This window comes from Aeromonas intestinalis, assembly GCF_054052485.1.
In genome coordinates this window covers 57,672-113,861 of record NZ_JBSTYK010000007.1, presented here as the reverse complement: position 1 = coordinate 113,861, position 56,190 = coordinate 57,672, and the positions used below count along the sequence as shown (strand labels likewise).

The window sequence follows — 56,190 nt, the reverse complement described above, 5'->3', positions numbered from 1 at the left end:
CCAGGCTGTTCCGGGTTATTCCTGCCGAGGGGATCATCAACCGGATGGGATTCAACAACAAGGGGGTCGATCATCTGGTGGCCAAGGTTCGCGAGGCCAAATATCAGGGGGTCATCGGCATCAATATCGGCAAGAACAAAGACACTCCCATCGAGCAGGGCAAGGATGATTATCTGATCTGCATGGACAAGGTCTATGATCACGCCGGTTATATCGCGGTCAATATTTCCTCGCCCAACACCCCGGGTTTGCGTCAATTGCAATACGGTGAGGCGCTCGATGAGTTGCTGGCAGCATTGAAAGCACGTCAGCAGGAGCTCGCCGCCAAATATAAAAAGTATGTGCCCCTTGCCGTTAAAATCGCGCCGGATCTCAGCGTCGATGAAATAAACCAGGTGGCCGAGTCCTTAATCAAAAACCGGATCGATGGCGTGATTGCCACCAATACCACCCTCGAGCGCGACATGATTTATGACATGCCCCACGCCGCCGAAGCGGGGGGGCTCAGCGGTCGTCCTCTGCAGCACAAGAGCACGGAAGTGATCCGCCAGCTGGCCAAGGCGCTGGATGGCGCCCTGCCTATTATCGGCGTCGGGGGCATCGACAGTGCCATGGCGGCACGGGAGAAATTGGCCGCGGGTGCCACCTTGGTCCAAATTTACAGTGGCTTTATTTATAAAGGCCCGGCATTGGTCAAAGAGATAGTGACCCATATTTAAAAAATAACCGGTTACCCTTATATAAAGTTGCTCAATTTCTCGACATGGAATAAAGTCGAGTAACGGCTTAAGTAAGGGTAACCTCATGTGCATCCAACCCAATGACAATTGGCAATGGCATTATGACGCTCAGGATGATCGTCTGATGCTGGATTTATCCGATCGCATGATATTCGCCACCGAATATAAGGGGCGGCAACTGGTGCCTTGCTCCTTCACCACCCAGCCTTTTTGCGTGGACGATGCCGCCCTCTATTATCAGTTGATGGACAAGATCGTTGAACTCGATTGGAGCACACCCCATCAGGTTCAGCTGGTATTGAATGCCATCGCCGTCAGCCGCTTTTATAAACCACTGATGCCACAGAGCTGGTTCTTTAATGAACAGCAATCACCCTGTTCATTGGAAGTAGGTACCCTGGTGTGCATGCAGACCCCTCATGGCCGTGGTGAATTCATGGTGATCGAGGCGGGCGATCAGGCCAGCGTCTGTCTGAATCTGACCGATGAATTAATTTTGACCACCAGCAAGATATTGCCCCGCTTCGGGGTGATCAAGGTGATGAATAATCGCATGCAGGCAAGAGCGACCCAAGCGGCGCAATATCGCCAGGTCGGTTGATCAATAAATAGCCGCTCACTCAACAACCCGTCATTCAATCACTGGTCATCCGCTCTCGCGGGGATTTCCCGCATTTCTATCGCCTCTTTTCAATACGGCCCGGGCATTTCGCCGAGCGCCTCTTGTGGCGAGGGGCAATCCTTTCATCGGCCCCTTGTGTCATCCGCCCCCATACCTTCCACTGCCCATCAGCCATAAAACAGATCAGTTATGCTGGGCGATTGCGCGCAATCCACTTTGCAGGCTGCCATGCCGGTGAGAAGGTCAATATTGCGCTATTCCCGGCAGATGACGCCGAGGCGGCGCCCTTTATGTGCCGGTGGAGGCCAAGGTTCGGATGCCGAGTGCGGGCCGATAAGGTATAATGCGGCACTATTTTTATGGCATCCCCGTGAGCGTGATGAAAGAATTTTTTGCAACCTGCCCCAAGGGGCTGGAAAACCTGTTGGCCGACGAGCTGACCACCCTGGGCGCAGAGCAGGTCCGTGAGACCGTTGCCGGCGTGCATTTCAAAGGCGAGCTGGCCATTGGCTACAAGGCCTGCCTGTGGAGCCGTTTCGCCTCCCGCATCGTGCTGGTGCTGTCCGAATTCCAGATGAACGACGACCTGGACCTCTACCTCGGCGCCCACACCATCCCCTGGGAAGAGCACTTCTCCGGCACGGCCACCATCGCCGTGGATTTCACCGGTACCAACCCGGCCATTCGCAACACCCAGTACGGCGCGCTCAAGATCAAGGATGCCATCGTCGATCGCTTCACCAAGCGCGGTCATGTGCGCCCGGACGTGGACAAGAAGTCCCCGGACATCCGCATCATGGCGCATCTGGGCAAAGGCAAGGCCAACATCACCCTGGACTTGTCCGGCCCGGCCCTGCACCAGCGCTTCTATCGTCAGGGCACCGGTGAGGCTCCGCTCAAAGAGAACCTGGCCTGCGCCATGATCGCCCGCAGCGGCTGGGCAGGGGAGCCCATGATGGACCCCATGTGCGGCTCCGGCACCCTGCTGATTGAAGCGGCCTTCATCGCCGCCGACATGGCGCCGGCCCTGCGCCGCGAGCGTTTCGGTTTCGATCGCTGGCTGCAGCACGATGGCGAGTTGTGGCAGAGCCTGATGATGGAAGCCCAGGTGCGCGCCAAGCGCGGTCTGCAACGCTGCGAAGTGAAGCTGTTTGGTTGCGATGCGGACACCCGGGTGCTGATGAAGGCCCGCGACAACGCCAAGGCCGCCGGCGTGGCGCACCTCATCACCTTCAAGCAGGCCGATGTGACCCAGTTGCAGAATCCGCTGCCCAAGGCCGCCATCGAGGCGAGCGATGCCATGGCGCAAGGGGATCAGCCGACGGCGCCGGTGGGCATGCTCATCTCCAACCCGCCCTACGGCGAGCGCCTCGGCGAGTTCCCGGCGCTGCTGGAAGTGCACCAGGCGCTGGGGGATGCCCTGCGCCGCAGCTTCCAGGGCTGGCGCGTCTCCATTCTGTCTGCCTCACCTGAATTGCTGAGCTGCCTGCGCCTGCGGGCCGACAAGCAGTATCGCCTGTTCAACGGGGCGCTGGAGTGCCAGCTGCGCAACTACCAGATTGCCCTGGATTCCGTCGCCTCCCAGAAAGAGGTGGCCCAGGACTTCGCGAACCGTCTTCGCAAGAATCTCAAAGCGCTGGAGAAGTGGGCGAGCAAGGAGAACCTCGACTGCTACCGCCTCTATGACGCCGACTTGCCGGAATACAACGCCGCCATCGACCGCTACAAGGATTATCTGGTGGTGCAGGAATATGCCGCACCCAAGGACATTCCCGCCCAGAAGACCCGCCAGCGTCTGCTCGACATGGTGCAGGCCGCCATCAAGGTGACCGGCATGGATGGCGAGAAGGTGATCCTGAAAGTGCGCGAGCGCCAGGAAGGCAAGCAGCAGTACCAGAAACTCGGGGAAGAGCAGCACCGGATGGAGGTGCAGGAGTACGGCGCCCGTCTGTGGGTCAACCTCTACGACTACCTGGATACCGGCCTGTTCCTGGATCACCGTCAGACCCGCCGCATGCTGGGCCAGATGGCCAAGGGCAAGCGCTTCCTCAACCTGTTCGCCTATACCGGCAGTGCCACGGTGCACGCAGGCCTAGGCGGCGCGAGCGAGACCACCACGGTGGACATGTCGCGCACCTATCTGAGCTGGGCCGAGGACAACATGCGCCTCAACTCCCTGGTGGGCCGTCAGCACAAGTTCGTGCAGGCGGATTGCCTGAAGTGGCTCTCCGAGGCCGATGGCCAGTACGATCTCATCTTCATCGATCCGCCCACCTTCTCCAACTCCAAGCGGATGGACGAGAGCTTCGACGTGCAGCGGGATCACCTGGTGTTGATGCAGCACTTGAAACGCCTGCTGGCGGCGGACGGCACCCTGGTGTTCTCCAACAACAAGCGTCACTTCAAGATGGATCTGGCCGGCCTCGAGGCCGTCGGTCTCAAGGCGCAGAACATCACCGGCAAGACCCGGCCCAAGGACTTTGAGCGCAACCAGCATATCCACAACTGCTGGCTCATCACCCACGCCCCCGAGGGGAGCGACGCGTGATGCTGAGCCTGTTTCACACCGACGGCTGCCACCTGTGCGAACAGGCCTGGGCGCTGGTGGAGCAGGCCGGGCTGGCTGAGCGAACCCGTCGCTGCGACATCATGGCGGATGATGCCTGGCTCGCCGCCTACAGGGTACGCATCCCGGTGCTGCGCGATGAGGCGGGCCGGGAGCTTGGCTGGCCGTTTACCCTGGCGGATCTCGGCGCCTGGGCTGCGGGCGAGACAATATAATGTAGCGAAAGGGTGGGGCAAGGCAGCGCCTTCTTCCGCCCTTTGACCGTTAACAAGGATACTTCATGGCTTTATTAACATTGCACGACGCTTGTCTGTCGTTCAGTGACTTCCCGCTGCTGGACAAGGCGGAGCTCTCCATCGAACGGGGGGAGCGTCTGTGTCTGGTGGGTCGCAACGGGGCGGGCAAATCCACCCTGATGAAGGTGATCGCGGGGGAATTGCCGCTGGATGATGGCCGTCTGGTGCTGCAGCAAGATCTGAAAGTGACGCGCCTCGAACAGGATCCTCCCGCTTCCAGCGAACTGACGGTGTTTGACTATGCCGCAGAAGGGCTGGCCGGGGTCGGCGAGCTGCTCAAGCAATATCACCATATCTCCCTCGAACTGGCCCATGATCCGAGCGATGCCAACATCCGCATCATGAGCGAGTTGCAAGAGAAGCTCGATTACCAGAATGGCTGGCAGCTGGAGACCCGCATCAACCAGGTGCTGACCCTGCTCAATCTCGACCCCGACGTGACCCTCGACAGCCTCTCCGGCGGCTGGCTGCGCAAGGTGGCCCTGGCCCGGGCCCTGGCCTGCGATCCGGATCTGCTGCTCCTGGACGAGCCGACCAACCACCTGGATATCGAGGCCATCAACTGGCTGGAAGATTTCCTGAAAGATTTCCGTGGCGCCATCGTCTTCATCTCCCACGATCGGGAGTTCATCCACAAGCTGGCGACCCGGATCATCGATCTGGATCGCGGCGAGATCACCTCCTGGCCCGGCAACTATGACGAGTATCTGCAGGGCAAAGAGGAGTGGCTGCGAGTCGAGGAGCTGAAAAACGCCGAGTTCGACAGAAAGCTGGCCCAGGAAGAGGTGTGGGTACGCCAAGGCATCAAGGCCCGACGTACCCGCAACGAGGGACGGGTGAGAGCCCTCGAGGCGATGCGCATGGAGCGTTCCCAGCGCCGCGAGCTGCAGGGCAAGGCCAAGTTGCAGCTCGATGAGGTCAATCGCTCCGGCAAGCTGGTGTTCGAGACCGAGGGGCTGGGGCTGGACTTCGGCGATCGCACCCTGTTCCAGGGGCTGGACTTGCAGGTGCTGCGCGGTGACAAGATTGCCCTGGTCGGCCCGAACGGTTGCGGCAAGTCCACCCTCATCAAGCTGCTGCTGGGGCAACTGGCTCCCAGCCGTGGCAAGGTGAAGGGGGGGACCAACCTCGAGGTGGCCTATTTTGATCAGTACCGCGAGCAGCTCGATCCCGAGCAGACCGTGGTGGACAACGTGGGGGAGGGCAAGCAGGAGGTGATGGTCCGCGGTCGCTCCCGCCATATCCTCGGCTACCTGCAGGACTTCCTGTTTGAACCCAAACGGGCACGTACGCCGGTCAAGGCCTTGTCAGGGGGCGAGAAAAACCGTCTACTGTTGGCCAAGCTGTTCTTGAAACCCAGTAACTTGTTGATTTTGGATGAACCAACCAACGATCTGGATGTCGAAACGCTGGAATTGCTGGAGGAGTTGCTGACAGACTACCCCGGCACCCTGCTGCTGGTCAGTCACGATCGCCGTTTCATCGACAACACGGTGACCGGTTGCTGGCTGTTTGAAGGGGACGGGCGGATCAGCGATTATGTGGGCGGCTACGCCGACATGATGGCGACCCGGGCGCAGCAAGCCGCGCAAACGACCAGCAAGCCGGCGCCGAGCAAGACGCCAGAGCCTGTCGTGGTGACGAGCCCCGTGGCCACAAAAGCCAAAAAACTCTCTTACAAGTTGCAGTTGGAGCTGGATAATCTACCGGCCCGACTGGAACAACTGGAAGCTGAGCTCGATGCCCTGCAGACGGAGATCAACCACCCCGGTTTCTTCTCTCTGCCGGCGGAGCAGACTCAGTCCAAACTGGATGCATTGAATGCGGCAGAGTCCGCATTGGAACATGCCTTCTCCCGTTGGGAGGAGTTGGAAGCGTTGAAACATCAGGAATAAGGAAGTAGATGAAAAAGCAATTATCCATACTGGCCGTACTGGTCGGCGCCAGCCTCAGCGCGCAGGCGGCACAAGGCTCTTTCTTCACCATTGTCGATGTCTCTGACAAAGGGTATGCCAGCGGGATCAGCACCGATGGCAGCGGGCTCATCGGGATCAATGCCAAGAACAACACGGCCGAGTATTTCTCGACCGTCCAGTTTGCCGACTTCCTGGTGGATCGCTTCCGCTTTGAGCAGGGCTGCCTGCTGTCCAGCTCCGTCTGTGACTCCTTCTGGGATGACAACAGCACGGGCAACTTCGCCTACCAGTGGCGCGTCGATTTTCGTGCCAACACGGATCAGCGCAGCAACGTCGGCTATGTGGTCAGCAATGAGACCGACGGTCTGGTGACGGCTCTGGGAGAAACCCCTTCCGATCGCGTCGGCTACAAGATGGCAGGCAAGGTACGCACCGCCTACGCGGTCATCAATGATGGCAACCCCGTTGAGCTCAAGGATGCCGCCAGCACGCGCAGCCTGGCTCACAGCATCAGCATTCCGACCGCCATCAAAGATCTGGATGGTCAGTATCTGGTGACCGGGACGGCCGCTACGGGTCTGAATCATGTGGTCAATGGCGATTTCTATCGCTACTGCTTCGAAGGCAATGAAGATCAGTACGGTGACTACCGCTACTGCCCGGGGGTCGATACCCAGGCCAGCTTCTGGTTGTTCAACGGCTCAGGCAATCTGGACAAGCTGATCCAGCCGACCAGCTATGCCAATGGCCGGGACTCCGTCTTGCAGACGGCATCAGCCCTGGATGCGGCCAAATACAACGGCACCGTCTATGGGGTTGGGTATAGCTCCACTGGCGAATATGGCTCCGGTGATCTGGATGGCCGCAACCTGGCCAGCTACTGGACCCTGGATCTGGCCGCCGGTACCGTGGGCACCACTCAGGTGATCCCGCTGCCGGAAGGTCAACCGGGCAAAGATGATGCGAAGCTGCAACACAGCTGGGCGGTGGCGGTCAACGACAACGGCTACGTGATTGGCAACCAGCGCTATCGCATCAACAAGGGCCAGAACCGCCCGGTGGAGATGTTCCTCTTCAACCTGAACACCCCGACCACCTCGGCCGTGGTGCCCATGCAGGACAATCCGCTCTCCGGTTCCGGCTCTGAAGCTTCGGCCATCAACGATCACAACATGGTGGTTGGCTGGCGCGACTCCCGCCATCAGACCCAGCCGGTGGTCAATGGCACCAACCGCATGCAGGAAGCCTTCCTGCTGAACGCGGCGGCCCCGAACAACAGCTGGTATCTGAACGACCTCATCTGTGGTCAGGATGACGCGGGCAACAAGCAGTGTGCCCAGAACGGCAAGTTCTATCACATCGCCTATGCCAGTGGCATCAGTGCTGACGGCACCATCGCCGCCACCGCCTATCGCTACGATAGCGAGGATGATCTCAACAAGCGCACCAACGCGACCGTGGTTGCAGTGAAGCTGGCGCCGACCGTGAAAGATTACCAGGGCAACACCCCCGCCAACTACGTGGTGAGCAATGCCCCGGCCAACAACCAGACCGGTCAGGATGGTGACGGTGGTGGTGGTGGCAGCCTGTTCTGGCTGACTCTGCTGGCATTGCCATTCACCTGGCTGCGCCGTTATCAGCGCTAAAAAAGGGTGCCATTAAAAGTTAATGCAGTTCAGTATCTTGTGTCACATGGGCTGAATAGCATGGTATTTTTTGTTTGACCCTGCTCCCCCCCTGGGGTAAAGATGAAAGCGACCGGTGAAAACTTGGTCGCTTTTTTTGTTCCACGAAGAGGGTCGTAGATGATGAAGAGACAGAAACGGGACCGTCTGGAAAGAGCTCGCGCTCGTGGTTATCAGGCTGGCGTTGTCGGCAAACAAAAAGAAGCCTGTCCGTATCAATGCCTGGATGCCAGAGGCCATTGGCTTGGTGGTTGGCGCGATGCCATGGAAGGGCGAGGCTCAGGCCTCTTCATGAAGTAATTGATACTTCATCACTCATTGAAACAGGGAAGGGGCCACGATGGCCCCTTTACATTGCCGCTCGCATCAAGAGATGGATGAGCGCGGCAGAGACCGAAAAGGGGCCTGCAGGCCCCTTTTTGCACGATGTCAAACTCGCATCAGAAGGCGGTGGTGTCCTTGAACAGGCCCACTTTCAGGTCGGTGGCGCTGTAGATGGGACGTCCGTCCACTTCGACTACGCCATCGGCGATCCCCATCACCAGCTTGCGGTTGATGACGCGCTTGAAGGTGATCTTGTAGGTGACTTTCTTGGCCGTCGGCAGGATCTGGCCGGTGAATTTCACTTCACCCACACCCAGCGCACGGCCTTTGCCGGGGCCGCCTTTCCAGCCGAGGAAGAAGCCGACCAGTTGCCACATGGCATCGAGACCCAGGCAACCAGGCATGACGGGATCACCCGGGAAATGGCAATCGAAGAACCAGAGATCCGGCGTGATATCGAGTTCGGCCAGGATCTCGCCCTTGCCATGCTCACCGCCGTTGTCATTGATCTTGACGATGCGGTCCATCATCAGCATGTTGGGGGCGGGGAGTTGGCTGTTACCTTCACCAAATAATTCGCCACGGCTGCACGCGAGCAGCTCTTCACGGGTAAACGAGTTTTTGCCTTGTTCACACAGGGAAAGGCTGGGATTGGTGTCGTTATCTAGGGTCACGCTGATTATCCTTCATATGGGTCAAAGCCGGGCCAATTTAGCGTACAGTTGTTCGCTAAACAACTCCGATCTCTTTATTACAAGCCAAACAGGCGGCCAAACAGACTGCGCAGCAGCCCGCTCTTGGGTGCAGTGCCATTGAGTTCATCCAGCCTTTCCTGGATCCGGCCAAACAGGGTATCCGGCATGTCAGGCTCGCCCGCCACGCAGCCGGTGAGCAGCTCGATGGCTTCCTCCACATGATCCACCGGATGGATGTGGAACTGGCCTGCCTCGACGGCGGCAATTACCTCGTCGGACAGGTTGAGCTGCTGGGCGTTGGTGCCGGGCAGCAGTATCCCTTGCTTGCCGGTGAGGCCGTGGATCTTGCACACCCGGAAGAAGCCTTCGATCTTCTCGTTGACGCCCCCCACGGCCTGCACATTGCCAAACTGGTCGACGGCGCCGGTCACGGCAAAGTGCTGATAGATGGGCTGGCGGGCGAGGGCAGAGAGCAGGGCACACAGGCCGGTCAGGGAGGCGCTGTCACCGTCAATCTCATGGTAGGACTGCTCAAACACCAGGTTGGCCGAGAGGGGGGAGGGATTCTCTGCACCAAACTTGTTGGAGAGGTAACCGTGGATGATCATCATCGCCTTGGCGTGGATATGACCGGCGAGTTCCGCCTTGCGCTCGATGTCCGCCACGTCGCCATCCCCCAGGTGTACGGTGGCAGTGAGGCGCACAGGCTCACCGAAGTCATAGGGATGACCAGCCACCTGGATGACGGAGAGGCCGTTGATCTGGCCCACCTCCTCACCATCGGTCTGCAGCAGGATCTGGCCATCGATGACCCCCTGATCGGATTGCTCCACCAGATAGTTGAGGCGGTAATCCTGCTCCTCCAGCGCGAGCATGATGTGCTCGTCGGTGACGATGTCGGCTTCCATCTCCCGTGCCAGGCTGTCGGCCATGCGCATGAGGGCACTGAGCTGCACTTCTGACAGGGCGAGCCACTCCTGATGATCGCACAACCGGCTGGCATGACGGCACAGAGCTAGGAGGGCGGCCGGCGTAAAGTCCAGCAGCTCCCAACGCTCCCGCAGCCAGGCCAGATATTGCAGAAACGCTGGCAAGTCCTCTTCGATGTTCACCTCGGAGACCAGATCGGCCCGCAGGAAGATGCGCTCCGACATGTCTCTGTCCAGCATCTGGAACTCCGCCACCTCCAGTCGGTCTCCCACCAGGATCAGTTTGAACCGGATAGGGGTCGCTTCTGGCGTGAAGAAGGGGGTCAGAGTCTTGCCTTCCTGGTAGGCGTTCCAGTCCAGTTCTCCCTTGAACATGGCGTTCTTGAGTTTGAACCAGAGATGGGGCTGATCCAGCAGCTCATCGAGCTGCAAGATGAGATAGCCGCCATTGGCTTCACGCATCAGGCCTGGCTCCAGCAGGTGCTGGTTGGCATATACGGAGCCTTGTTCTGTCTGGTAATTGATGGAACCAAACAGGGTGTCCCAGTTCAGATCACGACCGTAAACGATCGGCGCCTGTTGCTCTTCATGATGGATCAACAGGTTGATGAGCACCGGATGCTGGAATTCGAGCCCTTGGGCGACATGGGCCGCCAGATCGGAGAGAAAATCCACGATCTTGGGGTCGTTTTCCTGCTTGCGGATGATCCGGGTGACCAATCGTTCGGCATCCAGATGATGGCTCATCAGCTTGAGCAGCTCACCAACCATCTCGCAGAACTCGAACCCGGTGCCAGGTTGCAGACGCAGCCAGATAGGCTTGAACGGGTTGTTGAGGTTTTCGGTGTAACAAAGATCGAACAGATCGCCATCCTTGCCGTTGGAGGCGGCGATCAGCGTCTGGCAGACATGTTCATAATCCGCGCCGGGAAATCCGTTGAGCAGCATGACCGGGCAGTCACCATCAAAACTGGCCAGCCTCTTGATGCCCGAAATGGCCCTGGGTTGCAGGGCTGCGAAAGGGATGGGTTCGAGTTCACTCAGGGCAGGAAACTGCTCGATCGAGAAAGCGGGTTTTAATTGTTCTGATGCTAATTCAGCCACTTAAGACATCCGGTCGGGGATAGGGTCAATGGTTCCCATTATACACAGTTCAATGGGTGGAAACAGAATACCCGAACACATCATTTAACATAATATACATTATGCGCGGTTAGGTCAGGCCCGGGGCTTGGCGCCAGAAGTACAGCCATACCAAGGGCTAGCGCCGCACTGGTGCCCTTGGTGTACTTTGCCAGGATGTCGTACCAAGCCTGTTTCAGCTCGGGATCTGTCTCGCGCACGGCAGCCAGACTTAACAGCACCTCCTGCACGTCCATTCCGATTTCCTGGGCAATCTTTTTTGCAGTCGCATCAGTGAGTTGCGCTTTACCTTTGGTTAGGCGGGATACGTGAGACTGCGTAAATCCTAAGTCAGCAGCGACTTCCTGAAACTGGGTGTACTTTTTGGCTCTCATGTATGCCTGAATCAGGGTGTTTGAGTCCATTTGCCTTTAACTCCTCAGTTTATCAATGGGCCTATCATAACCATTTTGGTAGCGAAAAGGCCCGTTGAAACTTAATTGGGAAATTGATCAAATGCACTTACCTACTTAGTCAAGTGATTGAGCTATGACCCACTTTAGCCCACAACAAACCGATTTGCCTGCGCTCCTGGAGCGTAAGGTCTATTGGCAGGATGAGCCCACGGGCGACATTTCCGCATCTGTGGCGGGTCAAGTCGAGATGTTCCGCGACCTGCATGAGCTGCGGATCTACCTGGTCATGACGTACCCCGATACCGCCTTTGAGCTGGTCGAAGTCACCGAAGAGACCTGGCAAGGCTTCTATGACCAGGGAGTGTTTTTCGATGACTGGTCATAGCGCCGTGATGCCGATAAATGGGGTTATCGGCAACAAAACCCTGATCGACTATCTGTCGTTTACCTGGGCTCCCGAAGAGCTGCGCCGAATGACCGACTTGGCCAAGCAAGGCGCACTGCTCAAGGCCATCCCGCGCTTTGAGACCTGCAACAAGGCTATCCAGGCCGCTTTCTCCGCTTTGCCAGTCGATGGCCTGCGCTACCTGTGGAAGCGCCCTGCCGGCTTCAACCCCCTCGCCCACTTCGACAAGGTGAGCGAGCGCCTGTGTGAGAAGGTCGCACCCAAGCCGCTGGCGGTGCCCGCCCCCTCCCCCGTGTGTACGCCCTCCATGACGGAAATGATGGAGCGTGCCCTGCACTCCGGTTACAAGTCCCGCGCCGACATGCGCAACGAGCTGAAAAGCGTTTGTGCTGCCCTCCTCGACTTCTCCGAGTTTGAGGTGGTGCCTGATGCGAAATACTGGCAGACCTATAACGACATGATCGACAGCTACGGCGTCCAGTTCCTGGATGCCCTCTGCTGCGCCGAGATCGATCTCTGGCTGGAAGAGCTGAATCAACGGATTGGGGTGCCCATCCCTGCCCCGCGATTCAGCAAACGGGATCGCCGCTCCGGCTTGCACGGTTACGCCCACTCTGCCGACCTGCTGTGTGATGGTCTGCCCTGTGGCCTCATCGGTTGGGGTGCGGCTAACCATGGTTGCATGGTGAGTTTTTCCGGCGTGGGTTGTGCCGCCCTGGATCTCCAGGCTTTGCACGATGTTATCTCTCACGTTCCCGGTATCCGCATCACTCGGGTGGATCTCGCCCTGGACGATTACCAGGGAGAGACCATTTCTTATCTGGAAGCGGTCGAGTCGGCCAAGGCGGGCCAGTTCCATCCGCAACGGGGCAAGGCACCTTGCTGGATGGCTATCGAGTCCGGCGAGTTCGTGCCCGTCGAGGTTGCCAAGGGCATCGTCAAACGCTACGGCCTCAAGCCCTCCAAGGGCTGCTCCTTCTACGTGGGCAGCCGCATCAATGGCAAGTGCGCCCGCATCTATGAGAAAGGCAAACAGATGCAGTCGGCGGATTTCCCGAACTGGGTGCGGGCCGAAGGCGAGCTGCACAATAAGGATCGCGTCATTCCCCTGGATGTGCTGATAAACCCTGACCCTTATTTCGCGGGCATGTATCCGCAATTTGCGTCCTGGTTGGAGCAAATCGCCTTGGTAGAGAATGAGCCAATCCGTATCACCACGTTTAAGAATCGCTTTAAAACCTCACGGGATAATGCGGTGTTCAATATGTCGAGAATGGCGGGCCGCCTTGTCAATTGGTTAGCGAATATTGAGGGGCTTTCCCCTGACAAGATCGTTAACCAATTAACAGCGCACCTGGAACCGTTGGATATTCCAGCGCGGTTAAGAATGCCATTACCGCCCGATATTATATCGGGTGACTATATGCTGCTATCGACCTAAACAAGGTTCTTCAACGAGGAAATAACATGTCTATTTTGTCCGGTGTTCTGGTCACTCGTGTGACCCATGGTTATGGTGTATCCCGTAAGTCTGGCTCTCCGGTGCCCTATGATTTCGCCCAGGTGGAATACCTGGCTCCGGCGAATAACGTCAACAAGCCGGAATGCAATATCACCTCCTGGGGTTATGAGGTTCGCCAATTGGCGCTGCGCAATGATGCGGCCACCATTAAAGAGCTGTCCGTCTGCCCGAAATTGGTGGCGGTGGATCTTGTCCTGGAAGCCGACCCCAGTAATCCGACCCGCAACGTGGTCGTTGCGTTCCAGGCAACCAAGAAGCCCCTTTAATCCGCCGCGCGTGAGGAGGAGGAGCGAGGGCGCGCAGCGACCGACGACGAGAGCGCGAGAATATGCTCTGTTTAGATATTACCGCTGAGGGATATACCAAACTCGCTCAGCCGGATAACTGTCAATATGTGCTCCTGACAATTCAGGAGCATTCCAAACTCACCGATATATCCAACTGGTTTCAGTTTGATATGACGGAGGTAGGAATAGCCTTTAGCTCTGGCATTGTTATATGGGCTTTAGGTTTAAAAGTGGGCGCAATTGCCCGAATAATCGTAGGTGCAAAAAGAGGATAAACGAAAATGCAAAATTATTTCCGCAATGGCTGTATCGGTGTTGCCTGCTCCCTGGCTGCGGTGGGGGCAAATGCGGCGGAAGGTGGTGCGGCTGCCGCTGCTGCTGCGGCTCTGGATGCGGCTAAATCCGATGTGGATATGACGGCTCCCAAGGTGATGATGGTCGTCGCCTCTGTGGTGGGCTGCGTTATCCTCCTCGGACTTATCCGCAAGGCCTAAGCCATGTCCCTGCTCATCGGGACGCTGTGGTTTTTGTTCTTTGTCGAAGGCTACAGATCATCGTTTTCGATATGACACAAGGCGGCTCCGGTCGCCTTTTTTATTGGGGGTCATGTGAGAGTCCTTTATTTGCTGCTCCTGGTGCCGCTGGGGGCGCTGGCGAGCTGTCCGGCGGGTATCCAGTTATCCAACGTGCCAATCAGCACGGCGCTGCCGTACTGCGTGAAATGGGAGTCCTCTACCCTGGGCGGCTGCGAGGTTAACTGTACGTCAATCTGTGTGGAGTTTCCGAACGATGGATCCAAGGGCCCCATGCAAACAACGGGTGCTGAATGCAAACTCGGTGGCACTGGTGGTGATGGCGGTGGGGAGACTGGCGGTGGTAATAATGGAGACGTTGGCGCTAATGCGCCTATGTATCATGCGCCTGCAATGTGGGTGGGCAATTCGCAAAGTGCTAATTTAGCCCCTGGCTTTGATTCTGTTTCGAAGAATATTGAGCGTTTAAAAAACTTGGTTGGACAAGCGGACGTCGCTACCCGATATGAAATGTCTTTTATGGTAAAAGACCTGGCTAAAATTGCCCAAAATACGTCAGGGATGAATGGTGGCGCTGGGAGCTATGGCCCCTTACTTTATGAAATGAATGCACATTTAAAATCTCTCAGTGAAAAGTCAGTGTTTGACCCTGGTTTTTGGAATGATAAGGATATTGCGCGAACCAAACAGCTTTCTGATATGAGGCAGGATATTTCTTATTTGGGTGGTGAGCTTCAAAATATCACTAATGCCCTGGGCAATGGCGGTGGCAGTTCTGGTGGTGGCGGTGGTTCTTCGTCGGGTGACACGGCGGCGATTAAAAACATGATGCAAACGGCCATGGGTTGGTGGGGTGGTACGCCTGGAAACCTGAGTGCTATTAATAGCCAGCTCACGGGGATTTCTAATAGTGTGGCTCCTATGTTTCCCATGCTGGAGCATTTCAATAAACAGCAGACGAATTTGCAAACTCAGATGGCGGGTGACTTGTCCGCAATTAAAGAGTCGTTGGGGAGTGGTCAAGGTTCTGGCGGTGAAGGTGGTGTGGGGATTGATTATTCAAAAATGCCAGGTGCGGCGGGTAATCCGTTACAGGTGGCAGGCGCTGAATATGAATCCGGCTTGTGCCAGGAAGGTGATAATTGCGCGTTTGACCTAGGTAATATAAATAAACAGTACGATGATAAAAAAGAAGAGCTGAAAGATAAATACAAGGCGATAAAGGATGAAGTGGCCGAGATATTTAAATTCGATTTGAGCGGTTCAGGTTCGGTGCCCAAATGCTTCGAGATGTATTCGCTATTCGGTAAATCCTATTCGGTATGTCCATCGGTGGGCGGTTATTGGGAAGCGTTAGCGGCCATCATGATGTTCGTATTTTACTTTCTCGCATTGATGATTGTTGCCAGGAGATAAATCATGGAGTGGTTAGGCGATTTGTTTGGCGGGTTATTCAATGACATATATAACCTTGCTGTCCAGGTAACGGCCTGGATTGTGGTGAAGCTGGCGATCCAGTGGGTTGAGTTCAAGCTGTTTATGCTGATGTTTTCCTGGGACGTTGCCAGGGAAATTCTGATTAACCTGCAATTTAGCGACTTGATCTCGCAGTCCTTTAATAACCTGCCCAACGATGTGCGAGACATATTGCTGTATCTGCACCTGGACAAAGGCTTGTCAGTGATTACTCAGGCGTTTGTGACCCGCCTCTTGCTCAATATGATGGGGTGGTGATCCATGTCCATTAAAATCCACCACGGCGCCCCTGGTTCTTATAAGTCCTCCGGTGCCATTCATACCGATGTGATCCCGGCTATCAAGGCGGGCCGCTTTATCGTTACCAACGTGCGGGGCTTCTCGGTGGAGCGTTGCCGTGAGGTGCTTGGCAAAGAGGTGCCAGATAGCTTTGAGGTGCTCTATATCGAGACGGAATCCCAGGAAGGCCGTGACCGCCTGGCGCGGTTCTATCACTGGGCACCCAAGGGGGCATTCTTCTTGGTCGATGAAGTGCAGCGGGTATTTCCGCCTGCCTGGCGCCAGAGCGATTTGGATGCGCTCGCTTTTCCTGGTGGGCCGGATAAAGCCAAGGAAGAAGGCCGACCGGAAACCATTGAAGTAGCCTTTGATATGCACCGTCACCATAACTGGGACTTTGTATTAACGACGCCGAACATCAAAAAGGTTCACCAGGTAATCCGCGCCGCTGCCGAGACGGCCATTCGCCACACCAATATGGCTGTGCTGGGGATTGGTGGCCGTTATAAGACCGTGCTTCATCTCTCCGATAACTCCGGCAGCTCTATATCCGATGTGCTGCAGGCCAAGCCATTTAACAAGGTGCCGAAATATGTTTTCAAGCTTTATGACTCGACTACAACCGGTAAAGTCTCGGATACAATCGCAGGCAGCTCGGTACTGCGAGATCCTAAAGTTCTCTTTATTCTGGCGGTGTGGGGACTCTGTTTATACTTTGGCTTCATCAAGCCTGAATATGTTGATGCTCCTGCTGAGGCCCCTGCGCCCTCTCCTACCGCTTCTGCGGCTCCTGATGCGGTGGGTGCTTCGCCCACTGCTGATGTACGTCCTAGCGGCGCTCCTGCTGCGTCTGCTGATGGCGTCCTTGCTGTAGGCCCGTTCGCGGGCTATCGCCTCATCATCAACTGCCATGTGCTCACCAAGAGCAGCCGAGACGTCTACAGCGTCGAATACTGCTTTGCTCTGCGCAAGGGCGACGACGAGCAAGCCATCTATGCCGAGGAGTGGCCGCAATACTTCGTCGACTTGAAGCCGATGACGGCCTGCCATGCGGTGATCCAGTACCAGGGGCAACCCGTGGATGTGTATTGTGACCCTGACGGGGATGCACTGCGCAAGCGGGTCAATGCTGCCCTCTTCGCGGGTCGGGATAATAAGGGGGCACCCAACGATGACCGGACATAGCAAGGTGGTCGAATATTGCTACAGCGACACTGGGTTTCTTATGTTAAAGACAGAGGTTTCAGAATGAATATGGTGCTGGGTGTTATCGTTGTTTGCCTGGATATTGCCATCCTAGTTGCCCTGGGGATGAACCCTGATTACTCCACAGAGGCTCGAATGGCCTGCCTTGCCCTAGTGGCGTTGTTATCACTGCCTCCCCTACTCTGGCTCTTTGGAGGCCACCTCATGGCGCTAGAGGCAAAGTGGCAGCACCACTGCCGCGCTAAACGCCGTGCTCGTGCTGCTGCCGCCCGGCTCAAAGGAGTTTAACCGGCAAGTCTTTTAATTATGGTAACAGTGACCGATAATATAATTATGGTAACGTTACCTTAAATGAGAACAGTGCAAATGACGGAGCTTCAGGACAGTCTCACTTCAGAAACAACCATCGTAAAGCGCCCTGTCGGCCGCCCTAAAACAGGCAAGGCGCTCACCCCAGCCCAGAAGCAAGCAGCCTATCGGGCCCGTCAAAAGCAGAAGTCGCCCACAATGGTTGAGCCAGTAGTCCAAGGCGGAATCCCCCTCGCTTTTCACCCTAAGACAGAAATACCTGCACCAGGCCTGTCCGTCGTTGTCCGTTATCGTGACCATGATAGAGCTTGGTACTCTTGGGGAACCCAATCGAATATGCTCATTGCTATCTTGCTTGTTAAACCAAGCCAGTGGCATACAAGAGAAGCGTTAACCCGCACTCGTGAGCTGGTTGTTGATTGGGCTTATGTTCCCGATGAGCTTCCGTATCCCTACTGCGTGTAGCTGGTACTCCCCTACCCTTTGAGGTGAAAATGGATCGTCCGATTAAGCTGTTTACCGTAAAAGTCGTCTATAGCGACCGAGTACCATTTGATCTGCATGGTGAGATGGAAAAGGGGAGTCTGTATATCTCCGTTGGTGGGCGGTTCTGCGGCCCCGGGGCGGCTGTAGCTCTCAAGAGCAAGAAATTGGCAGAATCGTATATCCAGGCATTGGCTGTTCGCAGAAAGAAGACTGATCCGCATTTTGAAGCCTTTGCATGTGAAGTCAGAACGACGAATGAGAACTTCATTGTCACGATCGCAAAGGATTCCCAAAAGGTGGCTGAGAAACTGGCTCGTTGGAGCTAGTGCTAAGGGGCATTGCCCCTATAAGGCGACACACCAAGGTTTATTGCCTGGAAGGTGGTAGGCTCGCCGAAACTTCTTTGGAGTGCCTCTGTGAGGCTGTGAACCTCCCCTTCCCTGCAAAACCGTCTTTTGAGGCTATCCGGCTCTGAGGGAGTACAGCGCCACAGCGCTCCGCGATGCTCCAGCAGCCCCCCCGTGTAGTAATACGGGGGGAATTCTATATACAGAGACTCCTAGTACCTTTGCAATATCGAGTACTGGTGTGTGTCTTTTTGTGAACAAGATCTATTTCATAGGAACAATTTTTTAGCCCCCCTTGAATCTTTCAGTTTAAACCACCAACTGTAGGTGATGCGCCTGTTAGTAGTGGCGTCCACCCTATGAAAATGGTGCACCTGAGAGGGTTAAGTTATGTCAGCAAAAGATGCGTTTTTTAAGCAAGTGGAAGACAATGTTGATGCCCAGAAGGCCGGTGAGATGGCTATTCAAAGGGATTTAATGGATTTTCAACGAGAGACAGAGATTTTGCTCCAAACGATCAGAACTTGGTTCGAAGGCTCGCCGGTAAAGTCAAAAATCTCGCTTAATCCGCATATGATGGAAGGTAAGAGAGCTGAATTTGAATCATTAACTTTGGAAAATGGTAACAAACACCTCACAATCACTCCTGAGGGTCTTTACTATTTTGGCATAACTGGTGTTCTTGATGTCACAATCGATAATCCTAATCGAGCCCCCAGACAAACTAAATTCAGCATTCATTGGAAAGACGCCATAAGCAAGATCTCTGGATGGGTGATTGTTGATAACGTGGTGCCAGCAAGTCGCGTTGAGTTCAATCAAGAGAATTTCTTCAGCCGGATTACGGCATTTGCTTAAGGAAACAAGAGAGCTGCTTCTCTATGAGCCACGTTTCTTGACTGCATTATCGAAAAGGGGGCTTTCGCCCCCTCCCCTGTCTAGTTGATGCCTAGCTTCTTCCTCCAGTAGAAAGCTACCATCTGTCGTTCTGATCTCTCCGCCTGGATGACGGCCATCGCCTCGATCCTTCGCCTGTCGTACGTTACACCGTTAGGTGCGACAAGGCAGTCATTCTTCATCCGCCAGCCTTCCCAGGCTTTGAAGATGGTGGGCAGCTCCCGCCCCGATGCCATCCGCATTAGCCGCTTACAGACTGGCGGGATCTCTTTCCCCTTATCCCAATTCGTGACTTGCCTCACAGAAACGAAACATAAATTTGCCGTCTCTTCCTCAGATAAACCGCACTCGAACCAGCGAAAAATGAAGTTTTTGGTCAACTCTCGTTCCATCCAAGTAAATACCTGATAAACCAGCAAAATTGCGTGGGCTGGCTTATCGGCAGGTTTCAGATGGGCATTTAACAAAACCGGACATTATGCGCGGTTTTTTATGGGAGACATATCGAGGGAGACGTCGACGCTGCTCGTAGACCACCTTGATGGTGTCTTGCTCTGGCTCATTCGTGCAGATGGCCCAGCGGTTTGCGGTTGGCGCTTTCGTGCCGTTCGCTGTGACCGGTATGCAAATACTTGGAGGTGGTGTCTATGCTGTCGTGGCCTGCGTCGGCTTGTACGTGGGACAGCGGCCGGCCATTCAAGTTGATGTCATGCGTAATGCCGGTGTGGCGGATGGAGTGCGGCGTCAGGCTGCGCATCTCGGCGGCATCCTGGTCAAAGCCATCCTGCTCGGCCAGATGAGCCGCTTGTTCGAGTACCGCCATCACCAGTTCTCGCAACTGACGGATCCCGAGGTTGGCATTGAGCTCACCCTGTTCACGACCGTGAGCCGCCGCCTTGTGGCGTATGAAGAGTGGCGTCTGATCGCCTGGCGCCGGCAAGGCAGGCAATCCTAAAAAGGTGCGATAGCGCTTGAGCGCATCCAGCAAGGCCTGTGACACCGCAACGGTGCGCCGCTTGCCGCCTTTGCTGCGCGGGATGAAATAGCCCCAGACGCCCGTCTTGGCGTCGCGCCGAAACTGGCTCATCACCGGGCTGAAACCGGGTCTGGCGGCGACCTCGGAGATCCGCAGATAACAGGCATACATCAGGCAGATGAGAAATCTGCTTCGCTCGTGCTGAACGGGATTTTCTTCTGCCAATTGTTCGGCCGCCTGCATGACATAGGCCCACTGCAGTTCGGAAAAGGATTGGCTCTGCTCCTCCTGCTGCGGCTGCACGGGGCGATTGACCCGTTGCAGCAACAGGGCGGGATTGCGATCCATGTACTCTTCCTGGACGAGGAATTGGAAGAAACTCGAGAGGATGGCGAGCTTGGTCTTCATGGCCTGCTCGCTTAAGCGGTATGGCAGCTCCCGCCCCAGTTCCCGCTTGCCCAGAAATGGCCGCCACAGGGGATTGGGCAGCCGCTCTCCCCACTCCTTGTCCTGCACGAACTGGGCGACGTTGCGATAAGCGATAAGCGTCGCCGGCGGCGCCTGGCAGTAGTCGAGATAGCGCATCATGATGCGCCGGGTAAGATCCTTGGGGCTGATGGCCAGCTCAGCGAAACACCAGTGAAAAAAGGTGGTCAGCTCGCTGCGATAGGTTTTGTAATTGTTTTCGCTGTGGCGCTGCTCCAGCAGCCAGTCGACGGCGAGCTCATAGACGAGTCCCGCATCCGGTACATTCCCCAGGCTGAGATTGGCCAGATACTGGTTGACCAGCGGGTTGCCCGCCTCCAGATGGAGCAGGCTATCGAACAGTGGCATGGCGGGGGGTAGAGACGGATGAGTCATGGCGTTCTTGTTGTTGAAATAAGGTGTGACAGGGTTCGAGCCTGATGCCGATAAATGGGGTTATCGGCATCATTGCCCGGCTTGGCGGGATCAATACGGGCCTGCCTCCTGGTGGCACCGCCATCACCGCGCTAGCGTTATTATTCAATGAATATGCAGGTTGGTTGGAAAATTTTCGGGGTAAATACCAATAAAAATGAATTTAAAAACTGGATATCTGAATAAACCACCCAGTTCTCTCCCCGTGAAGGCTTCTGCTGCCCGCCTCCCCCTCAGGCCACGCTCTTGAGGGATTTACCCTTGGGCTTGTCGGCAGAGATAGCCTCGCTTTTCTCATCCCTGGCGGGGATCCCCTGCCCTTTGCCGCCTCGCAAGACGCTTTGCAGCAGATCCCGCTGCTCGGCCAGGTAGAAGGCCAGCCCCTCTTGCTGCTCCGGGGTCAGTTCCACCGGCGCAGTGGCCAGCACTGTCATCAGTTCGTCGGCGGTATCCAGCAGCTTGTCATAGGCATCCGCCTCTTTCTTGCTGGTAAAGGTCATCTTCTCCACTCCCCCACGCACCACTACATACTTGATCTCAACGGCCATGATGGCGTCCTCCTCATGATAGTGAGATAATTATATGTACGGATATACAGTGTTTGCAAACAGCTATCCGTTCCAAGGCACTGACGGCGATCATCTAGGCCCTGGCGGGATCCTGATGACGGGCGGACAAGACGCGTCATCCCCCCGGTATGCAACATGCCGACACACTTTTCTTGGGGCAAGGCGTTGCCCGGGCAAGACAGTTGGCTGGTTTTAGGGTAAATTTTGTCAATTCCTTCAACAGGTTGAATTGTATGTCGGAGACCCGTTCCGTGACCGTTTGCCCGGCCTGCGACTTGCTGATCGAACGCAAGTTATTGCCGCTGCGCCGTCATGCCCATTGTCCCCGTTGTCATCAGCACCTGTATGGGCGCTACGCCTTTCGATCTTCCCAGTTGATGGCGCTCACCATCACGGGGTTGCTGTTGCTGCCGTCGGCCTTCTTCGAGCCCCTCATCTACCTGCGGCTCGCGGGCGTCAACTCGGACGCCAACCTGCTCAAGGGCATACTGGTGCTGTTTGAAGAGCGCGAATTCTGGGTGGCGGGCTTGGTACTCTGGTGCGCAGCTCTGGCGCCGACGGGCTTGCTGCTCGGGATCTTCACCCTCGCCTCCGGCCTTGCCAAGCACTGGCACATACTGGCGCCGACCTTGAAACTCGTCGAGGTGTTTCGCCACTGGGCCATGCTGGAGGTCTACATCGTCAGCCTGCTGGTCGCCCTGTTCAAGCTCATCGACATCGCCGATGTGCGGTTGGGGGGCGGCTTGTTGAGCCTCGGGATCCTGATGCTGCTCAACATGACGCTGCTGATCCTGTTCGACCCCTCCCCCTACTGGGAGAAGATTGCTCTGCACACCCCCTCACAGGAGCCGGCCCATGAGTCAGACCAGCGCCCGTGAGCTCGGGCTCTGCCGCTGCCACACCTGCGGCCTGCTGGTGTGCTATCAGAGTGGTGCGAGCTGCCCGCGCTGTCACAGCCATCTGCAGATGCGTATCCCCCGCTCCCTTGCCTGGTCGTGGGGGCTGCTGGCGCTCGCCACCTTCATGTTGCTGCCTGCCAATCTGCTGCCCATCACCCACTTCTACAACAAAGGTTTACTGCAGTCCGATACCATTTTCAGCGGTATCATGGCGCTCTATCGCAGCAAGATGTCGGGGATCGCCACCATAGTGTTGACCGCGAGCATCATAGTGCCCATCGGCAAGATCCTGGGACTGGGCTGGATCTGCTGGCAGTTGCAACGAAGCAAGCCGGTGCGGCGCAAACGCCAGCTCATCATGTATCGTATCATCGATTTCATCGGCCGCTGGTCCATGCTGGATCTTTTCGTCATCTCCCTCATGGTGGCGCTGGTGGATCGGGGCGTGTTGCTCAACGTGCGGGCTGGCCCCGGCGCCACCGCCTTCGCCGGCGTGGTGGTGCTCACCATGATGTCGGCGCGGATGCTGGATACCCGCCTGTTATGGGACAAGGCATCTCGCTAGTCTATTTTCGTCTGTATCGGATGTGCTGTTACCACGGCCAATGTAAGGAGTCGGTATGATCGGGGCTGAACCCGTCATTGAGAAACATCGCTGGTTATCCCCAGTCTGGTTATTGCCCGCCATCGCACTCTTGCTGGCGGGGGGCTTCCTCTACCAGCAGTGGAGCAACAGCGGTCAGCTCATTCGCATCAACTTTGCCCAGGGCAACGGCATCTTGCCGGGCAAGACCCAGCTGCGCTATCAAGGGGTGGCCATCGGCGTCGTGCAAGAGCTGGAGCTCGCCGCCGACGGCCGCAAGATCGCCGTGCTGGCCAAGGTGGACAGCCGCGCCCGTCCGCTGATCCGCAAGGGTTCCGACTTCTGGCTGGTGAGCCCCAAGGCGTCGCTCACCGAGATCTCCGGCCTCGACACCCTGGTCTCCGGCAACTACATCAACCTGCAACCCGGGCGGGAGAACAACCCGCAAGAGGATGAGTTCGACGCCATTGACGGCCCTCCCCCCGGCTATCAGGCCCAGGGGCGCACCCTGCATCTGACGGCCGACTCCCTGGGGTCGGTGGGCATTGGTGCCAAGATCTATTTCCGCGGGCTGGAGGTGGGCAGTGTCATCAATACCCGCCTCGGTGAGGAGAACCAGAACGTGATCCTGGATCTGGTGATCGAGCCGCGTTTCGAACATCTCATCAAGACCGACACCCGCTTCTGGAACATCAGCGGCATCAAGGGCTCCTTCAGCCTGGAAGGGGTCAAGGTGGAAGCCGGCAGCCTCACCTCCATACTGAGCGGCGGCATCGCCTTCGACTCTCCCAAGGGCTCGGCCTCTGCCGAGAAGGGCCAGAACTTCACCCTCTACAAGGGGCTGGCCGAGGCGGCGCGCGGTGAGCGCATTCAGATCCAGGCGGGCTCGCTGCCCATCAAGGGAGGGATGCCCATCCTGTTTGAGGGCATCGAGATTGGCCGCATCGATCCCATCCGCCTGACCCAGCAGGGCCGGGAGGTGACGGCGCTGATCAATCCGGAGCAGGCCTTCAGGATGACCGGCAAGAGCCGTCTGGTGTGGGAAGCGATCTCCCTCTCCCCCTCCGGCCTCAAGCATGCGGATCGCCTGCTGGCCGGTCCCGCCATTCGCCTGGACTACGTGGCCGGTGAGCGAGTGCATGCCATGACCCTAGAGAGCCAGGGACAAGTGGGCGGCATCCTCCTGACTCTGCAGGCTGACGATCTGGCGGGTCTGAGTGAAGGGGCCCCGCTCTGGTTCAAGGGGCTGCAGATAGGTCAGGTGGGGCCGCTCAGTCTGGATGCCAGCGGCAATGCCAGGGTCGCCCTGCGGGTGGAAGAGGCCCATCGCGCCTTGCTGAATCGAGCTCGCTTCTACCGCGCCTCCCCCTTGCAGGTCGATGCGAGCCTCGCGGGCATCAAGGTTGATACCAGCCCGGCCAGCGCCTGGCTCGGCGGCGGCATCAAGCTCGTTCAGGCGCCCTCGGGTGAGCGGATCGATCGACTCTACCCCAGCGAAGAGCTGGCGCTGCTCGGCAGTCGCAATGCCAAACCGGCGCGCTGGTTGCTGCGGGCCGACCAGGCCGACGGGATCGGCATCGGCTCCCCTGTGCTCTATCTGGGACTGGAGGCGGGTCGGGTCAAGGGGCTCAAGGCCGACGCCAAGGGGGTCGAGATCGCCCTCGAGATCGATGCCACTTATGCCCCCCTGCTCAGGCAGTTCCCCCAGTTCTGGAAGAAGGCGGCCATCGACGGCAAGATCCGGCTCGACGGCGTGCAGGTCAAGATGGGCAACCTCGCCACCTTGCTGCGCGGGGCCATCGAGTTTGACCGCCTCGGCACCGGCCGCAGCAGCCACCAGCTGTTTGACAGCAAGGAGCAGGCGCAAACCCAGGTGCGAACGCTGACCCTGGTGGCCGAGAGCAATCCGGGTCTGGGGGTCGGCAGTCCCATCCGCTATCGCGGGGTGGATATCGGCAAGATTGAGCAGGTGTTGCTGGATCCCTCCCTCGGCCAGGTGAGCTTCAAGGCGGAGCTCGACAACCAATATGCCGATCGCTTCCTGCAATCCGGTGCCCGCTTCACCCTGGTGCAGGCCAAGCTGGGGCTGGGGGGCGTTTCTCACCTCGATACCCTGATCAAGGGCGCCTTCGTCGAGGCGAGTCCTGGCCAGGGCGCCGGCAAGGAACGTTTCCCCTTGAGTCAAAGCGGCCCCACCGGCCTGGCCCTGACCCTCAAGAGCCCTTCCGTCAGCGGGATCAGCGTCGGCAGCCCCTTGCTGTTTCGCAAGCTGGTGGTGGGCAGCGTGACCCAGGTCGCCCTGGCCCGTGATGGCAGCGAGGTGCTGATCGATGTGAGCGTCGACAAGGAGTATGCCCATCTGGTGCGGGCCAACAGCCGCTTCTGGAATGTCTCCGGCGTCAAGGCGGACATCGGCCTCACCGGCGGCACCATAGAAGTGGAAACCGTGCAGAGTCTGCTGGCCGGTGGCATCGCCTTCAACACGCCGGAGCGGGAGATGGGCCCCACCGTCAAGGGTGGCCACAGCTATCCCCTTTACGGCAAGGCGGAGAAAGAGTGGCTGGAGTGGAGCCCCCGCATCCAGCCTTGATCCTCTCCTGCTTGAAGAAAACCGGCCTCTGGCCGGTTTTTTATTGAGTGGAGGGTCGCTGCACCATGAAAGTGGCCTGAAGAGGGTGCGCTCCCTGTGATAAGATGTCGCCCCTTGTTTTGGGTCCGCGAGATTGCACCGTGCACGACAACACCTACCTCCCCGATCACTTCCTGCGTCATATCGCCGCCATCATGCCCGATCACCTCTCCATGGATGAGTTCGTGGCGAGCTGCCGACGACCGCTGCGCCGCAGCATCCGGGTCAATACCCTCAAGATCGGCGTCCCTGAATTTGTCTTGCAGATGCAGCAACTGGGCTGGCAGCTGGATCCCGTGCCCTGGTGCGAGACCGGCTTCTGGCTGAGTCGAGAGGACGAGAGCGTGCCCCTTGGCAACACCGCCGAGCACCTGAGCGGCCTCTTCTATATCCAGGAAGCGAGCTCCATGCTGCCGGTGACGGCGCTCTTTGCCAGCGACAAGGTCAAACGGGATGGCATCTTGCTGGATGCGGCGGCGGCGCCGGGCTCCAAGACCACCCAGATTGCGGCCCTGATGAACAATCAGGGCATGCTGGTGGCCAACGAATACTCCAGCAGCCGCCTCAAGGTGCTGAGTGCCAACATCCAGCGCTGTGGCGTGACCAACGTCGGCATGACCCATTTCGATGCCAAAGTCTTTGGCCAGTGGTTGCCGGAGACCTTCGACGCCATCCTGCTCGACGCCCCCTGCTCCGGCGAAGGGACGGTGCGCAAGGACGACGATGCCCTGCGCAACTGGAGTCTGGCGAGCATTGATGAGATAGCCGCGGTGCAGGCAGGACTGCTGGAGAGCGCTTTTCATGCCCTCAAACCCGGCGGCGTACTGGTCTATTCCACCTGCACCTTGAGCACCCAGGAGAACCAGGCCATCTGCCAATCCTTGCTGGATATATTCGGCGATGCCCTGAGTTTTGACTCGCTCGCGGATCTCTTTCCCGGTGCGGACAAGGCCTGCACCGCCGAGGGTTACCTGCATGTCTGGCCCCAGATCTTCGACAGTGAAGGTTTCTTTGTCGCCCGTCTTCGCAAACACCATTCGGTGCCCAACCCCCTGTTCAAACCGGGCAAGCTCGGCAAGTTCCCTTATCTGCCGCTGCCGGCGAAAGAGAGTGAGCCCATGGTGCGCGAGATCGAAGCCAACTTCGGGGTCGCGCCCCGAGGCGTGCTCTATGGGCGTAACGACGAGATCTGGCTCTTCCCCGAGGTATTCGGGGAGCTGCAGGGCAAGCTGCGCTTCGATCGCATCGGCATCAAGCTGGCGGAAACCTTCAAGAAGGGGTATCGCCTGACCCACGAGTGGGCGCTGGCCTATGGCGGCGAGGCCACTCACGGGGTGGTGGAGCTGGATGCGAGCAATGCGCGGGAGTACATGATGGGGCGGGATGTCTGGCCGGAGCAGGCGGCAGGATCCGGTGAAGTGATTGTCCGTTATCAGGGACAGCCGCTGGGCATGGGGAAATGGGTCGGCAGTCGGGTCAAGAATGCGCTTCCTCGTGAGCTGGTGCGCGACAATAATCTATTCAATACGTGACTACCAATCGCCTCAAGCCGCGCCACAAAAGGGATTGGGTGTCGTCTAGCTGCTGTTAAGGTTTCACAAACCCCTCTTGCTATATCATGTCAAATGGTGGCCCAAGTGATGGCCCAAAATGACGAGATGAGGCATATGGCCGAGGTAGACAAGTTAAATACTGATCGAGAGATCGCCGGGGCTGTGCCTACCGAGGGCAAGGCATCGAGCACGTTCTCTGTTAAGTCGAAACATGGTGGTGGGTTGCGGTTGGAGGTGCGCAAGTGCGGGGCTCGCCGGTTCCGTTACCGCTTCCGGTTGGCTGGTAAACAATGCGATATGGATTTTGGTTATTACCCTGCCACCAGCTTGAAGGCTGCCCGCGAAAAACACGAGCAAGCCGTTACGCTGGTGAAACAGGGCATTGACCCAAGGTCTGTGCTGGAGGCCGCCAAGGTCAAAAACCTTGCGATGCCGACGCTGAGGGAGTTGTTTGATGAGTGGTTGCCGACCAAGACCGCCGCCAACGCTAAACCTAAACCTATTTCTCCGCGTACAGCTAAAGACTATCGAGAAGCGTTTGAGCTGCACCTTGCTCCTGCGTTGGGCAAGGTTCGAGTATGTGATTTAACTCGAAGCGTTTTGTTCCGTCATTTGGAGCAGATCGAGGCAAAAAATGGCACTCGCCTTGCCCTCGGCTTGCTGGGACAGGTTTTAGATCGCGCCGTAGACCTTGAATATATCGACGCGAATCCCGCCCGCAGCATAAAACCGGCGCGAGTTGGCGGGTCTGCTGGGAAGCCAAGGGAACGCTGGCTAGAAACGGATGAGTTGCGCCTGTTGTGGCAGGCTTTGGAGCGGGCCACCAAGGGACCACTTGGTGGGACAACCACCCGATCCACCTCCTTTGTCGTTCGACTGCCTGCGCCTGATTCTTTTTACTGGTGTTCGCCGCACCGAAGCAGCCGAAATGCGGTTTGATCAGATCGACGGTGACCGCTGGACGATACCCGAAACCAAAAACGGGCGCGCCCATGTGATAACGCTTCACCCGCTGGCGCGGGAAATTGTCGAACGCCGAAGGGCTCAATCTAGTAGCCCTTGGGTGTTCGAGTCCACCAGCAGCACAGGACAACCAATTGACCCCAACGCTACCACCAAGGCGCTAATTCGCATCCGCGAGCGCTACCTTGCCGAGCTGGAACCATTCACCGTTCACGATCTGCGCCGAAGTGTATCGACCGGCTGCGGTGAGTATTTGAAGGCTCCTGAACGGCTGGTGGAAAAACTTCTGAATCACCAAGGTGCTGACAAGCTGGTGAGAACTTATCAGGTAGGCGGGATGGTTGAAGACCTGCGCAAACTTTGGCTGGACTGGGGCGATCATCTGCTCAAGAACGTGATTCAAGACGAGGCGACGGCAGTGCCAGTGCCGGATAACGTGGTAGCTATTAACTTTGGGGGCCGTAAGTGATGGCGCATAAAGATTTGCCTTTCATGGCGGCGACTCAAGTCGTGGCAAGGGAGAGGCAGGAGGCAAATATAGCCACCTTGTCGGCAGACTTGGAAAAGTGCGATCTAGAGGATTACCACGACTTGATAGACCACGGCGGCCCCTATGGTGATAGCTTGAGTGATCGATTGTCCCGCTTCGTTTGGGCTGTAGGGGCTGGAAAGCAGCCGTCCGCTGAACTGTTACTACTTGTCGCAGGTGGTGTTGCTGCAAGCCTCGATAGTGGCAAGTTGGCCCCTTGGTCGAAAGCTGGTGTCGGACGCCCCAAAGGTATTAGCAAGGATCGCTTAGCCGCGATTGCTGAAGTGCATTTTTTCAGGCGTTTGCTACCTAACTATGACCAGCGAAAACCAATGCCGTTGTCTGCGCTTGCTGCTAGGCGGGGGTATGCCTCAGAAAAGAGTGTTCGTGAGCTTGAAAGTGAATTGGTGCCCACCTCTGTTCACGATAGGCATTATTTTGCAGACACCATTAAATGGTTGGTGATTTGTGAGGGGCTTGGACCTGTCCGCTACAGCATTAGCGATGACGCCTTGGTGCCAGAGTATTGGGATCCTAGAATCAAGCCGTGATGGAGGGGGAAAATCTTGGAATTTTCCCCCCCTTCATTTCCGTGATCGGATATCCCTTCACTTTTAAAGTGCCCTCGTGAAATCAAATCGATACCAAACGAGAGCAAAATATCATGAGCAATGAAAGCAAGCCGTTTGCCATGTTCCGTGGCGCTGTGAACGGCGAAAATAAGTCCCTCCTGCTGACCGATAAAGAGCTTGCCGCCGAGCTGAATGTCTCCCGTCCTACCCTGTGGCGTTGGCGCAAAAAAGTTCCTAATTTCCCTCAGCCCATCAAAATTGGCCCCCGTGCCGTTCGTTATCGTCGCACTGACATTATTGCCTTTATCGAGGCTGGCGGGGCGTCTTAATCCTCTCCTTGGAATCTGTAATCCGGACAGATGTCGGAGCTGAGGAAAAAGCCGATTGTCGATCTGCGATTGTCGAATTAAGGCCCGTCCATAAATGCAACAACCCCAGTAATGGCATGGGTTTGCGGGGAGCTAGCTTTCTGATTTGATGTAGAGAATCGCGCGGATCTAAATAATACCGTCATAGAGCCCAGCCCCTAGAGCAGTGAGATTTAGAGGTTATTCATGCCAGACCACATTGGCCTTACTAGCTCGATTCAAGCAGCTAGACAGGTTGGAACGAAGCGCAAACAGGGGAAGGTTTACGGCGCTATCACCAAGGACGAGCAGATCGAGATTGACGGATTGAGCTATCCGATAAACAGCGCCAAGAGCGGCTGCCATGTGGAGTGGCTCCAACGCCTGATCCGCCATGCCGTAGCAGTCGAGCAGGTTTATCAACGGGTGCTGATCGTGCGGTTGGAGCTGCGCAACCCGCCCGAGGGTGGCGACAACAAGGCGATCCGGGCTTTCATGGACAAGGCCAGCAAGGCGATCCGGGGTAAGTACGACCACAAGGCCGGGTACATGTGGGCGCGGGAGCAGGAGACCGCCAAAGGGCACCATTACCACGTTGCCCTACTGCTGGACGGGGATCGCGTGATGGCCGGGCAACCCGTGTTCGAGCTGGTAGAACCGATCTGGCGCAACATGGGGGGCAGCCTAGCCAAGGCCAAGACCAAGAAAGGGGCCGAGAACCTGCCCTATTTCATGATGATCGGGCGTGGAGCTGCGCCGCTCACAGACGCGACCTACTGGCTATCGTACCTCACCAAGCCGAGGGGCAAGGGCTACCGCGCCGACTACGCCCAGGACTTTGGAACCGCGCAACTGTCCACCGCCGCGAAGCCAGCGAAGAAGGCCAAGATCGTGAAGGTGGCCCCGATCAGGGGCTGGGTGCCGTCGCATCACTTCATGTTGATGGGGAGCGGGATTACGTTCGGCCAGTTCATTGCCAGCGGGATGGATAAGGCGGCGGCGAACCTATGGGGGCCGGATATGAACCCCGGCGCCATTGGGAAGGTAGTGAATGCGGCAAAGGAGACTGCGCGGCGCATTGTGTTGCGTCGTCGTGGGGACGAGTACCGGAATTATCAGGCTCTGCGTCGTCGTCGTCTGGCTGCTGACAAAGCCAAGGTGATCGCCATGCTGCTAACTGGGGCGACACTCCAAGAGACAGCCGACAAGCTGGGGGCGTCCTTTCGCAATGTGGCGCACTGGTCGCTTACAGACCCGGCAGTGATCGCCAAGCGAGAGGCCGAGCAGGCGGCGTATGAGGCTAGGCAGGAGCAGGCCCGCGAAATGTTCAAGCAGGGGGCGACTCTGGAGGCCGTGAGGGTCGCCACTGGGTTGAGGAATGACAAGGTGATCGAGATTCGCGCCGGTCTGGGCCTTACCGGCAAGAAGCCGCTCAAGAGGGCCGAGGGGCTGCGCCTGCTGGCTGCTGGGCATAGTTCGTCAGAGGTGGCGGAAATGCTTGGGGTGTCCAAATCGACGGCGAACGAGTGGCGTAGTGAGGCCGGGATCGCAGGGGTAACGACACAGCACACGCCAGAGACGCGGGGGGCAGTGATCGCCATGCGGGCGGCGGGGGCAACATATCAAGCCATTGCCGATCACCATCAAATCCCGCTAGGTTCGGTGGTGACAATATGCCGAGCCGCCAAGAAGGCCGCATAGCCGACAAGGCCCGCCATTGAGCGGGCTTTTTTGTGCCTGCTGGTTGAGCTTTACCGATGACAGGGACAGTTAGGCCCGCCGTTCACTCGTTTTACCTGGTAAACGTGAGGGTGAGTCCCATTCTCTGGCCAAATCCGTGAAACAGCCTAAAACGCCCGCTAACGAATTTCCGCCATTTCCCGCCATGACCACACTGTCGCTACCATAGGGAAGCCGTCTGCGCCGATTGGCTAAGCAGTAATGTGGCATGATGAGTCGTTAATCCTCGGCTACGTGAAAAACCGGTCAATTTTGGTCAATGCCAGTCTCACAAAACAGGACAGAACCTGAGAAAACCTGATGCGCCTGTTAGTAAAAGTTAACCTTCTGGCCGAAAACTCCTGCTAGATCGACCCGCAACCCGTGTCCAGTCTGCGCCCTGCCTGACTTTCATGCAAAATTGCCCCGCTTATATCCATACAATTCACGGTGAAAATCCGCTCATATTGTTGCGTTTATCGCACTAATACCTGACTATATATTTCGCATATCGAAACAATTAGAGGTTTTCATGAAAGGTATGCTGAATGCCGAGCAACTGGCCGAGCGGTGCGGTGTATCCCGTCCGACTCTTCGGCGCTGGCTGGCGGATGGAAAGCTCCCGCCTCCCCATGCGGTACTAGGCCAGACAAAGCTGTGGAACGAACGTTGGTTGACCACTTGGTTGAGCAGCCAGCAACGCAACTTGAAGGCAGCCCGAGATCGGGCACAACTGGCCGCCGAGCAAGCCAAATTTGAGCGAGAGCAGCCTTTCGCGGCGGCAGCGGTGCGGAAGTGCCGATGATTAACGTTAAGGCGCTGACGGCCATTGCGGCCAAACAGGTGAAAGCCGCCAAACTGGCGAGCCAGATTGCCCAGAAGACGGTAGAACTAGGCAAGCTGACAGCCCGGCATGAGGCGCTTGTGAAGGGGATCGACAAGGAACTAACTGGCTTGGTGTTGGATGCCCTGAGCAAGACAAGCAACCCGCCCGAGGGCATGAACTTAATCAGTGACAATAAACAGGAAACCGACCAGTAACCGGGGCCTAGTGCTCCCGAATTTCAAGGAGTACCGCCATATGTTCGCCGCAGCTGTCCCTGTATGGCGTGAGGTCGCGCCCTTCAGGAGATGGTGTGATTGTTGGGGAATAAAGAACGGCGGGGAGACCCACCGTATTTATTACTCTAAGGAAGGTGCAAATAAGTCACCAAACACAAAAACGCTACTCGGTAAATCATTGAATTTAAACGACTAAAATTTCAGTTTTGCTGCAGAGGATACTTGTTCGCACCCACCCTAGGTGACTTTATACAATTCTGATAGTTTTCTTTCGATCTCCACTAGTGGATTATCCCACTCCTGATTATTGATAGCGTTTGAAATATGTTTCCAAATAATAAATATATGATCATTGTTAACCGAATAATCATCCGAATCAGAAAGTAAATTCAAAGCTTCTACAATCTCAGTCTGATCTCTATACGGTTCTAAAGATTCAACTAATTCTCTTCTCACATTCATCCGCATATCTCTATTGAACCATGACCTCCTATAGCCATCATGATCGATACCTATTCTATCTATCCTCCCTGAAAGCGCATCTAATATATTGAAAAAAATACATTTTATATTCCTTTCAAATAAAGATTCATTTTGTCTGAGGAAGTATGGGTACTTGGCGTTCTTTATGCGATTTTTATTTATGTTTTTCAAATCCTTAAACTCCTCAGTTGTTAGTAAATTCATACCTAGGGAAGGTGCGAATAAGTCACCAAACACAAAAACGTGACTCGGTAACTCATTGAATTTAATCTACTAAAATTTCAGTTTTGCTGCAGAGGGTACTTATTTGCACCCTCCCTAAGCTGCGAACATTCGATTATGCCTACCGCCTAATCGAACCTACAGCCCAAATTTTCGAATAAATTTGGATTTCTAAATGTTATACATATGTGTCTACGAACTGGTTCTGGGCGACCCCAGATATCATTTAACGCGAACTGGCTTCCAAAAATCCTGATGCCTAAACCGTCTGGGGTTTGCTCGCCAAAATTCTCAGGTGCAATGATTACCGCGAGAGACATACCTACAATGTAAGCAATTGGTAAGTTCCAGTTGTCATGCCCGATACGAAGTCCACCATCGGTATTGAAGGTTAAACGCGGGTCTAATTCGCCTTCATGTGCGATAGGTGTACGACCGAATTTGTACAAGGCTTCATGAAACGTCATCCCATCAAAGTTACAACCCTTAAAAACATTTCCAGTTCCGACGGCGGAAATGAGTACCTCCTCCTCTTGAAGGAAAGCCTTGATACGTGAGCCAACGCCGTCTTTGGGTCGCCGCTTCTTTGCTGTTTTGTCTATTGCTGGAAAAAGATTAACTAACGCTCCCTCACAATCTTGAGCCTCAAGTCGCTCTATGCAATGTTGAAGGCGGCGGCTAATGCCACTTGGTACATTCATGTGCTTTGTCTTCCCTGCTACAAATGTCTCATCATGCCCAAGTACAATGCTCTTTCCTGTGATGTCTCTCAGTAATTCACCATAATCAGTGCATTCCCTCATCCCCTTACCATGGGGCATCTTCTAATTGCTCCGGAATGTCCCATGCCCACTTCCTCCAACTTGAAACTAGCCCTAGAACTGGCGGCCAAGGTCATCGGGCGCGGGTCTGGTTAACGCTGTGTGCGCCCCTTTTGCCGGGCCATGAGGCCAAGCGACTGCTCATGAGGCGGGGAGGATGGTGCCCACGAAATGGGGGCGACTGATACGGACGTATCAAAAACCCATTGGGTTATCTGGGTTTGAAAATGAACCCCTGGGTTTGTTCTGGGATCCCAGAGATAACCGGCTGGGTTTTCACCGATGGAGTCGATTGAGCTGAAAAGGTGGCCCAGTGGAGAGGGGGTGGTGGCCCAAATACCATTAATCCTCGCACCAGCGTGTGCGTAATCTAATACAAGATACTGTTTTAAAAAAATTTAATGTGCCTGTGAACCACCGTAGGGAGTCGAATCAAGAATGCCCTCCCCCGTGAGCTGGTGCGCGACAACAACCTGTTCAATGGGTGAGTGGTATGCCGGTGGCTGGGGTTGGTTCGATGGCGTCACAGACTGATGCTAAACCTGAACGAGTCTGAAAAACCTACACTCTGGTTGAACTTTTAGTCAGATCTTGAAATGCCTTGGGTCTTGTCTACGCTTAAGGCTATCTGCACACCCGTTAGCGCACGGCTCTGCAAGGAGCCAATTCCCCTATGCCAGGTACAAGGAATTCGTACCTGGCTTTTTTTATGCCCTCACAAATGAAGATCGCTGCTCGTGTTCTCTTTATTCCACCGGATCCGGGAGGGGGCTCTCTGCTTCGCGATAGCTGGGCACCAGTTCGTGCTGGTAGAGCAGATCGATGGCCTGTTCGATGAGAGAGGCTTGACTGTCTTCCAGATGTTGGCCGAGATCCTGCAACCGCTCGGCGTGACGATTGCTGATCCAGCATTGCAACCGGCTGTGACTCTCCTGCTTGCGCTTCACATGTTGGCGCTGACGCTCGGCATTGTCCTGCGGCTCTGAAAGCGGTTTTTCTGGCGTGATATTCTGGCTCATATGACCTTGCAACATTCAGGTTTCTTGACTGTTATCTCTCACTTCGCATATTGCGGGCGGCAAAGAAGTGCTTCCTTGCCGCTGCCCTCCCCCCGAGAGAGAGCGTGAAGGCTGTTCAGGGGGACGGCTAAATATACCATTGGATCAACAAGATGCAATTTAACATAAAAAAGGCCCTGACGCAGTTGGGCTGTAAAGGTTAAGTCCTCATGCCCCGCTTCAGAAAAATGGTGATGCCAAAACATGGCCATCCGGTTTCACTGGCGATGACGATCGGCGCGTCGGTAAAGCCCCCATTAAATGACGCAGACGTATATTGCTTCTTGCCCCCTACGCCAGCTCTGGCAAATGCAGAGGATGGTTTCAAGACAATGATGGAGTCAGTGGTCATTGATACCTGTCAAGGTTCCTACCCACATAAAAATCAATGATACTGCCTATCAACATGTGACAGCGAGAATGGGAAAAATATGTTTGAAAATACACCAACATCACCATTGGCACTTAGCCTCAGTGACCTGTCTGCGTCGATCGCCCGCAAAGAATATAAGGCAGCAGAGGTGACGGAGTTGGCACTCCAACGCATTCAGAAATACGATATTGAATTACACGCATTTTGTTTGGTTGATGGCGATGGCGCAAGGCAACAGGCCGAACATATCGATGATTTGATATTAGCCGGCAAGCCAGTCGGCCCCTTGGCCGGTGTCCCCGTTGCGGTCAAAGATTTAATTAGTACCAAAGGCGTTCGTACCACGTTCGGTTCATTATTGTACGAAGATTTTATTCCTGACACTGATGATATTGTTGTTCAGCGCCTGAAAGAAGCAGGTGCCGTCATATTGGGTAAAACGAATACCTCGGAATTTGGTTATGGGGCAGTCGGTCATAACAAGTTATTTCCTACGACAAGAAACCCCTGGAATACCGATCTCACGCCAGGCGGCTCAAGCGCGGGATCTGCGGCGGCGGTCGCGGCAAGAATGGTTCCTCTTGCCTTGGGAAGTGATGGGGGGGGATCTATCCGGATACCCGCCGCACTGTCGGGTGTGTTTGGGATGAAACCCTCCTGGGGGCGCGTTCCTCTTTATCCCGGTTGCAGGGATGAGCGCTATCCCGGCCAGTCAGGATGGGAGTCGCTGGAGCATATTGGCCCGCTGACGCGCAGTGCGGCTGATGCGGCGCTGGCACTCTCTGTCCTCAGTGGCCCATCCCCTTATGATCGCCATTCCATTCCTGCTGAATCAGATGACTGGGCGTTAAAAAGCATCGATTCACTGCGACATTGTCGATTTGCCTACTCGACGGATCTGGGTTTTGCCGTGGTAGATCCTGAAATCATTGCCGCCGTTGATAACGTCGCCATGCGATTGAAAGCCGTATTTGGCAATATGGAGCAGGCATTCCCCGCCATAGGAAATAATGAAACGTTGTTGGATACAATCGTTGCGCTAGAGACGGATCGCTCAGGTTTGATATCAATGTCGGAAGATAAAGGGATTGCCATTGACGGTTGGCTGGGCAGTATTCTTGAAAGAACATGGTCGGGAGATCAATTCAGCCATGCCTTGGTCGAAAGAAAACGTATTGTAAATGCGACTGCCCGTTTTATGCAGAATTTCGATTTTCTGATCACCCCAACGACGGCATCGGCAGCCTTTCCCATTGATACTTATGGCCCTTCACTGATTGCCGGAAAAGCATTGCCCCCTTCGGCTTGGGTGCCATTTTCGGCACTGGCAAACTTTACCGGGCTCCCGGCGGCCTCTGTTCCTATCGGGTTCACTCGGGATGGTCGCCCCATCGGATTGCAAATCATGGGCAGGCACTTGGATGATCGCGGCGTATTAGCCTTGTCTGCGGTGGTTGAATCGCTGTTCCCAAGTGTCCAATGGCCAGGCCCGGCACTCTAAGAGACAGGGTCAGCGATTGACGATGATTACGCTTAGCTGGCCCCTCCCCCGGTTGATACCGGGGGCGCCTAATGGCCGATAAACATCTCAGTTGTAATCGATGGTCACCATGCCCTGGACCATGACGGTGCCCGGGGTCAGGCTCTCCTCGGTCTGCACATATTCGGCTGAAAACGGCAGGCGGATGAGGTTTTTTCCACTGCCGAGGTTTCGCAAGGGAAACTCGCTGCCGCCGGCATCGAAGGCCTGACCGGGGGCCAGCCGGACCGGGTTACCCCCCTGCTGCAATCTGACGCCCAGGCCGCTGGCGGTGGAGCCCGGGATCAGGGTCATGATGTCGGTGGCATTGGTCAGGCTGGTGATGTCGCTGATGTTGAAGCGGGCATCAGCGCTTTCATCGCATTTAAAGTCGAGATTGAAGGGGGTGGAACCCGCGCTGTCCCCGACCCCTTTGAAGGCCCCGCGGGCGATCTGTGGCAACCGGACCTGTACATCCGGCTCTTGCAGGCTGCAGGTCTGGGTGATGACCTCGGCGTTCAGCCCCAGTGTCAGGGTGCTGCCAGCATCATTTCGGTTGGCCCATTCGTTGCTGTTGCAGCCCAGTTGAAATTGCATGTCGAATGAGCCTGACTGCAGATCATTCGAGACCTTGATGGCGCGAAAGTGGATGGGCACGGATTGCTGCCCTGTCTGGATGGGCACCCCGGAATCATGTCTGCCTGATGAGTCCAAAGGAAGCGCTTGGCCGGTGGCGTCGAGGAACTGATAGCCGATGCTGGGTGGCATGCCCGCATAGGTATAGACATCGCTATAGCCGGGAACCAGGGTCGGGATGACACCCGACATAGGGAAGAGGGCCCAACCGCCGCCGCCCACACAATCTTGCCTGTTGTTGGACCAGGCCGAGGTACAACTGATATTGGCGGTCAGGCGCGCATCCGAGCCCGGGATCAGGCTGCCGACCGCGGTGTTCTCCGTCAACTGGCTATTCAACATGGCCGTGCTGGGCAGATCGCCGCTGCTGCAGTTATTGGTGGCAGCCGCCCGGGCCGGGAGCGGCAAGGACAGTGACACACTCAGGCAGAGCGCCATCAACAAGGTCCAGCACAGGCTTATCCCGTTATGCATGTTTCTCTCCTCGGTGTCGCCGGGCTGTGGCAGGGTGATAATCCTGCACGGCGTTGCAGCGTCTCAATACACAGATGAACACCTGAAAAAGCATAGTGCGACCAGGTGGTGAATCGTTAAAAGACATCATATCCATATGCTATCCAGTCTTGATTTTAGATATTTGCTCTGTCGTGATGGTGATTTCTGGTTTTATATTTCAATATGAGATCCTGTCTTGCCGGGTTTATGGGATGTCGCCCTGGCGACCCAGAGAGCATCAAGGCAATGTCATGGTGACGATGGCCTGGGCGCTGAACTCCCCCACATCGATGGCCTGGTCGAGCAATCGGGTGGGATATACCTTGACGAAGAACTGTGTCGACCCGTTGCTCGATGGCACCGACACCGAATTCTCAAATCCCAATCCAATGGGGTTATGGTTGTCATCCAGCAACCCGATACCGACACCGGGCAGGGTGGTCTTGATCAGATTGCCTTCCGAGCCGGAAGCACTCTGGAAGGTATAGTCAATCACCTGGTTGCTCTGCATATTGACGCAGTCCACGCCGAGATCGAGCCGGGCCGGTGTCGGGCTGCGCGGGGGTTCCTCTGTGTTGAGTGCATACTTGGCTGTCTTGCCCAGATCCACGGTAAAAATATCGCCTTGCCTGAAAGTACAGGAGGTGTCGGCATTCAGTTGTATATTGGCATCCACATAGGCGAAGGGATATCGGTAGTCTACTGAGCCAGGTGTCGCCGCCAGTCGCCAATAGAGCGTGGCGAGCCGCCCGGAAAAGGAGACCTGACCGATAATCCCCTTGCGCAGCCGAAATTCCGTCTTGATTTGATTGCCTGTGGCGACACCGGTCACCACGGAATCCCGGCCATTGCAGGTGGATAAACCGGCATTTTTTACATTGCTGAAAGGAACCTGCTGAAAGCCTGGCCCATAGATATAAATATATGTTTTGACCTCGATATAATCATTGAGTATCTGCCAGCCATTGCCCGCATCCGGCAAATCCGTTGTCGATGTGAAATAGGAATAAAATCGCCCATCTTCCCTGCAATCACAGATCCCTCGGCCGGCTTGTCCCGATGCGCTCGCTTCTTGGAACACAGTGCCCGCCGTATTTCCCGTGGTGTCCGTTGTCAAATCAGAATCAATCGTGAATTGATGAGTCACGACGGGAGCGCCTTCACACTGGTCACGATATTTTGCTGATGCCATATTGGACCAGGTAACACAGAGAGACAGCGAGACAATGGCTGTTGCTCTCAATAGAAAGCAAGGTTGGGTAATCATGAAATTCATCATGGCGGTATTGATACCCTCCTAATCAGTTGAGTCTTGATGTGTATCGTCCCGTTGCGGTGAGGCCATTGGGATAGCTCACGACCGGAAATGAAAATGCGAAAAAGGACTTATTAAAGACCCTTTCCGCGTGCGCAATTTATCCTTATTTGTGATTGTTTAAAAAATCAAACACATTGCTTTGGCATATGCCTGGGGGTCATTCATACCTCGTGCCCTTTATTGCTCGTTATTGCTCGTTATTGCTCGTTATTGTGCAAACCTTTGACTGGCCTGCATCAGGGGAGCGTGACCGTCACTATGGCGTTGGCCGAATATGCCCCCGGCTCGATGGGGTCGCTATATCCCGGCGTCTTGGCGGGATAAAAACGCAGATCCATGCTGGACTGACCGTTCTGGAAGGGGTGCAGTGTGCTGTGAGTGCTCCCCAGACCGATGAGGTTGCCAGCGTCATCGGTCATGCCGACCACGACACCAGGGTTGCTGGTGGCGAGATAAGGACCCTCGGCACTCGGTGCCCCCACGCCGTTGAAGAAGTATTCCAACTGAGTGGGGGTATTGATCAAGTTGCTGCACTCTATGGTGATATTGAGGGGCTTGGGGGCGTATCCCGGGGGGGGCGCACCGTCCTGCAGGCTTTGTCTTGGCACTGAGCCGAGATCAACGGTAAAGACCTCTCCCCCCTCAAAGCTGCACTCGGCACTGGATTTGACGGTGAGATCCATATAGTACTCTGCGATGGGAAAGGCACGATCGGGGATGTTGCCGTAGGTGCGGTAGAGCCGGCCTAAAATGCCGCTGAATTTCGACTCTCCCAATATACCTTGGTGAGCTTGATATCGAAGCTGCCCCTTATCCCCTGCGAATCTTGAAACTGGTTGTTGGCACTGTTGCAATCCTGACTATAGGAAGAAAATCGCTCAAACGGCAGTAGCAGAAGACCCGACGTGGGCGCATTGTAAATTGCCAATTGCAGGCGAAGCTGGATGCTCTCGTTGAGGATGGCCCAGATATTGCCAGATTGACCGTTATCAGGGAGAGAATAATAGGCAGAATAGGTCACGTTCGTGAAGGTGTAGGGGTCTGGGCAGTTGCAGACCACGGTGGACTCGGCCCCCGTGTTGAAAGCGTTCTTGTAAATGACACCGGAATTGACATCTTGCCCATCATCGCCAGCATCTACCACGGCCGTGACATTGCGGATAAGGTCACCGCTGCACTGTTTTTCTGGCAAGCCTGCCGGGATCTCGGCGGTGGCGGCAAGGGCCTGATGCGCGGGGAGCAGGCAGGAGAGCGCGAGCAGCTGCCAGGCTAGAGTAATAACATATAAAGAATCGTCATTACTTGGATATTTATGTGCCTATGGAAGTGACACCGTTATAATGGCGCGTGCCACGAATTCGCCATTATCAACGGTCTGCCCTGCCAATCTAACGGGGTATGGCTTGAGATAAAACGAGGTGGAAGAGTCTTGCAAGGGGACCGACACTGAGTTATTGATGCCGAGTCCGAGCGGATTGTCGTTGCCATCCATGAACCCTATTCCCAAGCCCGCGAGGCTGGTCAATAAATAATCTCCACTCGAGCCTGAGGCGCTCTGGAAGGTATAATCGATATTTGGATGCCCATCGACAGATTGACAGTCAAGGCTAAGGTTGATCATCTTGGGGGTATATCCATTGGGTACCCCTCCCTCATTCAAATTGGATCTCATGATTTTACCCATGTCGATCTCAAGGGATCACTGAGTGTCATGCTGACCCGCAGGCGATGTTCATAGAAGCGAGCGATGTAGTAGCGGGCAACCAGCAGCGGCAATACGGTGGCATCCGCTCTCCCCGCCAGCAACGCGGCCAGTGCGTCGGGAACATCCCTGACCTCAATCAGCTTGATGTCGGGGTATTGCTCCTTCACCAGAGTCATGGATGCATAGCCCTGTGGCAGCACCAGGGTCTTGCCTTTTAGCTGGTCAAACGCGGTAAAGGACTCGCTTCCCTCCCTCACCACCATGGAGTGGGCATGGTCAGGTAGGTGCGACTGAAGTTCATCTCCTGGCGTCTCTCTTCGGTCGATGAGAGATCGGCGAGCATATCGACCTCTCCCCTGTGCAAGGCCGTGAAGGCATCACTGATGGAGCCAAACCGTGTCATCTCGATATCCAGCCCGGTCTGGGCCTGGATCCTGGCCAGCAGATCGGCCGTGAGGCCGTAGTAGCTGCCGTCCTCCCCAAAATAGGATTGCGGTGGATAACTCTCGGCGGCCCCGACCCGCAATTTTGGATGATCGCGGATCCAGGCAGACAAGTTGTCATTGAAGACGATGGGCTCCGGCCGCATGAGGCCGCCACCACTCCAGCGCTGCAGTATATTGTTTCGCTGCTCCTGGCTTACCCCTGTTTTTATAACTGCATTCAATATATTTTGCAGTCTTTCATTCCGGCTATCGACGACGAACTTGTCGCCTTTTGGCTCTTTTCCCCAGAATATCTTGCTGACCTGCAACTCGTTGGCGTAATAGGTGTTCACGAGAAAATAGGCGGAGACGGAATCGCTCAGGATGGCATCGACATGGCCGAATGCGACGGAAGAGAATGAATCCATGTGGGTTTTGAAAGGGATCGGGGTGGCTTGGGGCAACAAGGCTTCTGCTATCTTGGGCCGGATATCGATGATGTTGTATGCCACGCTCAACCCTCGCAGCGTCTCCATCACTGAGCCATGTTCATTGGTGCGGCGCACCAGCACGGGGCCGGAGCGGATGAACGGATCGCTCATGAGCAGATCAGGGAATTGATCGAGGGGGCTCAGGGTGGTCATGATATCCACGTCCCCGTTTTTCAGCGCCTTGACGGCCTGCTCGACATTGTCGTAGAGCCGGATCCGGATCTTGATGCCCAGCTCGCGCTTGAGGATCTCGAGGTAGTCCGCCGTGATGCCGGTGAACTCCCGGCTCTCGGCCCCCAGACGAAACGGCGGGAAATCCGGACCATAAGTACCCAGGGTCAAGGTCTCTTTACGTCTGAGCCAGGCCCAATCCGCGGGGCCGAGTTCTGTGCTGTGCAATACGGGTTGTGTCCTGCCAACCAGTTCCAGCGGTGTCCCTGTTTCGACAGGGGTGACGCGGCTTGCATGCGCAAGTCCACAACCAACGCTCAGTACCAGCAACAGGATCCGGGGAAAAGGTGAAGCCATGTCACACCACCCCGTTGCGTTTGGCAAATTCCAGCAGGGCAACCAGGGACTTGGCATTGAGCTTTTGCAACAATCGGGTCTTGTAGGTACTGATGGTCTTGTTGCTGAGCATCATGGCATCGGCGATCTGCTTGTTGGTGAACCCTTGCACCAGTTGCTGCAGCACCATCAGCTCCCGGTTCGAAAGGCTGGCCAGCATGTGTTGTTCGGATTGTTTGCCTTCGGTCGTGGCCCCGAACATCTCGTGGGGAAAGAAGGAGTAGCCCGACAGCACGGCTTTCACCGCCCCCGCCAAGTCGCTCAAGTCTCATCCTTGCTGATGAAACCTGAAGCCCCAGCCTGCATGCAGCGGGAGGCGATGGACTCGGTGCCGAGTGACGTCAGTACCAGCACCCGGACATTGTTCTCCATGCTTCTCAGTCGGGTGATGACCTGCAAGCCGTCGAGCCTGGGGATGCCGATGTCGAGAATGACCACATCGGGTTGCAGCTCTCGGGCCAGTTGCAGGGCCTCGATGCCATTATCCGCCACCCCCACTATTTCGTATCCTTGTGGCTCCAACAATACCTTGACTGCCAGGCGCACGACGGGGTGATCATCAACGATCATGATTCTGGGCATAATGGCTCCATTTTATAAGTCCCCCCCAAGGTGGGGGCCAAGCGGGTGAATTCGGCCGCAGACATTGGCCGACCAAAACGAAAACCCTGCACTTCCTGGCAGCCAAGCTCTTCCAGATAGGCTTGCTGCTCCGGGGTCTCAACCCCTTCAATGACGAGTGACAGGGTCAGGGAGCGGGCCTGCCCTACGGCGCTGCGGATTGCCGCATAGCCCCGTGAGCTCCTGTTGATCCCCTGAACGAAGCTCTTGTCTATCTTGATCTGATTGAAGGGCAGCTAACAGAGCCGGCCGAGCGAGGAGTAGCCGGTGCCAAAGTCATCCATGGCCAGCACACATCCCATCAGGCGCAAGCGCAGCAGAACGGCCAAGGTGTCCGCGGTGACCGTCAGGGCACCGGTTTCGGTGATCTCCAGAGTCAGCAGACTGGCCGGGACGCGGTACTCCTGTAATTTGGATTGAATACGGCTGGCAAACCCAGGCCGATTGAGCTGGCTGGGGTGAACATTGAAGGCGAGCCCCAATCCGGGGCGGCCTTGTTGCAAGATGAGCCCCTGTTCGAGCAACTGCCAGAACAGGGTGTCGATGGCCTCATCCCCCTCCAGGTGGGGCAGGAAGCTTGCTGGCCCCAATATGCCACGGATTGGATGAGACCAGCGGGCCAGCACCTCCAGACCATTTAACCGGCCATCGGGCAGCGTGACCTTGGGTTGAAAATAGGCTTTGAATTCATGCCGGGAGAGCCCGTTCATGACCTCTTCCCGGGTGGGCGGGGGCTGATCGAGGGTAACTGGCGGTTCACAAGGGGGTTGATGGGGCTGATAGTTGCAGAGCAGGTTGTGGCGCCTGGCCTGGGAGGAGGGCTTTCCAAGATCTCCCAGGAATGTGATGCCCCACATGTCGACCATGGCACCCACGGCATTGCGCAAGGTGGTGTCCACCTCGCTGCTGATCATCCACGGCGCGCACCATTCCCTCCCGGGAGATGTGATGCAGAAACTCCAGGCCGTCCATGCCAGACATTCGCAGATCGCAGATGGCTATGTCCACTCCTCCTCCTTCCCGTAGCAAGGCAAGCGCCTGCTCCCCCTCCTCTGCCTCGAAGACCCTGGTCACGCCACAACGCTGCAACAGGCAGGTGATGACAGCACGCTGCAAAGGGTGATCTTCGAGTACCAGAACGCTCAATGCCGACATTTTTATCCACCTCCCGCTCTCGACCCATAAAGGGGGGAAACCTTATCAGAACAGGGGGGACTTCAAGGGTAGGATACGAGGGAATTGAATGTAGGAAAAATCCTATTGACAAGAATAGTAAGGAGGCTGGGATGAGATGAATTTTCTTTTGGAAAACAGGGTGATGAAAATTACCCTGTGGAGAGATGACTGGTGGTGAACAGGACGAGAGGCTTATAGCAGGCCATCGAGGGCATGGTCGGAGAACTTGTGCGCGTCGTCGAAGTACTCCTGCAAGGTGCGCATGTCCTTGTGCCTCGTTACCTCGATGATCTTGTTCATGGGCTTGCCGGCGGTGACCGCCGAGGTGATGAAACCGCGCCGCAGACTGTGGCCGCTGACCTGGAGATCGTCGATGGCCTGGCCGGTGCGCCGCTTGATCATCAGGTTGATGCCCTGTGGGCCCAGGGCATCCGGCATCAATTGCCCCCAGCGGTTCATGCGCCGAAACAGCGGCCCCTCATCGATCCGGCTCTGTTTCAGCCAGCGTTGCAGCGCCCTGACCGGGCAGTGGTGTTTACCGGGGATCAGGGCTATCTCGGTCTCGTGCAACTGATGTTTGCTCGGTTTGAGGCGAAGACGGATCCCCTGCCCCACGAACTGGAGATCGCTCACTTCGATGCGGGCCGCCTCCGAGCGGCGCAGGGCGCCGCTGAACATCAGCAGCAGCAGGGTGTGATCTCGCAAGCCTGCGAGGTTGCGGGTATCTATCTCATCCAGTACCTGAGTCAGCTGCTGCAGGGTCAGCGCCCCCGTCTTGCGCTTGCGATTATCCCCGAGGCGCACGATGCCGCGCATCATTTCCTTGATCTCTGCGTGCTCGGTCGGCATGGGGTGAACGCCTTTTTGTTTGAAGGCGTAGCGAATGCCAGCAAGACGCCTCACCAGGGTTGCCGGTTTGCGCGGCTCGCCGTTGCGAAGCTCTCCCTTCCCCGCCTCCTTATCGAGCCAAACCCAGTCGGCCAGAATGCCGTCAGCCTGATCCGCCAGGAAGTTCATGATGTCGTGATGGGTGCTTTGCAGTGGATCCAGCCGCTGCAACTGGCACCAGTAGACGAAGATTCGGGTGTCTGCCTCATAGGCATTGAGGGTCGAATCCGATTTGGCGCTGCGCAGGAAGCGGCGAGCCCGGCTGTTGAGCCCGGGATCGAATACAGCCTGCAATGAGTGATGAGCAGAAACCTGTGAGGATGGATAGGTCACTTAAGCTGATGATTCGATGAGAAGTTTCCCAGGATCTTACAGGATCTTCCAGATCCATCAAGTATCGATAATGAATATTATCGATACTTATAGGAAGTCAGTTTTAACCCCCTTCAGCATCAGTGGGTACCTCCCATCCCCCGAATACCATTTCACCAGTCTCCAGAAACCGAGCAGCTTCTATTCCGCCGACTCGTGAGAGATAACACTCTTCGGTTTTTGTTTTTATCAGGTGGATTATCCTGGCGATTGGAAATAACAAGGCCCCGTTGATGGGGCCTTGTCGGTTATTTTTTTGCCAAGCGGAACAACGCGAAGAAGTTGTGGCTGGTGGCCTCGGCCAACTGCGCCAGCGGGATCTGGCGAAGGTCGGCGATAAACTGGGCGACGTCTCGCACGAAGGCGGGCTCGTTCTCCCTCCCCCGATGGGGAATAGGCGCAAGATACGGCGAGTCGGTTTCGACCAGCAGTCGCTCGAGGGGCAGCGCCTTGACCACCGCCTGCAAGGCGGCGGCATTCTTGAAGGTAACGATGCCGGAGATGGAGATGTAAAACCCCATCGCCATGGCCGCCTCGGCCATCTCGAGAGACTCGGTGAAGCAGTGCAGTACGCCGCCCACCTGATCCGCCCCCTCTTCACGCATGATCCGCAAGGTATCGTCCTGAGCATCCCGGGTATGAATGATGAGGGGCTTGTTCAGGGCCCGCGCTACCCGGATGTGTTCACGGAAGGAGGCCTGCTGCACTTCCTTGTTTTCCGGCGAGTAGAAATAGTCCAACCCCGTCTCGCCGATGGCGACCACACGGGGGTCAGCCGCCTGAGTCAGCAGCAGACTCGCATCGACCCCGGGATCCTGGTTGAGCGGATGCACACCGCAGGAGGCAAAGACCTGGGGATAGGGAGCGATCGCCGCCAGCATGGTCGGGAACTGGGCCTGGGTCACACTCACGCAGAGAAAGTAACCCACCTCCTGCGCCGCTGCCTTGGCCAGCACATCGGCCATGTCGGTCTGCTTGCTGCCATAGCTCAGGCGATCGAGGTGACAATGGGTATCAACGAGTAACATAGCTAACCTTGTGTGCTTGAACGCAAATCATAACCAGCGATTGAGCCAGTTCATGAGATGAATGGTGGGATTGGAGAGCTGCCCCGGCTGACAGGCGGCCTTGAGACCGACGAGTTGCTGCTCCGCCTCCAGCAATTTTTCACTGGAGTGACGCTCGGCCAGCTGCTGGCTGAGGGCCGCGAGATCCGGCATGGCCAACTGGTGATGACCACAACCTGCCTGGGTCTTGAGGGCATCACACAGAAACAGTTGCAGCCAGTGCAGGCGAACCTGACTCTCTTCCGCCAGTTGGGCACAGACGCTGGCCGCCCGTGTCGGGGCTTGTGACAGGGAGACAAAACTCTCCAGCAGAGTCCGACGAGCCTCATCTTGCTGGGCTTCGATATAGTCCAGCACCCGCAGCGGCGCCCCCTGGCAGATCCGCACCTGGGCCTGGGTGGCCTGATGCCCCTGCGCCGCGAGCCAGTCTAGCGTTTCCCCTTCCATCGGCAATTGGCAGACATGCTTGTGGCAACGACTCAGGATCGTCGGCAGCAGGCGGGAAACCTTGGAGGCGATGAGCAGCAGCAGGCTGTCACCGGCCGGCTCTTCCAGGGTTTTCAGCAAGGCATTGGCGGCGGACTCCGTCATGCGCTCCGCATCGGTGATGATCACCACCTTGCCACGGCCGAGCTGGGACGTACTCTGCAACCGGCCACAGATCTCGCGGATGGCCTCGACGCCGATGGTCTTGCTCTCGGTGCCGATGGTACCGAGATCCGGGTGATGTCCCTTGTCCAGCAACTGGCAGGAGTGGCACCGATCGCAGGGCTCCCCGTCCCTTGGCTGCTGGCACAGGTGCAACCTGGCCAGCCGCTCGGCCAGCTGCTCCTTGCCAAGACCGGGATCCCCGATCAGCAGCCACGCATGGCCGAGTCGACCACACCGGGCATTCAGGCTCAGACTTTGCCAATCCGGGATCAGCCAGGGATACATAGGCCCTCGCGCGTGAAATAAGCATCAAGGGTGGCCTCGATAGCGGCCTTGACCTCGGCCGGTGTCTGACCGGCGTCGATCACCTTGATGGCCTCATCCTGCGCCGCCAGTTCCAGGTAACGCAGGCGGGTGCGCTCGAAGAAGCCGATTTTTTCCAGCTCGATGCGATCCAGCTCGCCGCGATGGCGGGCCCGTTGCAATCCGAGGGCGGGATCGATATCCAGATAGAGGGTCAGATCCGGTTTGAAATCTCCGAGCACAGCCTGCTTGATGGCCTTGATGAGCTGGGCGTCGATGCCGCGGCCACCCCCCTGATACGCCTGGGAGGAGAGGTCATGCCTGTCCCCCACCACCCAGACGCCGTCCGCCAGGGCGGGCTTGATCCGGGTTTCCACCAGTTGCACCCGGGAGGCGTACATCAGCAGCAGTTCGGCTTCGATGGTGAGACGCTCGTCGTGCACTTCTTTCACGATGGCGCGCATTCGCTCGGCGAGCGGTGTGCCGCCCGGTTCACGGGTGCACTCGATCCGCCCCACTCCATGCGTCTGCAGATAGTCGGTGACATAACGTACGGCGGAGCTCTTCCCTGCCCCTTCGAGTCCTTCAATCACGATAAATTTAGACATTAGGGTTTCTTCAATATGTATTCGCGCACCGCCCGATTGTGTTCATCGAGGGTCTTGGAGAAGTAGTGGGCCCCGCCCCCTTTGGCGACGAAATAGAGATAGTCGGTCGACAGGGGATTGAGCGCCGCCTCGATGGAAGCCTTGCCCGGCATGGCGATGGGGGTCGGCGGCAGGCCATCGATCACATAGGTGTTATAGGGGTTGATGTCGGTCAGATCGCTGCGGCGGATGTTGCCATCGTACCTGTCCTTGACCCCGTAGATGACGGTGGGGTCAGTCTGCAGCTTCATGCCAAGACGTAGGCGATTGACGAAGACGGAGGCGATCTGCGCCCGTTCGTCCGGCTGACCGGTCTCTTTTTCGATGATGGAGGCCATGATCAGCGCCTCATAAGGGCTCTTGTAGGGCAGATTGGCCTGACGCTTGTCCCAGTTCTGCAGCAGGAAGGCCTGCATATCCTGATAGGCGCGGCGCAAGATGGAAATATCGCTGGCGTGGGTGGTGTAAGCATAAGTCTCTGGCAGGAACCACCCTTCCAGCTTGCCATTCTCTATGCCCAGCTCCTGAGCGATTTCCGTCTCGTCCTGCTCCACCGTCAAACGCTCCAGATAAGGCGCGCTGGCGAGCTGTTTCTGCCAATCCTCGAAGCGGGAGCCTTCCACGAAGGTGAGGCTGAAGTGGAACTCCTTGCCAGAGGCGAACAGGGAGAGGGTCTCCTTGAGCGGAGCCCCTTCCTTGATCTCATAGGTGCCGGACTTGATGGCCACCAATTCGGGATGGCCACGCAACCACAGACGCACCGCCCAGGGGGCAGGTTCCCCCTCCCCGAGCTCGGTGATGAGGCGCGCCGCATGGGCGCCCTTCTCGACGGTGAAGAGGCGGGTCGGCCCCTTGTTGGTGAGGGTCTCCACCTCTTGCCATTTGTAATACACATACCCCCCGGCGACGGCGGCCGTCAGGGCCGCTCCCGCGAGCAGGGTATAAAGTCGATTAAACTTCAATGACCAAACGCTCCTGTAAACGGCGGATCAATACCGGGTTGGGATAGCCTTGATCGCCAATGCGATTGAGCGGCACTATGCCCATCAGGGTATTGGTCAACCATACTTCTTCGGCCTGCCACAGTGACTCCAGCGGAGCCTCCACGACACGCAGTTCAATGCCCATCTGTTTAAGCATCCCCATCACACGTCGCCGCATGATGCCGTCCACACCGCCATGGGTGAGATCCGGGGTAAACACCGTCTTGCCACGACGCCAAAACAGATTCGCGCTGACACCTTCTACCAGAAATCCGCGGCTGTTCAACACTATACCTTCGACTCCACCGCGCGCGGCAAGTTCGCGCTTGAGCAAAACTTGCTCTAGCCGCCCGAGGCTCTTGAGCCCCGCCAGCATGGGGGCGTCCCCGAGCCGTTGCTGACAGATCAGCGCCTCGATGCCGGTCCGCTGCCAGTTTGGGTAGTGGGCCGGATAATCCGCCAGCGAAACGATACGGGTGGGTGAGTCGCAGTTGGCCCCGTCATAACCCCGCCCGCCACTGCCACGGGTCAGCACGACTTTCACGACAGCCTGCGTCTGACCCGCCGCCAGGCTTGCCACCTCGGCGGCAAGCTGATCCCAGGGGATGGCGGCAAAGCCGAGCCGATGGCTGGCCTGCTGCAGGCGAGCCAGGTGATCCGGCCACCAGACGACCTCCCCTCCCTGCACCAGCATGGTGGTGAAATGGCCATCTGCGTATGACAGACCGCGGTCCCTGGCAGATAGGGCTTCTGTTGACACTCCATTGATCAGCATACAGGTCCCTTTGATAAAAAAGGCCCGATACTGGCGTATCGGGCCCGACACTTCGCTAGCAATCTGCCCAGCGAGAATTATACGCGTTTGAAGATCAGGGAGCCATTGGTGCCGCCGAAACCAAACGAATTGGAGAGGGCATACTCAAACTGACCGGCCTTGGCCACGTGGGGCACCAGATCCAGATCACACTCCTCGTCCGGGTTGTCCAGGTTGATGGTGGGAGCCACCTTCTGATCCCGCAGGGACAACACGGTAATGATCGCCTCGATGGCGCCGGCAGCGCCCAGCAGGTGACCGGTCATCGACTTGGTGGAGCTGATCATCAGGGCATTGGCATGTTCGCCAAACACCTTCTTCATGCCACGCAGTTCCGCCACGTCCCCGAGGGGGGTGGAGGTGCCGTGGGCATTGATGTAACCGATCTGCTCGGGGGCGATGCCCGCATCCTTGATGGCGTTCTTCATGGCACGCGCGCCACCGTCACCGTCCGAGGGAGGCGCCGTCATGTGGTAGGCGTCGCCGCTCATGCCAAAGCCGACCAGCTCGGCGTAGATCTTGGCGCCGCGCGCCTTGGCGTGTTCGTACTCTTCGAGCACCAGCACCCCGGCGCCGTCACCCAGCACGAAGCCATCGCGATCCTTGTCCCAGGGGCGGCTCGCCTTCTGGGGCTCGTCGTTGCGGGTGGAGAGCGCCTTGGCCGCCGCGAAGCCGCCCATCCCCATGGGGGTGGAGGCCTTCTCGGTCCCGCCCGCCACCATGACATCCGCATCCCCGTAGGCGATCATGCGCCCGGCCATGCCGATGGCATGGGTGCCCGTGGTGCAGGCGGTGGTCACGGCGATGTTCGGGCCTTGCAGACCTTTCATGATGGAGAGATGACCGGACACCATATTGATGATGGTGGATGGTACGAAGAAGGGGCTCAGCTTGCGCGGGCCGCCATTGATGAGGCTGCTGTGGTTCTGTTCGATGAGACCCAGGCCACCGATGCCGGAGCCGATGGCAACGCCTACCCGCTCGGCATTCTCTTCGTTGATGACGAGGCCAGAATCGTCCAGCGCCTGCACACCCGCCGCCACGCCATACTGGATGAAAAGATCCATCTTGCGGGCTTCTTTGCGGTTGATGCCGTATTGTTCGGGATCGAACTCTTTGACCAGGCCGGCGAAGCGGGTCGCGAATTCACTGGTATCAAAGTGGTCGATGAGGGAAATGCCGCTCTGCCCGTTGAGCAGGGCTTGCCAGCTGGATTCGGCAGTGTTACCCACCGGGGAAAGCATCCCCAAGCCGGTCACCACGACTCTGCGTTTTGACACTGAGGTAGTCTCCGAGAGGTGTTTTATGAGGGAACAAACATAAAAGAAGCGGCCCTTGGGCCGCTTCTTTCAGAACAGGATCTTATTCCTGATTAGCGGTGATGTAGTCGATAGCCGCTTGAACAGTGGTGATCTTCTCGGCTTCTTCATCAGGAATTTCGGTATCGAATTCTTCTTCCAGCGCCATTACCAGTTCAACGGTATCCAAAGAGTCAGCGCCCAGGTCGTCGACGAAGGAGGCAGCGTTCTTAACGTCTTCCTCTTTAACACCCAGTTGTTCGATGATGATTTTCTTTACGCGTTCTTCGATGTTGCTCATGACCTGAATTTTCCTTTAAAAATACGCTATTGCGTCTGGTTGGGGTAGTGTATTCAATTGACTGGAGTTTGCAAGTAGCTTGCCGCTGGTCAAACCACGAAATGTGCCAAACTTCGGCGTACTATCGCAAATTTGAACAGATCTCACGACAAATTGATTACACCATGTACATCCCGCCATTAACATGCAGGGTTTCGCCAGTGATGTAAGCAGCGTCATCAGACGCCAAGAATACCACAGCGGCGGCAATTTCTTTCGGATCGCCCAAACGGGCGGCAGGTACCTGGCTCATGATGCCGGCACGCTGCTCTTCGTTGAGCGCACGGGTCATGTCGGTCTCGATGAAACCGGGGGCAACCGCATTCACAGTAATGCCACGGGAAGCCACTTCACGGGCCAGGGACTTGGTGAAGCCCACCAGACCGGCCTTGGCGGCGGCATAGTTCACCTGACCCGCGTTGCCCATGGTGCCAACCACGGAGCCGATGCTGATGATGCGGCCATGGCGCTTCTTCATCATGGCACGCAGCACCGGCTTGCTCAGGCGGTAGAGCGAGGTCAGGTTGGTGTCGATGATCTCGTTCCACTCATCGTCTTTCATGCGCATCAACAGGTTGTCGCGGGTGATCCCGGCGTTGTTGATGAGAATGTCGATGTCACCGAAACGCGCCTTGATATCGGCAAAGACGGCTTCAATGGATTCCTGGCTGGTCACGTTCAGTGCCATACCGCAGCCCTGCTCGCCCAGATAGGCGCTGATGGCGGCGGCGCCGCTCTCGCTGGTGGCAGTGCCTACAACCTTGGCGCCACGGGCCGCGAACGTTTCGGCAATCGCGCGGCCGATGCCACGACTGGCACCGGTGACCAGGACAACCTTATCGGTAAAACTCATCTTCTGCTCCTGTTTACTTGGCTTGGGCCAGCGCCTGCTCGAAAGAGGCGGCATCGTTGGCGTGGATACCTTCCACGCGCGAGTCGATGCGCTTGGCGAGCCCAGTCAGTACTTTGCCCGGTCCCATCTCGACTTCGAGGGTGACCCCGTCGTTTGCCATCCGCTCAACGGTCTCGGTCCAACGGACCAGACTGAACAGCTGGCGCACCAGGGCTTGTTTGATGGCGGCCGGATCCTGCTCACAGGATACGTCCACATTATTGATGACTGCGATGACAGGAACCTTGATCTCGATCCCATCCAGCGCGGCGGCCAGTTTTTCGGCAGCCGGCTTCATCAGGGCGCAGTGAGACGGCACCGAGACCGGCAGCGGCAAGGCACGCTTGGCGCCGGACTCTTTCATCAGCACGTTGGCGCGCTCGACCGCCTCCTTGTGACCGGCAATGACCACCTGGCCCGGGGAGTTGAAATTGACCGGCGACACCACCTGGCCCTGGGCTGCCTTCTCGCAGTTGGCGGCGATGCTGTCGTTGTCCAGACCGATGATGGCGGCCATGGCACCGGTACCTTCCGGCACGGCTTCCTGCATGGCGAGGCCACGCAGCTCGACCAGCTTGACGGCATCGGCAAAGCCCAGGGCGCCACTGCACACCAGGGCGGAATACTCACCCAGGCTGTGCCCGGCCATCACGGCGGGGGTCGCACCACCCTGCTGCTGCCACAGGCGCCAGAGGGCGACGGAAGCGGTCAACAGCGCAGGCTGGGTACGCCAGGTCTTGTTCAGATCCTCGGCGGGGCCGTTCATGACCAGGGCCAGCAGATCGTAACCCAGGACCTGGCTCGCCTCGGCGAAGGTCTCTTTAATCACGGCATGTTGCTCGGCCAGTTCGGCCAGCATGCCGACGCTCTGGGAGCCCTGTCCCGGGAAGGCAATGGCAAATCGGGTCATCATTGATTCCTTTAAGGTAAGACGAAATCGGTCAGCGAGCGCCCGAGGCCCAAACCCCGGACGCGGCTTGATATCAGAAACGCACCAGCGCCGAACCCCAGGCGAAACCACCACCAAAGGCTTCCAGCAACACTAGCTGGCCCGGCTTGATCCGGCCATCACGCACCCCTTCATCGAAGGCGATGGGCACGGAGGCGGCAGAGGTGTTGCCGTGCTTGTCGAGGGTCAGCACGACCTTGTCCAGCACCATGCCAAGCTTCTTGGCGGTGGCGCTGATGATGCGGAAGTTGGCCTGGTGAGGCACCAGCCAGTCCAGTTCGCTCGGATCGATGCCGTTGGCGGCCAGGGTCTCGGTCACGATCTCGCTCAGGCGCGTGACCGCCACCTTGAACACGTCGTTGCCCTTCATATACATGTAGGCTTCGAGCTCGACCCCCGGCATGCCACGGTGAGGCTGCGGCAGCTTCAGCAGATCCCCATAGCGGCCGTCCGCGTGCAGATGGGTGGAGATGATCCCCGGGGTCTCGCTCGCCCCGATCACCACGGCCCCTGCCCCGTCACCGAAGATGATGATGGTGCCGCGATCCTTGGGATCGCACATGCGTGACAACACGTCCGCGCCGACCACCAGGACGTTGCGGGCAGCGCCGGATTTGACGAATTGATCCGCCACGGCGAGGGCGTAAGTGAAACCGGCACAGGCGGCGGCCACGTCGAAGGCCGGGATCCCCGGCACCCCGAGCAGCCCCTGCAATTCGCAGGCGGCGGCCGGGAAGGCATTCTCTGCGCTGGTGGTGGCCAGCACTATCATGTCCAGATCGGCCGCGGTCAGGCCGGCCGCGTCCAGTGCCCGCAAGGCGGCTTGATGAGACAGGGTGGCGACGGTTTCGTCGGCCCCGGCGATGCGGCGTTCACGGATCCCGGTACGTTCCACGATCCATTCGTCACTGGTTTCCACCATCTGTTCAAGATCGGCATTGGTACGCACCAAACTCGGCAGGTAACTGCCAGTACCCAGAATTTTGCTATGCATAGAGTTTTATAAATCCCTGTCGGAAAAGACAGATTCAAGGCGATCTGCAATTTGCAATGGAAGCTGATGCCTGGCCTCTTGTGCGGCCAGCAGGATCGCATGACACAGAGCGCGCCGTTCGGCACGCCCATGGCTTTTTACCACAATGCCCCGCAATCCTAACAGACTCGCGCCATTATACTGGTCGGGGTTCAGGTAAGAAAAACGCCGTTTGAACATAAATCCGGCGAGTCGACCAAGAAAACTGCGTTTTTTACGGGGATATCCGGCCAGTTCAGCCATCATCCGCACCACCCCTTCGGCGGTCTTGAGGGCCACGTTGCCCACGAAACCGTCGCAGACGATCACATCGCAGTCACCGCTGAAGATCCTGTCCCCCTCGATGAAACCGACAAAATTGAGGGCGGTACACTGGCGCAGCAGTTCTGCGCTGTGACGTACCAGGTCGTTGCCCTTGATCTCCTCCTCCCCCACGTTGAGCAGTGCGACCCGGGGAGACGGGATCCCCGCCACCTGCTCGGCGACCACGGACCCCATCACCGCAAATTGCAGCAGGGTATCGGCATCGCAGCTCACGTTTGCCCCCAGATCCAGCATCACGGTACGCCCGCCCCCCAAGGTAGGCAGCGCCTTGATGAGCGCGGGTCTGTCGACACCGGGCAGGGACTTGAGCACGCATTTCGCCATGGCCATCAGGGCGCCGGTATTGCCGGCACTGACGCAGGCATCCGCCTCGCCGGCCTTGACCAGATCCAGCACGACCCGCATGGAGGAGTCTTTCAGGGTGCGCAATGCGACAATGGGTTTCTCGCCCATGCCGACGACTTGAGAGGCATGCACGAAACGAACGCGAGGGTGATCCAGCAAGCCATGTTGCTGCAAGAGAGGGGTGGTCTGGTGTTTGTCACCGACCAGAATGAGATTGAGCTGAGGCAGAAGAGACAGTGCCTGCACGGCGGCAGGCACTGTTTCCGAGGGGCCAACATCTCCCCCCATTATGTCTAGCGCGACAGTTTGCGTAGACAAAGGCAATCCTTAAGCGATTACCTTTTTACCGCGGTAGAAACCATCGGCAGTCACGTGGTGACGACGATGAATTTCGCCACTGGTCTGATCAACAGTCAGTGCAGCGGTGGTCAGGGCATCGTGGGAACGACGCATGCCACGCTTGGCGCGGGTTTTACGGTTCTGTTGTACGGCCATGGTAGGCTAACTCCTAAAATTCACTTACGTTTGAGCTCTTCAAGAACTGCAAAGGGATTCGGCCGCTCATCAGCAGGTTCGATGTCACCCCAGGTCATCTCCATGTTCCCTCGCGGACAGACATCCAGAGGATGCATGGCCACTTGAGGCAACGAGAGGATGAGCTCATCCTCCAGGATTTGATGAAGATCTATCTCGCCGTTTTCGTCCAACTCAATGGGCTCATAAGCTTCCGGCAGTTCTTCCTCGTTTGTTCTCTCGAACAGCGGAGTGTAGATAAAATCAGCTTCACAAAGGTGTTCGAATGTCTCTCCGCAACGCTGGCAAACCAGGTCAACCTTGGCATGGGCAGTGCCTTTCATAACGGTCAACTTCTGGATGTCTTTACCAAAGTGCAGTGTGACATCAACATCACTTCGCAAGCCTTCGGTTGATTCTTCCAATCTGGGCATCTGCGACTTTTCCACTATCCCGACATAGTCGAGTAGCTTCAAGGCATTACGGACTGGATCAACCTTA

General features: G+C 56.9%; 60 protein-coding genes and 1 pseudogene (2 of these 61 running past the window's edge). 29 read left to right on the top strand and 32 right to left on the bottom strand.

From position 1 onward, the window contains the following. The 7 genes from pyrD to rmf form a co-directional block, all read left to right on the top strand. Nucleotides 1-719, top strand: partial view of a quinone-dependent dihydroorotate dehydrogenase gene (pyrD, locus tag ACW5W7_RS10835; protein WP_456501703.1) — the 3' portion only. The gene continues 292 nt to the left of window position 1, outside the view; 719 of the gene's 1,011 nt are visible here — the last part of the coding sequence; its start codon lies beyond the left edge, outside the window; it ends in the stop codon at nt 717-719. 85 nt (nt 720-804) lie between these two features. Then, nucleotides 805-1,341, top strand: a complete 537-nt coding sequence (locus ACW5W7_RS10830) for a cell division protein ZapC (protein WP_456501702.1) — start codon at nt 805-807, stop codon at nt 1,339-1,341. Between the two features lie 364 nt (nt 1,342-1,705). Next, nucleotides 1,706-3,910 carry a bifunctional 23S rRNA (guanine(2069)-N(7))-methyltransferase RlmK/23S rRNA (guanine(2445)-N(2))-methyltransferase RlmL gene (rlmKL, locus tag ACW5W7_RS10825; protein WP_456501701.1) on the top strand — a complete coding sequence of 735 codons (2,205 nt, stop codon included), beginning with the start codon at nt 1,706-1,708 and terminating at the stop codon, nt 3,908-3,910. Next, nucleotides 3,910-4,143 carry a glutaredoxin family protein gene (locus ACW5W7_RS10820; protein WP_456501700.1) on the top strand — a complete coding sequence of 78 codons (234 nt, stop codon included), beginning with the start codon at nt 3,910-3,912 and terminating at the stop codon, nt 4,141-4,143. The genes rlmKL and ACW5W7_RS10820 overlap by 1 nt, the downstream gene beginning before the upstream one ends. A gap of 65 nt (nt 4,144-4,208) precedes the next feature. Then, entirely contained in the window at nt 4,209-6,119 is a 1,911-nt protein-coding gene (gene uup, locus ACW5W7_RS10815) for an ATP-binding cassette ATPase Uup (RefSeq protein ID WP_456501699.1), read from the top strand. An 8-nt stretch (nt 6,120-6,127) separates the two neighbouring features. Then, complete coding sequence (locus tag ACW5W7_RS10810) at nt 6,128-7,786, top strand: DUF3466 family protein (RefSeq protein ID WP_456501698.1); 1,659 nt, start codon at nt 6,128-6,130, stop codon at nt 7,784-7,786. Between the two features lie 159 nt (nt 7,787-7,945). Next, nucleotides 7,946-8,125: a ribosome modulation factor gene (gene rmf, locus ACW5W7_RS10805; RefSeq protein ID WP_005315693.1), complete on the top strand. Its 180-nt coding sequence runs from the start codon at nt 7,946-7,948 to the stop codon at nt 8,123-8,125. Between the two features lie 140 nt (nt 8,126-8,265). Here rmf and fabA read toward each other — a convergent pair whose 3' ends face one another. From fabA to ACW5W7_RS10790, 3 genes are all read right to left on the bottom strand, one after another. Further along, entirely contained in the window at nt 8,266-8,823 is a 558-nt protein-coding gene (fabA, locus tag ACW5W7_RS10800) for a 3-hydroxyacyl-[acyl-carrier-protein] dehydratase FabA (RefSeq protein ID WP_349922273.1), read from the bottom strand. A 77-nt stretch (nt 8,824-8,900) separates the two neighbouring features. Then, a complete protein-coding gene (locus ACW5W7_RS10795; protein ID WP_349922272.1) occupies nt 8,901-10,877 on the bottom strand; it encodes a Lon protease family protein in 1,977 nt (658 codons plus the stop codon). 80 nt (nt 10,878-10,957) lie between these two features. Continuing rightward, complete coding sequence (locus ACW5W7_RS10790; protein WP_456501697.1) at nt 10,958-11,320, bottom strand: helix-turn-helix domain-containing protein; 363 nt, start codon at nt 11,318-11,320, stop codon at nt 10,958-10,960. A 124-nt stretch (nt 11,321-11,444) separates the two neighbouring features. Between ACW5W7_RS10790 and ACW5W7_RS10785 the strand changes: the two genes are divergently transcribed. The 9 genes from ACW5W7_RS10785 to ACW5W7_RS10745 all read left to right on the top strand — a co-directional run bounded on the left by ACW5W7_RS10785 (nt 11,445) and on the right by ACW5W7_RS10745 (nt 19,020). After that, entirely contained in the window at nt 11,445-11,696 is a 252-nt protein-coding gene (locus tag ACW5W7_RS10785; protein ID WP_456501696.1) for a hypothetical protein, read from the top strand. Beyond that, entirely contained in the window at nt 11,683-13,158 is a 1,476-nt protein-coding gene (locus ACW5W7_RS10780; protein WP_456501695.1) for a replication initiation factor domain-containing protein, read from the top strand. Before ACW5W7_RS10785 ends, ACW5W7_RS10780 begins: the two co-directional genes overlap by 14 nt. 26 nt (nt 13,159-13,184) lie before the next feature. Continuing rightward, entirely contained in the window at nt 13,185-13,505 is a 321-nt protein-coding gene (locus tag ACW5W7_RS10775) for a hypothetical protein (RefSeq protein WP_456501694.1), read from the top strand. Between the two features lie 302 nt (nt 13,506-13,807). After that, nucleotides 13,808-14,020 (top strand): hypothetical protein, encoded by a 213-nt coding sequence (locus ACW5W7_RS10770; protein ID WP_050717041.1) that lies wholly within the window; start codon nt 13,808-13,810, stop codon nt 14,018-14,020. A gap of 312 nt (nt 14,021-14,332) precedes the next feature. Next, nucleotides 14,333-15,475: a hypothetical protein gene (locus ACW5W7_RS10765; protein WP_456501693.1), complete on the top strand. Its 1,143-nt coding sequence runs from the start codon at nt 14,333-14,335 to the stop codon at nt 15,473-15,475. 3 nt (nt 15,476-15,478) lie between these two features. After that, a complete protein-coding gene (locus tag ACW5W7_RS10760; protein ID WP_456501692.1) occupies nt 15,479-15,793 on the top strand; it encodes a DUF2523 family protein in 315 nt (104 codons plus the stop codon). A gap of 3 nt (nt 15,794-15,796) precedes the next feature. Further along, a complete protein-coding gene (locus ACW5W7_RS10755; protein ID WP_456501691.1) occupies nt 15,797-16,999 on the top strand; it encodes a zonular occludens toxin family protein in 1,203 nt (400 codons plus the stop codon). Between the two features lie 824 nt (nt 17,000-17,823). Next, on the top strand, nt 17,824-18,141 hold the full coding sequence (locus ACW5W7_RS10750; RefSeq protein ID WP_456501690.1) for a hypothetical protein: 318 nt from the start codon (nt 17,824-17,826) through the stop codon (nt 18,139-18,141). Between the two features lie 411 nt (nt 18,142-18,552). Next, nucleotides 18,553-19,020 carry a hypothetical protein gene (locus ACW5W7_RS10745; RefSeq protein WP_456501689.1) on the top strand — a complete coding sequence of 156 codons (468 nt, stop codon included), beginning with the start codon at nt 18,553-18,555 and terminating at the stop codon, nt 19,018-19,020. A gap of 80 nt (nt 19,021-19,100) precedes the next feature. On the opposite strand, the gene ACW5W7_RS10740 is transcribed toward ACW5W7_RS10745, so the two are convergent. From ACW5W7_RS10740 to ACW5W7_RS10730, 3 genes are all read right to left on the bottom strand, one after another. Then, on the bottom strand, nt 19,101-19,295 hold the full coding sequence (locus tag ACW5W7_RS10740; protein ID WP_456501794.1) for a DUF3653 domain-containing protein: 195 nt from the start codon (nt 19,293-19,295) through the stop codon (nt 19,101-19,103). Between the two features lie 323 nt (nt 19,296-19,618). Beyond that, complete coding sequence (locus tag ACW5W7_RS10735; RefSeq protein WP_456501688.1) at nt 19,619-20,896, bottom strand: tyrosine-type recombinase/integrase; 1,278 nt, start codon at nt 20,894-20,896, stop codon at nt 19,619-19,621. 272 nt (nt 20,897-21,168) lie between these two features. Next, nucleotides 21,169-21,483 (bottom strand): YebG family protein, encoded by a 315-nt coding sequence (locus ACW5W7_RS10730; RefSeq protein ID WP_349922249.1) that lies wholly within the window; start codon nt 21,481-21,483, stop codon nt 21,169-21,171. 254 nt (nt 21,484-21,737) lie between these two features. On the opposite strand from ACW5W7_RS10730, the gene ACW5W7_RS10725 reads away from it, so the two are divergent. The 11 genes from ACW5W7_RS10725 to ACW5W7_RS10675 all read left to right on the top strand — a co-directional run bounded on the left by ACW5W7_RS10725 (nt 21,738) and on the right by ACW5W7_RS10675 (nt 32,339). Continuing rightward, complete coding sequence (locus ACW5W7_RS10725) at nt 21,738-22,382, top strand: paraquat-inducible protein A (protein ID WP_456501687.1); 645 nt, start codon at nt 21,738-21,740, stop codon at nt 22,380-22,382. Then, nucleotides 22,360-22,968 (top strand): paraquat-inducible protein A, encoded by a 609-nt coding sequence (locus tag ACW5W7_RS10720; protein ID WP_456501686.1) that lies wholly within the window; start codon nt 22,360-22,362, stop codon nt 22,966-22,968. The genes ACW5W7_RS10725 and ACW5W7_RS10720 overlap by 23 nt, the downstream gene beginning before the upstream one ends. 55 nt (nt 22,969-23,023) lie before the next feature. Beyond that, nucleotides 23,024-25,576: an MlaD family protein gene (locus tag ACW5W7_RS10715; RefSeq protein WP_456501685.1), complete on the top strand. Its 2,553-nt coding sequence runs from the start codon at nt 23,024-23,026 to the stop codon at nt 25,574-25,576. Nucleotides 25,577-25,716: 140 nt separating this feature from the next. Next, nucleotides 25,717-27,147, top strand: a complete 1,431-nt coding sequence (rsmF, locus tag ACW5W7_RS10710) for a 16S rRNA (cytosine(1407)-C(5))-methyltransferase RsmF (protein WP_456501684.1) — start codon at nt 25,717-25,719, stop codon at nt 27,145-27,147. Between the two features lie 135 nt (nt 27,148-27,282). After that, nucleotides 27,283-28,107 carry an integrase arm-type DNA-binding domain-containing protein gene (locus tag ACW5W7_RS10705; RefSeq protein ID WP_456501683.1) on the top strand — a complete coding sequence of 275 codons (825 nt, stop codon included), beginning with the start codon at nt 27,283-27,285 and terminating at the stop codon, nt 28,105-28,107. Continuing rightward, nucleotides 28,097-28,600, top strand: a complete 504-nt coding sequence (locus ACW5W7_RS10700; protein WP_456501682.1) for a tyrosine-type recombinase/integrase — start codon at nt 28,097-28,099, stop codon at nt 28,598-28,600. The genes ACW5W7_RS10705 and ACW5W7_RS10700 overlap by 11 nt, the downstream gene beginning before the upstream one ends. Beyond that, a complete protein-coding gene (locus tag ACW5W7_RS10695; RefSeq protein ID WP_456501681.1) occupies nt 28,600-29,211 on the top strand; it encodes a hypothetical protein in 612 nt (203 codons plus the stop codon). Before ACW5W7_RS10700 ends, ACW5W7_RS10695 begins: the two co-directional genes overlap by 1 nt. Nucleotides 29,212-29,324: 113 nt before the next feature. Next, nucleotides 29,325-29,561: a helix-turn-helix transcriptional regulator gene (locus ACW5W7_RS10690; RefSeq protein ID WP_456501680.1), complete on the top strand. Its 237-nt coding sequence runs from the start codon at nt 29,325-29,327 to the stop codon at nt 29,559-29,561. Nucleotides 29,562-29,786: 225 nt separating this feature from the next. Then, nucleotides 29,787-31,280 carry a YagK/YfjJ domain-containing protein gene (locus ACW5W7_RS10685; protein WP_456501679.1) on the top strand — a complete coding sequence of 498 codons (1,494 nt, stop codon included), beginning with the start codon at nt 29,787-29,789 and terminating at the stop codon, nt 31,278-31,280. A gap of 550 nt (nt 31,281-31,830) precedes the next feature. Further along, the gene (locus ACW5W7_RS10680; RefSeq protein ID WP_456501678.1) at nt 31,831-32,103 is read left to right on the top strand and encodes a helix-turn-helix transcriptional regulator; all 273 of its coding nucleotides are present in this window, start codon (nt 31,831-31,833) and stop codon (nt 32,101-32,103) included. Continuing rightward, nucleotides 32,100-32,339, top strand: coding sequence for a hypothetical protein (locus ACW5W7_RS10675; RefSeq protein ID WP_456501677.1), 240 nt, complete (start codon nt 32,100-32,102; stop codon nt 32,337-32,339). The genes ACW5W7_RS10680 and ACW5W7_RS10675 overlap by 4 nt, the downstream gene beginning before the upstream one ends. Nucleotides 32,340-33,193: 854 nt before the next feature. On the opposite strand, the gene ACW5W7_RS10670 is transcribed toward ACW5W7_RS10675, so the two are convergent. Together ACW5W7_RS10670 and ACW5W7_RS10665 are read right to left on the bottom strand one after the other, a co-directional pair. Then, nucleotides 33,194-33,886, bottom strand: a complete 693-nt coding sequence (locus ACW5W7_RS10670; RefSeq protein WP_456501676.1) for a hypothetical protein — start codon at nt 33,884-33,886, stop codon at nt 33,194-33,196. Nucleotides 33,887-34,632: 746 nt separating this feature from the next. Next, a complete protein-coding gene (locus ACW5W7_RS10665; RefSeq protein WP_456501793.1) occupies nt 34,633-34,905 on the bottom strand; it encodes a RepB family protein in 273 nt (90 codons plus the stop codon). 470 nt (nt 34,906-35,375) lie between these two features. Here ACW5W7_RS10665 and ACW5W7_RS10660 point away from each other — a divergent pair, with 470 nt between their 5' ends. Continuing rightward, complete coding sequence (locus ACW5W7_RS10660; RefSeq protein WP_456501675.1) at nt 35,376-36,818, top strand: amidase; 1,443 nt, start codon at nt 35,376-35,378, stop codon at nt 36,816-36,818. Between the two features lie 87 nt (nt 36,819-36,905). Here ACW5W7_RS10660 and ACW5W7_RS10655 read toward each other — a convergent pair whose 3' ends face one another. The 3 genes from ACW5W7_RS10655 to ACW5W7_RS10645 form a co-directional block, all read right to left on the bottom strand. Next, nucleotides 36,906-37,946, bottom strand: a complete 1,041-nt coding sequence (locus ACW5W7_RS10655) for a fimbrial protein (protein WP_456501674.1) — start codon at nt 37,944-37,946, stop codon at nt 36,906-36,908. A gap of 259 nt (nt 37,947-38,205) precedes the next feature. Then, a complete protein-coding gene (locus ACW5W7_RS10650; RefSeq protein WP_456501673.1) occupies nt 38,206-39,234 on the bottom strand; it encodes a fimbrial protein in 1,029 nt (342 codons plus the stop codon). Nucleotides 39,235-39,521: 287 nt separating this feature from the next. Then, nucleotides 39,522-39,968, bottom strand: a complete 447-nt coding sequence (locus ACW5W7_RS10645) for a fimbrial protein (protein WP_456501672.1) — start codon at nt 39,966-39,968, stop codon at nt 39,522-39,524. Nucleotides 39,969-40,402: 434 nt separating this feature from the next. Between ACW5W7_RS10645 and ACW5W7_RS10640 the strand changes: the two genes are divergently transcribed. Then, nucleotides 40,403-40,558 carry a hypothetical protein gene (locus tag ACW5W7_RS10640; RefSeq protein ID WP_456501671.1) on the top strand — a complete coding sequence of 52 codons (156 nt, stop codon included), beginning with the start codon at nt 40,403-40,405 and terminating at the stop codon, nt 40,556-40,558. 45 nt (nt 40,559-40,603) lie between these two features. On the opposite strand, the gene ACW5W7_RS10635 is transcribed toward ACW5W7_RS10640, so the two are convergent. From ACW5W7_RS10635 to yceD, 21 genes and pseudogenes are all read right to left on the bottom strand, one after another. Next, a complete protein-coding gene (locus ACW5W7_RS10635; RefSeq protein ID WP_456501792.1) occupies nt 40,604-40,957 on the bottom strand; it encodes a fimbrial protein in 354 nt (117 codons plus the stop codon). Continuing rightward, nucleotides 40,954-41,253, bottom strand: coding sequence for a hypothetical protein (locus ACW5W7_RS10630; protein ID WP_456501670.1), 300 nt, complete (start codon nt 41,251-41,253; stop codon nt 40,954-40,956). Before ACW5W7_RS10630 ends, ACW5W7_RS10635 begins: the two co-directional genes overlap by 4 nt. After that, on the bottom strand, nt 41,244-42,407 hold the full coding sequence (locus tag ACW5W7_RS10625; RefSeq protein WP_456501669.1) for a transporter substrate-binding domain-containing protein: 1,164 nt from the start codon (nt 42,405-42,407) through the stop codon (nt 41,244-41,246). Before ACW5W7_RS10625 ends, ACW5W7_RS10630 begins: the two co-directional genes overlap by 10 nt. A gap of 28 nt (nt 42,408-42,435) precedes the next feature. Continuing rightward, entirely contained in the window at nt 42,436-42,738 is a 303-nt protein-coding gene (locus ACW5W7_RS10620; protein WP_456501668.1) for a LuxR C-terminal-related transcriptional regulator, read from the bottom strand. After that, the gene (locus tag ACW5W7_RS10615) at nt 42,735-43,055 is read right to left on the bottom strand and encodes a response regulator (protein WP_456501667.1); all 321 of its coding nucleotides are present in this window, start codon (nt 43,053-43,055) and stop codon (nt 42,735-42,737) included. Before ACW5W7_RS10615 ends, ACW5W7_RS10620 begins: the two co-directional genes overlap by 4 nt. Then, nucleotides 43,040-43,804: pseudogene (locus tag ACW5W7_RS10610) on the bottom strand (EAL domain-containing protein). The gene ACW5W7_RS10615 and the pseudogene ACW5W7_RS10610 overlap by 16 nt, the downstream one beginning before the upstream one ends. A gap of 46 nt (nt 43,805-43,850) precedes the next feature. Next, nucleotides 43,851-44,249 (bottom strand): response regulator transcription factor, encoded by a 399-nt coding sequence (locus ACW5W7_RS10605; protein WP_456501666.1) that lies wholly within the window; start codon nt 44,247-44,249, stop codon nt 43,851-43,853. Nucleotides 44,250-44,462: 213 nt separating this feature from the next. Beyond that, nucleotides 44,463-45,404 carry a site-specific integrase gene (locus ACW5W7_RS10600; protein WP_456501791.1) on the bottom strand — a complete coding sequence of 314 codons (942 nt, stop codon included), beginning with the start codon at nt 45,402-45,404 and terminating at the stop codon, nt 44,463-44,465. Between the two features lie 374 nt (nt 45,405-45,778). After that, on the bottom strand, nt 45,779-46,558 hold the full coding sequence (locus tag ACW5W7_RS10595) for a TatD family hydrolase (RefSeq protein ID WP_456501665.1): 780 nt from the start codon (nt 46,556-46,558) through the stop codon (nt 45,779-45,781). Nucleotides 46,559-46,585: 27 nt separating this feature from the next. Then, on the bottom strand, nt 46,586-47,533 hold the full coding sequence (gene holB, locus ACW5W7_RS10590; protein ID WP_456501664.1) for a DNA polymerase III subunit delta': 948 nt from the start codon (nt 47,531-47,533) through the stop codon (nt 46,586-46,588). Further along, on the bottom strand, nt 47,518-48,159 hold the full coding sequence (gene tmk / locus ACW5W7_RS10585; protein WP_456501663.1) for a dTMP kinase: 642 nt from the start codon (nt 48,157-48,159) through the stop codon (nt 47,518-47,520). The genes holB and tmk overlap by 16 nt, the downstream gene beginning before the upstream one ends. Then, nucleotides 48,159-49,160, bottom strand: a complete 1,002-nt coding sequence (mltG, locus tag ACW5W7_RS10580; protein ID WP_434668154.1) for an endolytic transglycosylase MltG — start codon at nt 49,158-49,160, stop codon at nt 48,159-48,161. Before mltG ends, tmk begins: the two co-directional genes overlap by 1 nt. After that, entirely contained in the window at nt 49,150-49,956 is an 807-nt protein-coding gene (gene pabC / locus ACW5W7_RS10575) for an aminodeoxychorismate lyase (protein WP_456501662.1), read from the bottom strand. The genes mltG and pabC overlap by 11 nt, the downstream gene beginning before the upstream one ends. A 77-nt stretch (nt 49,957-50,033) precedes the next feature. Further along, entirely contained in the window at nt 50,034-51,275 is a 1,242-nt protein-coding gene (gene fabF / locus ACW5W7_RS10570; RefSeq protein ID WP_349922229.1) for a beta-ketoacyl-ACP synthase II, read from the bottom strand. Between the two features lie 82 nt (nt 51,276-51,357). Next, nucleotides 51,358-51,594, bottom strand: coding sequence for an acyl carrier protein (gene acpP, locus ACW5W7_RS10565; protein ID WP_005300909.1), 237 nt, complete (start codon nt 51,592-51,594; stop codon nt 51,358-51,360). Between the two features lie 157 nt (nt 51,595-51,751). Next, nucleotides 51,752-52,486 carry a 3-oxoacyl-ACP reductase FabG gene (gene fabG, locus ACW5W7_RS10560; protein ID WP_349922228.1) on the bottom strand — a complete coding sequence of 245 codons (735 nt, stop codon included), beginning with the start codon at nt 52,484-52,486 and terminating at the stop codon, nt 51,752-51,754. Nucleotides 52,487-52,499: 13 nt separating this feature from the next. Next, the gene (fabD, locus tag ACW5W7_RS10555; protein ID WP_456501661.1) at nt 52,500-53,435 is read right to left on the bottom strand and encodes an ACP S-malonyltransferase; all 936 of its coding nucleotides are present in this window, start codon (nt 53,433-53,435) and stop codon (nt 52,500-52,502) included. A gap of 73 nt (nt 53,436-53,508) precedes the next feature. Beyond that, nucleotides 53,509-54,468 carry a beta-ketoacyl-ACP synthase III gene (locus tag ACW5W7_RS10550; RefSeq protein ID WP_456501660.1) on the bottom strand — a complete coding sequence of 320 codons (960 nt, stop codon included), beginning with the start codon at nt 54,466-54,468 and terminating at the stop codon, nt 53,509-53,511. A gap of 6 nt (nt 54,469-54,474) precedes the next feature. Continuing rightward, nucleotides 54,475-55,494, bottom strand: a complete 1,020-nt coding sequence (gene plsX, locus ACW5W7_RS10545) for a phosphate acyltransferase PlsX (RefSeq protein ID WP_456501659.1) — start codon at nt 55,492-55,494, stop codon at nt 54,475-54,477. A gap of 9 nt (nt 55,495-55,503) precedes the next feature. Continuing rightward, nucleotides 55,504-55,671: a 50S ribosomal protein L32 gene (rpmF, locus tag ACW5W7_RS10540; RefSeq protein ID WP_005300935.1), complete on the bottom strand. Its 168-nt coding sequence runs from the start codon at nt 55,669-55,671 to the stop codon at nt 55,504-55,506. Nucleotides 55,672-55,691: 20 nt separating this feature from the next. Then, nucleotides 55,692-56,190, bottom strand: partial view of a 23S rRNA accumulation protein YceD gene (yceD, locus tag ACW5W7_RS10535; RefSeq protein WP_456501658.1) — the 3' portion only. Its footprint extends 23 nt past the window's final position; only the last 499 of its 522 coding nucleotides appear in the window; its start codon lies off the right edge, out of view — the gene reads right to left on this strand; its stop codon occupies nt 55,692-55,694.

Bases quoted from the DNA above. Each gene is read 5' to 3' on its own strand.
- ACW5W7_RS10635 (WP_456501792.1), bottom strand. From the start codon at position 40,957: ATGAGATCCAATTTGAATGAGGGAGGGGTACCCAATGGATATACCCCC.
- rpmF (WP_005300935.1), bottom strand. From the start codon at position 55,671: ATGGCCGTACAACAGAACCGTAAAACCCGCGCCAAGCGTGGCATGCGT.
- ACW5W7_RS10750 (WP_456501690.1), top strand. From the start codon at position 17,824: ATGGATCGTCCGATTAAGCTGTTTACCGTAAAAGTCGTCTATAGCGAC.
- ACW5W7_RS10650 (WP_456501673.1), bottom strand. From the start codon at position 39,234: ATGATTACCCAACCTTGCTTTCTATTGAGAGCAACAGCCATTGTCTCG.
- ACW5W7_RS10705 (WP_456501683.1), top strand. From the start codon at position 27,283: ATGGCCGAGGTAGACAAGTTAAATACTGATCGAGAGATCGCCGGGGCT.
- ACW5W7_RS10550 (WP_456501660.1), bottom strand. From the start codon at position 54,468: ATGCATAGCAAAATTCTGGGTACTGGCAGTTACCTGCCGAGTTTGGTG.
- ACW5W7_RS10760 (WP_456501692.1), top strand. From the start codon at position 15,479: ATGGAGTGGTTAGGCGATTTGTTTGGCGGGTTATTCAATGACATATAT.
- ACW5W7_RS10735 (WP_456501688.1), bottom strand. From the start codon at position 20,896: ATGACTCATCCGTCTCTACCCCCCGCCATGCCACTGTTCGATAGCCTG.
- ACW5W7_RS10645 (WP_456501672.1), bottom strand. From the start codon at position 39,968: ATGGATCTCACCGTCAAATCCAGTGCCGAGTGCAGCTTTGAGGGGGGA.
- ACW5W7_RS10820 (WP_456501700.1), top strand. From the start codon at position 3,910: ATGCTGAGCCTGTTTCACACCGACGGCTGCCACCTGTGCGAACAGGCC.
- ACW5W7_RS10605 (WP_456501666.1), bottom strand. From the start codon at position 44,249: ATGTCGGCATTGAGCGTTCTGGTACTCGAAGATCACCCTTTGCAGCGT.
- ACW5W7_RS10675 (WP_456501677.1), top strand. From the start codon at position 32,100: ATGATTAACGTTAAGGCGCTGACGGCCATTGCGGCCAAACAGGTGAAA.
- fabD (WP_456501661.1), bottom strand. From the start codon at position 53,435: ATGACCCGATTTGCCATTGCCTTCCCGGGACAGGGCTCCCAGAGCGTC.
- rlmKL (WP_456501701.1), top strand. From the start codon at position 1,706: ATGCGGCACTATTTTTATGGCATCCCCGTGAGCGTGATGAAAGAATTT.
- ACW5W7_RS10770 (WP_050717041.1), top strand. From the start codon at position 13,808: ATGCAAAATTATTTCCGCAATGGCTGTATCGGTGTTGCCTGCTCCCTG.
- ACW5W7_RS10780 (WP_456501695.1), top strand. From the start codon at position 11,683: ATGACTGGTCATAGCGCCGTGATGCCGATAAATGGGGTTATCGGCAAC.
- ACW5W7_RS10660 (WP_456501675.1), top strand. From the start codon at position 35,376: ATGTTTGAAAATACACCAACATCACCATTGGCACTTAGCCTCAGTGAC.
- tmk (WP_456501663.1), bottom strand. From the start codon at position 48,159: ATGTCTAAATTTATCGTGATTGAAGGACTCGAAGGGGCAGGGAAGAGC.
- ACW5W7_RS10790 (WP_456501697.1), bottom strand. From the start codon at position 11,320: ATGGACTCAAACACCCTGATTCAGGCATACATGAGAGCCAAAAAGTAC.
- ACW5W7_RS10700 (WP_456501682.1), top strand. From the start codon at position 28,097: ATGCGGTTTGATCAGATCGACGGTGACCGCTGGACGATACCCGAAACC.
- ACW5W7_RS10785 (WP_456501696.1), top strand. From the start codon at position 11,445: ATGACCCACTTTAGCCCACAACAAACCGATTTGCCTGCGCTCCTGGAG.
- ACW5W7_RS10685 (WP_456501679.1), top strand. From the start codon at position 29,787: ATGCCAGACCACATTGGCCTTACTAGCTCGATTCAAGCAGCTAGACAG.
- ACW5W7_RS10665 (WP_456501793.1), bottom strand. From the start codon at position 34,905: ATGAGCCAGAATATCACGCCAGAAAAACCGCTTTCAGAGCCGCAGGAC.
- ACW5W7_RS10595 (WP_456501665.1), bottom strand. From the start codon at position 46,558: ATGTTACTCGTTGATACCCATTGTCACCTCGATCGCCTGAGCTATGGC.
- fabG (WP_349922228.1), bottom strand. From the start codon at position 52,486: ATGAGTTTTACCGATAAGGTTGTCCTGGTCACCGGTGCCAGTCGTGGC.
- ACW5W7_RS10615 (WP_456501667.1), bottom strand. From the start codon at position 43,055: ATGCCCAGAATCATGATCGTTGATGATCACCCCGTCGTGCGCCTGGCA.
- ACW5W7_RS10755 (WP_456501691.1), top strand. From the start codon at position 15,797: ATGTCCATTAAAATCCACCACGGCGCCCCTGGTTCTTATAAGTCCTCC.
- holB (WP_456501664.1), bottom strand. From the start codon at position 47,533: ATGTATCCCTGGCTGATCCCGGATTGGCAAAGTCTGAGCCTGAATGCC.
- ACW5W7_RS10765 (WP_456501693.1), top strand. From the start codon at position 14,333: ATGCAAACAACGGGTGCTGAATGCAAACTCGGTGGCACTGGTGGTGAT.
- pabC (WP_456501662.1), bottom strand. From the start codon at position 49,956: ATGCTGATCAATGGAGTGTCAACAGAAGCCCTATCTGCCAGGGACCGC.
- ACW5W7_RS10670 (WP_456501676.1), bottom strand. From the start codon at position 33,886: ATGCCCCATGGTAAGGGGATGAGGGAATGCACTGATTATGGTGAATTA.
- ACW5W7_RS10745 (WP_456501689.1), top strand. From the start codon at position 18,553: ATGTCAGCAAAAGATGCGTTTTTTAAGCAAGTGGAAGACAATGTTGAT.
- ACW5W7_RS10720 (WP_456501686.1), top strand. From the start codon at position 22,360: ATGAGTCAGACCAGCGCCCGTGAGCTCGGGCTCTGCCGCTGCCACACC.
- ACW5W7_RS10810 (WP_456501698.1), top strand. From the start codon at position 6,128: ATGAAAAAGCAATTATCCATACTGGCCGTACTGGTCGGCGCCAGCCTC.
- ACW5W7_RS10830 (WP_456501702.1), top strand. From the start codon at position 805: ATGTGCATCCAACCCAATGACAATTGGCAATGGCATTATGACGCTCAG.
- ACW5W7_RS10695 (WP_456501681.1), top strand. From the start codon at position 28,600: ATGGCGCATAAAGATTTGCCTTTCATGGCGGCGACTCAAGTCGTGGCA.
- ACW5W7_RS10690 (WP_456501680.1), top strand. From the start codon at position 29,325: ATGAGCAATGAAAGCAAGCCGTTTGCCATGTTCCGTGGCGCTGTGAAC.
- ACW5W7_RS10730 (WP_349922249.1), bottom strand. From the start codon at position 21,483: ATGGCCGTTGAGATCAAGTATGTAGTGGTGCGTGGGGGAGTGGAGAAG.
- uup (WP_456501699.1), top strand. From the start codon at position 4,209: ATGGCTTTATTAACATTGCACGACGCTTGTCTGTCGTTCAGTGACTTC.
- acpP (WP_005300909.1), bottom strand. From the start codon at position 51,594: ATGAGCAACATCGAAGAACGCGTAAAGAAAATCATCATCGAACAACTG.
- ACW5W7_RS10725 (WP_456501687.1), top strand. From the start codon at position 21,738: ATGTCGGAGACCCGTTCCGTGACCGTTTGCCCGGCCTGCGACTTGCTG.
- ACW5W7_RS10630 (WP_456501670.1), bottom strand. From the start codon at position 41,253: ATGGTGGTGAGGGAGGGAAGCGAGTCCTTTACCGCGTTTGACCAGCTA.
- ACW5W7_RS10775 (WP_456501694.1), top strand. From the start codon at position 13,185: ATGTCTATTTTGTCCGGTGTTCTGGTCACTCGTGTGACCCATGGTTAT.
- ACW5W7_RS10740 (WP_456501794.1), bottom strand. From the start codon at position 19,295: ATGGCATCGGGGCGGGAGCTGCCCACCATCTTCAAAGCCTGGGAAGGC.
- ACW5W7_RS10655 (WP_456501674.1), bottom strand. From the start codon at position 37,946: ATGCATAACGGGATAAGCCTGTGCTGGACCTTGTTGATGGCGCTCTGC.
- ACW5W7_RS10715 (WP_456501685.1), top strand. From the start codon at position 23,024: ATGATCGGGGCTGAACCCGTCATTGAGAAACATCGCTGGTTATCCCCA.
- ACW5W7_RS10680 (WP_456501678.1), top strand. From the start codon at position 31,831: ATGAAAGGTATGCTGAATGCCGAGCAACTGGCCGAGCGGTGCGGTGTA.
- rmf (WP_005315693.1), top strand. From the start codon at position 7,946: ATGATGAAGAGACAGAAACGGGACCGTCTGGAAAGAGCTCGCGCTCGT.